General features: G+C 43.9%; 51 protein-coding genes (2 of these 51 cut by a window edge). 34 read left to right on the top strand and 17 right to left on the bottom strand.

Features of this window, described 5'->3' with window-relative positions; all coding sequences use genetic code 11:
• Positions 1-657 carry the 5' portion of a tRNA dihydrouridine(16) synthase DusC gene (gene dusC / locus R7M92_RS13030; RefSeq protein WP_017633856.1) on the bottom strand. It extends 303 nt beyond the left edge of the window, so only the first 657 of its 960 coding nucleotides appear in the window; its start codon is at positions 655-657; the stop codon falls past the left edge of the window.
• 170 nt (positions 658-827) lie between these two features.
• Here dusC and R7M92_RS13025 point away from each other — a divergent pair, with 170 nt between their 5' ends.
• A complete protein-coding gene (locus tag R7M92_RS13025; protein ID WP_005380818.1) occupies positions 828-1,445 on the top strand; it encodes a YecA family protein in 618 nt (205 codons plus the stop codon).
• 79 nt (positions 1,446-1,524) lie between these two features.
• Here the strand turns inward: R7M92_RS13025 and dsbB are convergent, their stop codons facing one another.
• Both dsbB and nhaB read right to left on the bottom strand, forming a co-directional pair.
• Positions 1,525-2,061 (bottom strand): disulfide bond formation protein DsbB, encoded by a 537-nt coding sequence (dsbB, locus tag R7M92_RS13020; RefSeq protein ID WP_239938635.1) that lies wholly within the window; start codon positions 2,059-2,061, stop codon positions 1,525-1,527.
• Between the two features lie 83 nt (positions 2,062-2,144).
• Positions 2,145-3,731 carry a Na(+)/H(+) antiporter NhaB gene (nhaB, locus tag R7M92_RS13015; protein ID WP_005380822.1) on the bottom strand — a complete coding sequence of 529 codons (1,587 nt, stop codon included), beginning with the start codon at positions 3,729-3,731 and terminating at the stop codon, positions 2,145-2,147.
• Positions 3,732-4,370: 639 nt separating this feature from the next.
• Here nhaB and fadR point away from each other — a divergent pair.
• Positions 4,371-5,210, top strand: coding sequence for a fatty acid metabolism transcriptional regulator FadR (gene fadR / locus R7M92_RS13010; protein WP_005380824.1), 840 nt, complete (start codon positions 4,371-4,373; stop codon positions 5,208-5,210).
• Positions 5,211-5,320: 110 nt separating this feature from the next.
• On the opposite strand, the gene R7M92_RS13005 is transcribed toward fadR, so the two are convergent.
• Together R7M92_RS13005 and metG are read right to left on the bottom strand one after the other, a co-directional pair.
• Positions 5,321-6,130 (bottom strand): hypothetical protein, encoded by an 810-nt coding sequence (locus R7M92_RS13005; RefSeq protein WP_017821380.1) that lies wholly within the window; start codon positions 6,128-6,130, stop codon positions 5,321-5,323.
• 210 nt (positions 6,131-6,340) lie between these two features.
• Positions 6,341-8,416, bottom strand: coding sequence for a methionine--tRNA ligase (gene metG, locus R7M92_RS13000; protein WP_318133584.1), 2,076 nt, complete (start codon positions 8,414-8,416; stop codon positions 6,341-6,343).
• A gap of 162 nt (positions 8,417-8,578) precedes the next feature.
• On the opposite strand from metG, the gene apbC reads away from it, so the two are divergent.
• The 3 genes from apbC (at position 8,579) to R7M92_RS12985 (ending at position 12,753) form a co-directional block, all read left to right on the top strand.
• Entirely contained in the window at positions 8,579-9,655 is a 1,077-nt protein-coding gene (gene apbC, locus R7M92_RS12995) for an iron-sulfur cluster carrier protein ApbC (protein ID WP_005387292.1), read from the top strand.
• Between the two features lie 180 nt (positions 9,656-9,835).
• The gene (gene udk, locus R7M92_RS12990) at positions 9,836-10,477 is read left to right on the top strand and encodes a uridine kinase (protein ID WP_005380833.1); all 642 of its coding nucleotides are present in this window, start codon (positions 9,836-9,838) and stop codon (positions 10,475-10,477) included.
• Between the two features lie 188 nt (positions 10,478-10,665).
• Complete coding sequence (locus R7M92_RS12985; RefSeq protein ID WP_047103439.1) at positions 10,666-12,753, top strand: AsmA family protein; 2,088 nt, start codon at positions 10,666-10,668, stop codon at positions 12,751-12,753.
• A 62-nt stretch (positions 12,754-12,815) separates the two neighbouring features.
• Here the strand turns inward: R7M92_RS12985 and cobO are convergent, their stop codons facing one another.
• Positions 12,816-13,421, bottom strand: a complete 606-nt coding sequence (cobO, locus tag R7M92_RS12980) for a cob(I)yrinic acid a,c-diamide adenosyltransferase (protein ID WP_005380837.1) — start codon at positions 13,419-13,421, stop codon at positions 12,816-12,818.
• A gap of 117 nt (positions 13,422-13,538) precedes the next feature.
• On the opposite strand from cobO, the gene R7M92_RS12975 reads away from it, so the two are divergent.
• On the top strand, positions 13,539-13,988 hold the full coding sequence (locus R7M92_RS12975; protein ID WP_318133582.1) for a low molecular weight protein-tyrosine-phosphatase: 450 nt from the start codon (positions 13,539-13,541) through the stop codon (positions 13,986-13,988).
• A 60-nt stretch (positions 13,989-14,048) separates the two neighbouring features.
• Here the strand turns inward: R7M92_RS12975 and R7M92_RS12970 are convergent, their stop codons facing one another.
• Together R7M92_RS12970 and rne are read right to left on the bottom strand one after the other, a co-directional pair.
• Positions 14,049-15,608: a SulP family inorganic anion transporter gene (locus tag R7M92_RS12970; protein ID WP_005380840.1), complete on the bottom strand. Its 1,560-nt coding sequence runs from the start codon at positions 15,606-15,608 to the stop codon at positions 14,049-14,051.
• 332 nt (positions 15,609-15,940) lie between these two features.
• Positions 15,941-19,015 carry a ribonuclease E gene (gene rne, locus R7M92_RS12965; RefSeq protein ID WP_158156725.1) on the bottom strand — a complete coding sequence of 1,025 codons (3,075 nt, stop codon included), beginning with the start codon at positions 19,013-19,015 and terminating at the stop codon, positions 15,941-15,943.
• Positions 19,016-19,654: 639 nt separating this feature from the next.
• Here rne and rluC point away from each other — a divergent pair.
• Complete coding sequence (gene rluC, locus R7M92_RS12960) at positions 19,655-20,599, top strand: 23S rRNA pseudouridine(955/2504/2580) synthase RluC (RefSeq protein WP_054576337.1); 945 nt, start codon at positions 19,655-19,657, stop codon at positions 20,597-20,599.
• Between the two features lie 58 nt (positions 20,600-20,657).
• Here the strand turns inward: rluC and R7M92_RS12955 are convergent, their stop codons facing one another.
• Complete coding sequence (locus R7M92_RS12955) at positions 20,658-21,239, bottom strand: nucleoside triphosphate pyrophosphatase (RefSeq protein ID WP_318133579.1); 582 nt, start codon at positions 21,237-21,239, stop codon at positions 20,658-20,660.
• Between the two features lie 149 nt (positions 21,240-21,388).
• Here R7M92_RS12955 and yceD point away from each other — a divergent pair, with 149 nt between their 5' ends.
• The 15 genes from yceD (at position 21,389) to R7M92_RS12880 (ending at position 34,537) form a co-directional block, all read left to right on the top strand.
• Complete coding sequence (gene yceD / locus R7M92_RS12950; protein ID WP_005387307.1) at positions 21,389-21,913, top strand: 23S rRNA accumulation protein YceD; 525 nt, start codon at positions 21,389-21,391, stop codon at positions 21,911-21,913.
• Between the two features lie 59 nt (positions 21,914-21,972).
• Positions 21,973-22,143 (top strand): 50S ribosomal protein L32, encoded by a 171-nt coding sequence (rpmF, locus tag R7M92_RS12945; RefSeq protein WP_005396978.1) that lies wholly within the window; start codon positions 21,973-21,975, stop codon positions 22,141-22,143.
• A 10-nt stretch (positions 22,144-22,153) separates the two neighbouring features.
• Positions 22,154-23,179: a phosphate acyltransferase PlsX gene (plsX, locus tag R7M92_RS12940; protein WP_318133577.1), complete on the top strand. Its 1,026-nt coding sequence runs from the start codon at positions 22,154-22,156 to the stop codon at positions 23,177-23,179.
• A 5-nt stretch (positions 23,180-23,184) separates the two neighbouring features.
• The gene (locus R7M92_RS12935; RefSeq protein ID WP_017821385.1) at positions 23,185-24,135 is read left to right on the top strand and encodes a beta-ketoacyl-ACP synthase III; all 951 of its coding nucleotides are present in this window, start codon (positions 23,185-23,187) and stop codon (positions 24,133-24,135) included.
• A gap of 75 nt (positions 24,136-24,210) precedes the next feature.
• Positions 24,211-25,134: an ACP S-malonyltransferase gene (fabD, locus tag R7M92_RS12930; RefSeq protein ID WP_054574794.1), complete on the top strand. Its 924-nt coding sequence runs from the start codon at positions 24,211-24,213 to the stop codon at positions 25,132-25,134.
• 45 nt (positions 25,135-25,179) lie between these two features.
• Positions 25,180-25,914 (top strand): 3-oxoacyl-ACP reductase FabG, encoded by a 735-nt coding sequence (gene fabG, locus R7M92_RS12925; RefSeq protein ID WP_031781117.1) that lies wholly within the window; start codon positions 25,180-25,182, stop codon positions 25,912-25,914.
• A gap of 246 nt (positions 25,915-26,160) precedes the next feature.
• Entirely contained in the window at positions 26,161-26,394 is a 234-nt protein-coding gene (gene acpP, locus R7M92_RS12920; protein WP_004406112.1) for an acyl carrier protein, read from the top strand.
• A gap of 93 nt (positions 26,395-26,487) precedes the next feature.
• Positions 26,488-27,738 (top strand): beta-ketoacyl-ACP synthase II, encoded by a 1,251-nt coding sequence (gene fabF, locus R7M92_RS12915; RefSeq protein ID WP_005372948.1) that lies wholly within the window; start codon positions 26,488-26,490, stop codon positions 27,736-27,738.
• 107 nt (positions 27,739-27,845) lie between these two features.
• Positions 27,846-28,661 carry an aminodeoxychorismate lyase gene (gene pabC / locus R7M92_RS12910; RefSeq protein WP_318133575.1) on the top strand — a complete coding sequence of 272 codons (816 nt, stop codon included), beginning with the start codon at positions 27,846-27,848 and terminating at the stop codon, positions 28,659-28,661.
• On the top strand, positions 28,658-29,674 hold the full coding sequence (gene mltG, locus R7M92_RS12905; protein ID WP_005372950.1) for an endolytic transglycosylase MltG: 1,017 nt from the start codon (positions 28,658-28,660) through the stop codon (positions 29,672-29,674). The genes pabC and mltG overlap by 4 nt, the downstream gene beginning before the upstream one ends.
• On the top strand, positions 29,671-30,303 hold the full coding sequence (gene tmk / locus R7M92_RS12900; RefSeq protein WP_005387350.1) for a dTMP kinase: 633 nt from the start codon (positions 29,671-29,673) through the stop codon (positions 30,301-30,303). Before mltG ends, tmk begins: the two co-directional genes overlap by 4 nt.
• A gap of 24 nt (positions 30,304-30,327) precedes the next feature.
• Positions 30,328-31,290 carry a DNA polymerase III subunit delta' gene (locus tag R7M92_RS12895; RefSeq protein ID WP_318133574.1) on the top strand — a complete coding sequence of 321 codons (963 nt, stop codon included), beginning with the start codon at positions 30,328-30,330 and terminating at the stop codon, positions 31,288-31,290.
• Positions 31,281-32,048 carry a YchF/TatD family DNA exonuclease gene (locus R7M92_RS12890; RefSeq protein ID WP_318133572.1) on the top strand — a complete coding sequence of 256 codons (768 nt, stop codon included), beginning with the start codon at positions 31,281-31,283 and terminating at the stop codon, positions 32,046-32,048. The genes R7M92_RS12895 and R7M92_RS12890 overlap by 10 nt, the downstream gene beginning before the upstream one ends.
• A 444-nt stretch (positions 32,049-32,492) precedes the next feature.
• Complete coding sequence (gene ptsG, locus R7M92_RS12885; RefSeq protein WP_005372959.1) at positions 32,493-33,923, top strand: PTS glucose transporter subunit IIBC; 1,431 nt, start codon at positions 32,493-32,495, stop codon at positions 33,921-33,923.
• Positions 33,924-34,135: 212 nt separating this feature from the next.
• Positions 34,136-34,537 (top strand): hypothetical protein, encoded by a 402-nt coding sequence (locus tag R7M92_RS12880; protein WP_005372960.1) that lies wholly within the window; start codon positions 34,136-34,138, stop codon positions 34,535-34,537.
• Between the two features lie 69 nt (positions 34,538-34,606).
• Here R7M92_RS12880 and R7M92_RS12875 read toward each other — a convergent pair whose 3' ends face one another.
• The 3 genes from R7M92_RS12875 to R7M92_RS12865 form a co-directional block, all read right to left on the bottom strand.
• A complete protein-coding gene (locus R7M92_RS12875) occupies positions 34,607-34,702 on the bottom strand; it encodes a MetS family NSS transporter small subunit (protein WP_017633863.1) in 96 nt (31 codons plus the stop codon).
• Positions 34,699-36,165, bottom strand: a complete 1,467-nt coding sequence (locus R7M92_RS12870) for a sodium-dependent transporter (RefSeq protein WP_005372966.1) — start codon at positions 36,163-36,165, stop codon at positions 34,699-34,701. Before R7M92_RS12870 ends, R7M92_RS12875 begins: the two co-directional genes overlap by 4 nt.
• Positions 36,166-36,734: 569 nt before the next feature.
• Positions 36,735-37,325 (bottom strand): outer membrane protein, encoded by a 591-nt coding sequence (locus R7M92_RS12865; protein WP_318133570.1) that lies wholly within the window; start codon positions 37,323-37,325, stop codon positions 36,735-36,737.
• Between the two features lie 127 nt (positions 37,326-37,452).
• Here R7M92_RS12865 and R7M92_RS12860 point away from each other — a divergent pair, with 127 nt between their 5' ends.
• Both R7M92_RS12860 and R7M92_RS12855 read left to right on the top strand, forming a co-directional pair.
• A complete protein-coding gene (locus tag R7M92_RS12860) occupies positions 37,453-37,545 on the top strand; it encodes a YnhF family membrane protein (RefSeq protein WP_318133569.1) in 93 nt (30 codons plus the stop codon).
• 44 nt (positions 37,546-37,589) lie between these two features.
• Positions 37,590-38,741, top strand: a complete 1,152-nt coding sequence (locus R7M92_RS12855; RefSeq protein ID WP_005372971.1) for a patatin family protein — start codon at positions 37,590-37,592, stop codon at positions 38,739-38,741.
• Between the two features lie 108 nt (positions 38,742-38,849).
• On the opposite strand, the gene pyk is transcribed toward R7M92_RS12855, so the two are convergent.
• Positions 38,850-40,292 (bottom strand): pyruvate kinase, encoded by a 1,443-nt coding sequence (gene pyk, locus R7M92_RS12850; protein ID WP_005372972.1) that lies wholly within the window; start codon positions 40,290-40,292, stop codon positions 38,850-38,852.
• 410 nt (positions 40,293-40,702) lie between these two features.
• On the opposite strand from pyk, the gene R7M92_RS12845 reads away from it, so the two are divergent.
• Together R7M92_RS12845 and R7M92_RS12840 are read left to right on the top strand one after the other, a co-directional pair.
• Positions 40,703-41,920, top strand: a complete 1,218-nt coding sequence (locus tag R7M92_RS12845; RefSeq protein WP_005385828.1) for an ROK family protein — start codon at positions 40,703-40,705, stop codon at positions 41,918-41,920.
• Positions 41,921-42,283: 363 nt separating this feature from the next.
• Entirely contained in the window at positions 42,284-43,237 is a 954-nt protein-coding gene (locus tag R7M92_RS12840) for a chemotaxis protein CheV (RefSeq protein ID WP_005372976.1), read from the top strand.
• 72 nt (positions 43,238-43,309) lie between these two features.
• On the opposite strand, the gene R7M92_RS12835 is transcribed toward R7M92_RS12840, so the two are convergent.
• From R7M92_RS12835 to R7M92_RS12820, 4 genes are all read right to left on the bottom strand, one after another.
• Positions 43,310-46,384 carry an error-prone DNA polymerase gene (locus R7M92_RS12835; protein WP_318133567.1) on the bottom strand — a complete coding sequence of 1,025 codons (3,075 nt, stop codon included), beginning with the start codon at positions 46,382-46,384 and terminating at the stop codon, positions 43,310-43,312.
• Positions 46,385-46,411: 27 nt separating this feature from the next.
• Positions 46,412-47,815, bottom strand: a complete 1,404-nt coding sequence (locus R7M92_RS12830) for a DNA polymerase Y family protein (RefSeq protein WP_318133565.1) — start codon at positions 47,813-47,815, stop codon at positions 46,412-46,414.
• 4 nt (positions 47,816-47,819) lie between these two features.
• Positions 47,820-48,512 (bottom strand): translesion DNA synthesis-associated protein ImuA, encoded by a 693-nt coding sequence (gene imuA, locus R7M92_RS12825; RefSeq protein ID WP_017821660.1) that lies wholly within the window; start codon positions 48,510-48,512, stop codon positions 47,820-47,822.
• Between the two features lie 129 nt (positions 48,513-48,641).
• A complete protein-coding gene (locus R7M92_RS12820) occupies positions 48,642-49,388 on the bottom strand; it encodes a YciK family oxidoreductase (protein WP_005372980.1) in 747 nt (248 codons plus the stop codon).
• 254 nt (positions 49,389-49,642) lie between these two features.
• On the opposite strand from R7M92_RS12820, the gene sohB reads away from it, so the two are divergent.
• The 8 genes from sohB to R7M92_RS12780 all read left to right on the top strand — a co-directional run.
• The gene (gene sohB, locus R7M92_RS12815) at positions 49,643-50,704 is read left to right on the top strand and encodes a protease SohB (RefSeq protein ID WP_005385819.1); all 1,062 of its coding nucleotides are present in this window, start codon (positions 49,643-49,645) and stop codon (positions 50,702-50,704) included.
• 208 nt (positions 50,705-50,912) lie between these two features.
• The gene (gene cmk, locus R7M92_RS12810; protein WP_053306696.1) at positions 50,913-51,593 is read left to right on the top strand and encodes a (d)CMP kinase; all 681 of its coding nucleotides are present in this window, start codon (positions 50,913-50,915) and stop codon (positions 51,591-51,593) included.
• Positions 51,594-51,703: 110 nt separating this feature from the next.
• Positions 51,704-53,374: a 30S ribosomal protein S1 gene (rpsA, locus tag R7M92_RS12805; protein ID WP_005385817.1), complete on the top strand. Its 1,671-nt coding sequence runs from the start codon at positions 51,704-51,706 to the stop codon at positions 53,372-53,374.
• 213 nt (positions 53,375-53,587) lie between these two features.
• Complete coding sequence (ihfB, locus tag R7M92_RS12800) at positions 53,588-53,869, top strand: integration host factor subunit beta (protein ID WP_005385816.1); 282 nt, start codon at positions 53,588-53,590, stop codon at positions 53,867-53,869.
• A 281-nt stretch (positions 53,870-54,150) separates the two neighbouring features.
• Positions 54,151-54,447, top strand: a complete 297-nt coding sequence (locus R7M92_RS12795) for a LapA family protein (protein WP_005376663.1) — start codon at positions 54,151-54,153, stop codon at positions 54,445-54,447.
• 18 nt (positions 54,448-54,465) lie between these two features.
• Positions 54,466-55,641, top strand: a complete 1,176-nt coding sequence (lapB, locus tag R7M92_RS12790; RefSeq protein WP_005376665.1) for a lipopolysaccharide assembly protein LapB — start codon at positions 54,466-54,468, stop codon at positions 55,639-55,641.
• Positions 55,642-55,725: 84 nt separating this feature from the next.
• Complete coding sequence (gene pyrF, locus R7M92_RS12785; protein ID WP_318133564.1) at positions 55,726-56,427, top strand: orotidine-5'-phosphate decarboxylase; 702 nt, start codon at positions 55,726-55,728, stop codon at positions 56,425-56,427.
• A gap of 499 nt (positions 56,428-56,926) precedes the next feature.
• On the top strand, positions 56,927-57,671 hold the beginning of the coding sequence (locus tag R7M92_RS12780; protein WP_005376669.1) for an extracellular solute-binding protein. The gene runs 1,094 nt beyond the window's last position; the window shows 745 of its 1,839 coding nt (coding positions 1-745); its start codon is at positions 56,927-56,929; its stop codon lies off the right edge, out of view.

Below are 57,671 nucleotides of genomic sequence, written 5' to 3'. Positions count from 1 at the left end.
GTTAACGCCAGTCGTTTCAATGCAACGTTGACCGTCTTCATAATTCCAAATTTCGCCATTCGCAATCAGTGGGATATCAAAACGTTCGCGAATTTGGTTGATGTAATCCCATTTTATCTCAGAAGCTTTATAACCACCTTGTTTAGTACGTGCGTGTACGGTCAATTCATTTGCGCCAGCAGACTGAATGGCATCGACAATTTCAAAGCAATCTTCAGGGTTCTCCCAGCCAAGACGAATTTTTGCAGTTACGGGAATGGCTTCTGGAACGGCTTCTCGACAAGCTTTAACCACACGGTGAATGAGCTCAGGATGCTGAAGTAGAGCAGCACCACCCTTACTTTTGTTGACCATTTTGGCTGGGCAACCAAAGTTTATATCAATACCTCTGGCGCCAAGATTTGCCGCTTTAATTGCGTTCTCAGCCATCCAGTTTGGTTCTTGTCCCAACAATTGCACATGTACTGGCACACCAGATGCAGTCTGAGAACCTTGCAACAGCTCTGGGCATAAACGGTGAAACACATGATCGGGTAATAGCTGGTCGATTACGCGAACAAACTCCGTAACACACAGGTCATAGTCGTTTATCTCGGTCAGGATTTGGCGCATCAAATGATCTAAAACGCCTTCCATTGGGCCTAGTACAACTCGCATAGCTTGCCTAATACAGTTTGGTGGTAAAAAGGAGGGCGATTGTAGCGATGTAAGTTAAGTTTGTCATTAAAAGAGTCGAAGCGCCCAATGCAGTCAAACACACAACGTTAGGTTACGTGCTTTTGAGCTCTGAGGTATAATGCCGCCAAATTTATGGGAAACCAGATGTCATGCAATACACATTGATTGAAAAAGGTGAAGTTCACGTCGATGAATCTTGCCTATTTATCGAAGGCGCAGTGTTAGCTGCGAATCTGACGACAAAACCACTCGCTCCTGAAAAGTGGTTAGAGCCGCTATTAGGTGAGGGATTCAAAGCGATTCAACCAGCTGTGGAAGAGCAAATTCACAAGCAGCATAACCGAATTCAACGAAACGAATATTCCGTGCTAGAGCTAACAGGCAAAGAACCTGAACAACTTGCTGATTTTGCCGAAGGCTTTATGTCTGTTTGGCCAATGATTGAAGAACAGTGGCAAGACGTTGAGCTCAATGATGGATTACAGCGTATGCTGCAAGCATTACTGACCACTTTGATGCTGGCGATCGATGAGCCAGCAACGCAGCAACAGATGCGTGACGCAGGTATTGAAACGCCACCGGCCCTGACAGATTTAGTCGACCAGCTTGATTTAATGGTCGGTGAAGTCGCGCTGGGCGCGGATGAGTTGATGGTAGGCAATAAAGCTCAAAGCCTAAACCCATTCAAAGGTATCGGGCGCAATGATCCCTGTCCTTGTGAGAGCGGAAAAAAATTCAAGCAGTGCTGTGGTCAATCACGCGGCTAAAGCGAATCGCCGCGCTATCCACTTAACAAAAAGCCGACCAGATGGTCGGCTTTTTGTTAATTTTTACGCGTCAGTAGGATTAACGAATTGGATTAACGCGTTTTGCAGGGAAGAATTGTGCAATTACAATTAATGCCAAAGCGATTAAATTGCCTGCAAAAATTACTACTAACCATTGTGGCATTGATAAATCAAGGAGCTGCCACACAACCTTAGAGCAATCACCATATGCTTCAAACATCCAAGGAACCCACTGATTGAGCGGAGCCCAGCTAGGGAATGTGACGAATAAATCGCAAGTCGCGAATGGTGATGGATTAAACTGGTAGTCCACGTGCTGCATCGCAAGTAACAAACCCTTGTAAGCACTTAATCCCCAGCCTATCAAACCTAGCCAGCGGAAAATTGGGTTCTTGGGTGCCAATATACCAACTATTGCAGCGACGCCCACTCCCATCATCGCGACTCTTTCATAAATACACATGACACATGGTGCAAGCATCATGACGTGCTGAAAATAGAGGGCACATGCTTCAAAGAAAACGACGAATAGCAGAAGCAGTAGCCACGATAAACGTCCCTTTGAAAACTGGTTAAGTGAATTTAAAATAGTCACGTTTTTGTTCCTGTCTGAAATAGAAAAAGCTCTGAATACTCAGAGCTTTTTATCGTGGATAAGTTTCCTAATCAACTCAAATTTTAGTGACCACCGGATACTACGGGAGTCAGATCACCACTATGAGGTAAAATCCAACCAGCTTCGTAGAAAGAAGCGGTTGCAGGCTCTAGGAAGAACATGATTCCCATCAGACCGACAATCGCAAGAACGACGGTGTAAGGCAGCGCCATGATAACCATTCGACCGTAAGACAGGCGAATTAATGGAGCGAGAGCCGATGTGAGTAAGAATAGGAATGCCGCTTGACCGTTTGGCGTTGCAACAGAAGGCAGGTTAGTACCAGTATTGATTGCCACCGCCAGTAAGTCGAACTGATCACGAGTAATGAGGCCTTCGATGAGTGCAGTTTTTACTTCATTGATGTAAACCGTACCAACGAACACGTTATCCGACACCATAGATAATAAGCCATTCGCCACATAGAACAGAGCTAGCTGAGTACCTTTATCTTCAACGGCAAGCACCGCATCAATGACTGGTTTAAACAGCTCTTGGTCAATGATTACAGCAACGATCGAGAAAAACACTGCAAGCAGTGCAGTGAAGGGCAGGGCCTCTTCAAACGCTTTCCCCATGGAGTGCTCTTCAATGACACCAGTAAATGCGGTCGCTAAAATGATCACAGAAAGGCCAATTAAGCCGACAGCCGCTAAGTGCAAAGCGAGTGCAACGATCAACCAAACCGCAATAAGACCTTGAACCCATAGTTTTGCGACATCTTGATTTGTTCGCGTTTTACGCTCTTCACGGTCAAAATCGACGAGGATCTGACGAACGTTGTTAGGAAGCTTCGCGCCGTAGCCAAACACTTTAAGCTTTTCAACTAAAGCACAAGTGATGAGACCACAGAAAAATACAGGGAGTGTCACTGGAGACATACGGATTAGGAATTCACCAAACAACCAACCCGCTTGGTCTGCAATAATTAAGTTTTGAGGTTCACCAACCATCGTGGTTACGCCACCTAAGGCAGTACCTACACCAGCATGCATCAACAAAGAGCGCAAAAAGGCACGATAGTTTTCTAGGTCATCACGCGTTAGTTCAGTGATCGTGTCATCTTGTGTATGGTCATGGTCACCGATAGGGTTACCAGACGCCACTTTGTGATAGATAGAGTAAAAGCCGATCGCCACGCTGATAACAACGGCGATAACCGTCAAGGCATCCAAAAACGCAGACAAAAATGCCGCAGCAAAGCAGAACGCGAGTGATAGTAGGGTTTTAGAGCGAATGCCAAGTAAAATTTTGGTAAAAATGAACAGCAATAGCTGCTTCATGAAGTAGATGCCCGCAACCATAAATACCAGAAGTAGCAGTACTTCGATATTTGCTACTAATTCGTGCTTAACTTGCGCAGGGCTAGTCATGCCGATAGCAATGGCTTCAATAGCAAGTAAACCGCCAGGTTGTAATGGGTAGCATTTTAATGCCATTGCTAGCGTGAAAATAAATTCAGCGACCAACAACCATCCAGCTACAAATGGGTTTATTAGGAAGAATACAATCGGGTTAATTATTAAGAAGGCTATAATGGCAACTTTGTACCAATCAGGCGCTTTACCAAGGAAGTTCTTGATAAAAGCGTTTCCGAGCGATATCGGCATGATAATTCTCTTTATAACAAAATTATGAATAGACACTACAATAGTGCTTAAGTATCTGTTTGTTAGACTTATTAACTAGTCTTTAAAAACAATAACTTAGTAAAACAACAATCCTTTGTTTATTGTAGTCTTGCCAAGTTACTTCCCCTGAACTCAAGCACCGCTCACTTTCGACCGCAAACTCTACACTCAGGCATTTATTAGTCAATAACAAAACGTGATGCTACCGACTAAAATGACTTTTTAAATGTAATAACGCGATCAAAACGGCGTTACTATACCATGAAAGTCTTAAAAAAATCCTCTTGGATTTTAAATGACGGTCAGTGACGAGAAAAGGCAAATTAAGAAAGAATATTAACTGTGATATACAAAGTAATTTTTCATATTTTGAATATAAAAATGTGACACGGTTGTCTTTATTTCTCCGAGATTTGTGAGCTGTTTAATTAAATGAAAATTCATATTTTACTGCTTTCGCTCGCATGTTAGAGCCTCTTAAATTGACACAACATATAGAGTATTAACTCTATGCTATGGAGTCGTTTCCACTATTGATCGTAAATTTTCTCAAACCGCTAAGTAGTGGTATGATGAGTAGTATCGACCCTCAGAAATCAATATTGGATAAAAAGTAGAATGGTCATAAAGGCGAAAAGCCCTGCGGGATTCGCAGAAAAATATATTATCGAGAGCATTTGGAACGGCCGTTTTCCTCCAGGCTCAATTTTACCTGCTGAGCGCGAGCTGTCCGAACTGATTGGTGTTACTCGAACGACTTTAAGGGAGGTTCTTCAACGACTAGCCCGTGACGGATGGTTGACTATCCAGCACGGCAAACCTACGAAAGTTAACCAATTTATGGAGACCTCTGGTCTGCATATTTTGGATACTTTAATGACGCTAGACGTTGATAATGCGACAAACATTGTAGAAGATCTGCTTGCGGCACGTACCAACATCAGTCCTATCTTTATGCGCTATGCATTTAAAGCGAACAAAGAGAGCTCTGAGCGTACAATTAAGAACGTAATCGAATCTTGTGAAGCTTTAATGAATGCGGCTTCCTGGGACGAATTCATCGCTTCCTCGCCGTATGCTGAAAAAGTTCTGCAGAATGTGAAAGAAGATAACGAGAAAGATGAAGCGAAGCGTCAAGAAATCTTGATTGCTAAAACGTTCAACTTTTACGATTATATGCTTTTCCAGCGCCTAGCATTCCATTCAGGAAATCAAATTTACGGTTTGATCTTTAATGGTTTGAAGAAGCTCTACGATCGTGTCGGTAGCTACTACTTCTCAAATCCAGCTTCTCGTGAGCTAGCTCTGAAGTTTTACCATCAATTGCTCGAAACTTGTGAAAGTGGCCAGCGTGAGCAACTACCAGTAGTGATTCGTCATTATGGTATGGAAAGTGCGTTGATCTGGAACGAAATGAAAAAGCAATTACCAACGAACTTCACGGAAGACGACAGCTAAGCGCTGACAAGTTGAATAAACGAAAACCGCAGTGCCTTAGGCCTGCGGTTTTTTTGTTTTTATTTATAAGTCGGCGACGGACCTAGCACCAATAATAAGGCATGGAACGTTTATCCTGCTAGTGAGAGTCTGGGTAACGGTAGATATAATGACTCTACGACATCTGAAAGGACATGGTCGTAAGTATTGAAGATGGTCAATGACAAGTCCGATGTGACGCCATAAAGCTCTGCTTCTGTTAAGTCGACATGACTCCCTGTCACGTATTCATTTAGCGTCTGTATTGAGCGCGTGGAAGCAGGAGAGGTAATGCTAAGTGGAGCGATAACCGCTAGTTGGTTTAGCTTACGCATCATGACCGATGCATAATTTTTGAAACGCTCATTTCCGCCTTGCTCTCCTAAATCTTGAATGCTGATTCGTAACTGAGTCAGGGTCTCCAAGCTATCCATAATGTTTTGCCAGTTCATGTGATACTCATTATGCAAGTCATCTCTTTGCTCAACCGCTAGCCATGCGATGGTTACTTCATCCATCAAAAACAAGCAATGACGAATTAACTTACCATGCTCCATCTGGTTTCTTGCAACACTATGGTCATTCCATTGTTCAAGTAGTTTCCCTACTTTAATCTGTAATACGCGATACATGGGTTTGTTTTCAAACCGTGATGTTTCGACTAAAAGATGCAGCTTGTTAGTCAGAGCATCATGAAGAGCGTCCAATTTTTGTTGATCGTTTTGTTGGAATTGAAGCGAGTAGTGAGTAGCAGCTCGGTGGTGTCTCAGAAGGTGAACAACATCTCGCAACAATGTTAACAGCTGATATTTGCGCGCATGTTGCTGCTCTCGTTTAGAAGATAAGTGATATATTCCAGCTAAAATAGCGATGGACAATAGTGTGGAAATCAAAACAAACATAACCAACTCCTTGTTAGTGTTTGGACCTAACAAGGAAGATTGCAGTTTTGATGCCACTAATTAAATTCTATTAAAACAGTAAGTTAGGATTGTGATGGGAGATGTGCTGTACAAGTTTGGTGCACAAATTCCCCAAAAGTGTGAATTCAGTCAAAAAAAGTCCCCGCTGAACTGGCGAGGACTTTTTAAATTTGATTGTAAAGCTACAACTTACATTACGCGCATACCAGGTTGAGCGCCTTCGTGTGGCTCAAGGATCCACAGGTCACTACCACCAGGGCCTGCCGCTAGGATCATACCTTCAGACATACCAAACTTCATCTTACGAGGTTTTAGGTTTGCTACCATTACCGTTAGCTTGCCTTCTAGCTCTTCAGGTTTGTAAGCTGACTTGATGCCAGAGAATACCTGACGAGTTTCACCACCGATGTCCAATTGGAATTTAAGCAGTTTGTTGGCTTTTGGTACTTCTTCACAAGAGATGATACGAGCGATACGCATATCTACTGCAGCAAAAGCATCGAACTCAATCTCTTCAGCGATTGGTTCTTTGTCTAGCTCGGTTTGGCTAGCCTTGTTCTTTTCCGCTTCAGCTTTCTCTTTCGCCGCCATTTCTGCCGCCGCATCTTCTTTAGACGCTTCGATCATCGCTTCAACATTCTTCGGATCGATACGGTTGAACAGTGCTTTGAACTTAGTGATCTCGTGGCCTGTTAGTGGAGCAGCGATGTTTTCCCAAGTTAGCTCTTGGTTTAGGAACGCTTCAGTACGCGCAGCTAGCGATGGCATTACTGGTTTCAGGTAAGTCATCAGTACGCGGAACAGGTTGATACCGACAGAACAGATGTCTTGTAGTTCCTGATCTTTGCCTTCTTCTTTTGCTACAACCCACGGTGCTTTTTCATCAACGTATTGGTTAGCTTTGTCTGCCAATGCCGTGATTTCACGGATTGCACGACCAAACTCACGCGTTTCGTAAAGCTCAGCGATACGGTCAGCAGCAACAACAAATTCGTTGTAAAGTTCAGGCTCTGCAAAATTGTCAGACAGTTTGCCTTCAAAACGTTTCGCGATGAAACCTGCGTTACGAGATGCCAGGTTAACGATCTTGTTAACAACGTCAGCGTTTACGCGCTGAGTGAAGTCTTCAAGGTTAAGATCTAGATCGTCGATACGGCTGTTTAGCTTCGCAGCGTAGTAGTAACGTAGACACTCAGGGTCTAGGTGCTCTAGGTAAGTGCTTGCTTTTACGAACGTACCTTTAGACTTCGACATTTTCGCGCCGTTTACGGTTACGTAACCGTGTACGAATACGTTGTTAGGCTTGCGGAAGCCAGAACCTTCTAGCATTGCTGGCCAAAATAGGCTGTGGAAGTAAACGATGTCTTTACCGATGAAGTGGTACAGCTCTGCTGAGCTGTCTTTTTTCCAATACTCGTCGAAATCTAGGTCGTCGCGCTTGTCACATAGATTTTTGAAAGAGCCCATGTAGCCGATAGGCGCGTCTAGCCATACGTAGAAGAATTTGTTCTTCTCACCAGGGATCTCGAAGCCAAAGTATGGTGCATCACGTGAGATATCCCATTGCTGCAAGCCAGATTCGAACCATTCTTGCATTTTGTTCGCTGTTTCAGCTTGTAGCGAGCCAGAGCGAGTCCACTCTTTTAGCATGCTTTCAAACTGAGGCAGGTCGAAGAAGAAGTGCTCTGAATCTTTCATTACTGGCGTCGCACCAGAAACCGCAGATTTAGGATTGATCAGTTCTGTTGGGCTGTAAGTCTCACCACAGTTGTCACAGTTGTCACCGTACTGGTCTTCAGACTTACATTTTGGACAGGTACCTTTTACGAAACGGTCCGGTAAGAACATCTCTTTTTCTGGATCGAACAGCTGAGAGATAGTGCGGCTAGAGATAAAGCCATTTTTCTTCAACTCAAGATAAATGTGTGACGCTAGCTCACGGTTCTCATCTGAGTGTGTGCTGTGGTAGTTATCAAAGCTGATATCAAATCCAGCGAAGTCTTTTTGGTGCTCTTCGCTAACTGCGGCAATCATTTCTTCAGGAGTAATACCCATCTGTTGCGCTTTAAGCATGATTGGCGTGCCGTGAGCATCGTCAGCACAGATGAAGTTTACAGTGTTGCCGCGTAGGCGTTGGTAACGAACCCAAATGTCCGCTTGGATATGCTCAAGCATATGACCAAGGTGGATCGAACCGTTAGCGTACGGAAGGGCACAAGTTACCAGCATTTTCCTTGACGGAAAGTTTTTTGGATCGTTTGCCATACTTAATATTCGCTTTTCTTGATAGGTATAAATAAATTTTGATGGATAATACTACCCCATGAACTGACTAACTCCAAGGTGTCAAACTGCGGAATGCCTTAGTTTTTTTGGGGTTCTGGTTGAGCCTGGACGGTGGTAGCATGACATCTAAAAGGAGGGCTTATGCATCAGTTCACTTCAAAACAAGATTTTTGTCACTGGTTTAACCAATTCCAACATCTACATTTGGTGGAAAACTGGGCAGATATTCATGGCGCAATTTCGATTACGACACAGGGTTCTATTGATATAACGTTGCCATTCGCAAGTAATGAGCTTCAAACCGTACTGCATGACTGGATCAAACAGCAGCAAGCCTCGGGTAAAGTGGCTGAATTCCCATTTAATATTCGCCTTGGAGTTAAAGCTTTAGAAACTCAAGTGGCTAACTCGGTTAAGGGTGTTAAGAACATCATTGCCGTCAGTTCTGCGAAAGGTGGCGTTGGTAAATCTACTACCGCAGTTAACTTAGCGTTGGCGATTGCTCAATCTGGGGCGAAAGTGGGATTGTTGGATGCAGATATCTATGGTCCGTCTGTACCTATGATGTTGGGGCAAGAAGATGCTAAACCAGAAGTTCGTGATGGCAAGTGGATGGAACCCATTTTTGCTCACGGCATCTATACTCATTCTATCGGTTATTTGGTGGATAAATCAGAAGCGGCGATATGGCGCGGTCCAATGGCTTCAAAAGCGTTGTCGCAGTTATTAACTGAAACAGATTGGCCAGATTTGGATTATTTGGTGATTGATATGCCGCCAGGTACAGGGGATATTCAATTGACTCTGTCACAACAAATTCCGGTAACAGGTAGCGTGCTAGTCACAACACCGCAAGATTTAGCCCTTGCCGATGCAAGGAAGGGAGCGGCAATGTTTAACAAAGTCCATGTCCCGGTTATTGGTGTTGTGGAAAACATGAGTTATCACATTTGTAGTCAATGTGGCGCGAAAGAGCATATTTTTGGTATGGGCGGAGCTGAAAAAATGTCGCAAGAATTTGGCTTAGCATTGTTAGGACAAATTCCGCTTCATATCTCTATGAGAGAAGATATTGACGCTGGCGTGCCAACGGTAGCAAGACGCCCAGAAAGTGAGCATGCAGGGTATTATAAGCAACTTGCCGATCGCGTATGTAGCACGATGTTTTGGCAAGGCAAAGCAAAACCAGATGCGATTAGCTTTACAATGGTGAACTAAGTTTACTATGCCTGTTGGTTGATAATTGCACATTTTAACGTTTGCTCGGAGGTTAATCCTCTGAGCAGGCAGAAACTTATGACTAAACCCTAATTCCAACTAGTAACTATGGGGTGAACTCCCTATAATCAGGCAGTTTATCTTTTTATGTGACTAGAAATCATCATCGGGTGCAAACTAATGTCTGATAATAATCAATGCGTCATCGTAGGTATTGCTGGCGCTTCTGCTTCTGGAAAAAGTCTGATCGCGAGCACTATTTATAATGAGCTTCGCGCGAAAGTAGGCGATCATCAAATCGGTGTCATCACGGAAGATTGCTACTACAACGACCAAAGCCACCTAAGCATGGAAGAGCGAGTAAAGACGAACTACGATCACCCGAGTGCGTTGGACCACGACCTACTGTGTGAGCACCTAGAAAAATTGGTACGTGGTGAAGCAGTAGAAGTGCCTGAGTACAGCTACACTGAGCACACAAGAACAATTAACACCACCACAATGACACCTAAAAAGGTGATCATTCTAGAAGGTATCCTTCTTCTTACAGACCCTCGTCTTCGTGATTTGATGCATGCGACAGTATTTATGGACACACCGTTAGATATTTGCTTGCTTCGCCGTGTTAAGCGTGATGTGGAAGAACGAGGCCGAACTATGGAGTCTGTTCTTAAGCAATACCAACAAACAGTACGTCCGATGTTCATGCAGTTTATCGAACCTTCTAAGCAATATGCGGACATTATTGTTCCTCGCGGTGGTAAAAACCGTATCGCAATTGATGTATTAAAAGCTCACATTGCAAGACTTTTGAAAGCTTAAGCCTATAGACGGCTATATCGCTTTATTTTTAAGAGAAGAAGTGGCACCTTAAGTGCCACTTCTTTTTTTGTTTTTAAATTAGTCAGTTGCAGGTTAAAACCAGACACTTTTCACGCTTTTGTGGAACTGTCAGCGGTAAATGGAGTCTGCGCTTATAATTGTAAAAACACTCGAGCAAGGAAAAACAAATGAAGAAACTGCTCTTAATTCTAGCAATACCGATTGTGGTCATTTTGGTCGCAATTTTAGCGTTAACCATCTTCGTCAATCCGAATCAGTTTAAACCCCTTATTGTTGAGCAAGCGCAAAAGCAAACGGGATTAGAGTTGGTGATTGAAGGGGATATCAGTTGGCAATTTTTCCCATCGATTGGCTTTGAGTTGGGACATACAGAATTGCGAAATCCACAAGGCTTTAGTAAACCCAATTTATTCAAAGTTGATACCGTTGGTGTAGACATCTCTGTTATGCCACTTTTTAGTCAACAGCTTGAAATTGGAAACGTCACGCTTGATGGTGCTGAGTTCTACATTGAAACCAAGAAAGATGGCAGCAAGAATATTGATGCATTGACGAAAGCCCAAACACAACAAGCAGAACAAGAGAGCAATGCTGCGCCTACGCAAAATGGTGAAACGCAAACTTCTGGTTCTGATTGGAGTATTAATCTTGCTGGCGTTACTGTTTCTAACGGTTCATTAGAAATGCAGGATAAGCAAGCCGGTAGTTACACCAAACTTTATGATATTTCATTAAACCTTTCCGAATTCGCTTTTGACAACTGGACAACGGCTGATTTTGGCGTGAAGGGCGAAATGAACGACCAAAAGTTCACAGCGAAAGGTCAGGCCGACTTTAAGCTAGAAAAAGGTTTGGCAAACTACGCGCTAAAGAACATCAACTTTGATGCGACATACTCTGACCCTGCCAATAAAATTGAATCGGCAACGATCGGTTTAGACACGTTTGAATTCGATAAAGTAAATAACCTGACTTATGCCATTAAGGGTGTCGCTGGTGGTATGAAGTTAGATATGCAGGGTGCTGGTCAACTTAGCGTGGACAAGGCTATCAGCAAAGTACAGTTGGATAAGTTAACTCTTAAATCGACTTTTGAGGGTGATGCTTTACCTCAGTCCCCGATGAAAGTCGACATGGTGTCTGATCTGTCTTTCGACCTAACGAAAAACCATCTGAGTTTTGTTCTAGAGAAGTTAACAGCGAATGCTATCGCCCTAGATGGTAAGGCAGATGTGACACTCGGTGATATTCCTAAAGTACGCTTTGCTCTCCATAGCCCCAATATCGATCTTGATGAGTTTTTAGGGTTAGATAAGCAAGCTGCCGAAGGTAATAAGCCTGCTTCTGGTGGCGAGAGTGCTCCTGCTGGACCTGAGGTTGAGCCTGATTTGTCTGCGTTGAAAACGTTAGATGTAAAGGGTGACATTACCATCGACAAATTCAAAGCGGCAAATGCGAAGATGGAAGCGGTAAAAACGAGCTTCACTGTAAATCGTGGCGTGTTTGAGCTTACATCTTTTAGTTCGAAGTTGTACCAAGGCTCAATCTCAGCGACAGCGAAGCTAGATGCACGCCAATCACCAGCGACTTACAGTGTTAAAAAGTCAATCAAAGGCGTGAAAGTTCAACCGCTACTTATAGACGTTGCTGAAAACGACAAACTTGAAGGGACAGGTAACATTGATGTGAATGTTACAGGTAAGAGTCTCACGCCTACCGGTATCAAGAAGAATCTATCTGGTACGGTTGTTATCAATTTTGCTGACGGTGCGGTGAATGGCATCAACGTTGCTCAGTTGATTCGTGAAAACTATGCGAAATTTAAAGGGCAAAAAGTTGAAGGCACCAATGAAGCTAAGAAAACAGACTTCAGTGCGATGACGGCGACATTGAAACTCAACAAAGGTGTTGTATCAACGGATAATATGCAAGCTCAGTCTCCATTGTTACGTGTTCGTGGTAAAGGTACCGCAAACTACATCAATGAAACAGTCGACTTTACTATCAGCACGTCAGTTGTAGGCAGCCTAGAAGGCCAGGGCGGTAAAGATATAGATGAGCTGAAAGACATCACGATTCCAATCAATGTGTCTGGTAAGTGGGCAGATCCTAAATTCAAGCTCGTATTCGATGATGTTCTGAAGCAGAAAGCTCAAAAAGAAATCGATCGTGGCGTGGAGAAGCTAACGGACAAAATCAAAGACGAGAAAACCAAAGATGCGGTCGATGGTTTATTGAAGAATCTTTTCAACTAACCGTGCGTGAAAATCAAAAGGGTTGGCATTTTGCCAACCCTTTTTAAATTACTCTGCGAGTGTTACCAATCGACGCCTTTGAGGGCTTTTACGCCAGATTCAAATGCGTGCTTTACATTTTTCACTTCAGAAACGGTATCGGCCATTTCAATCAGGGTTCGATGTGCGCCACGCCCAGTAATAATAACCGACTGCATTTTAGGTCTGTTGCTCAGTGCTTCGACCACTTCGTCTAAGTCGATGTAGCCGTAGCTCACCATATAAGTTAGCTCGTCAAACAAGATGACATCGATAGAGTCGTCTTGCAGCATGCGCTTACATTCTTGCCATACGCCTTGCGCTGCTTCGGTATCAGCGGCTTTGTTTTGAGTTTCCCACGTAAAGCCGGTTGCCATTACTTGGAATTCAACGCCGAGTTTCTCAAGTAGGTTGCGCTCACCGTTGTCCCAAGTACCTTTAATAAACTGCGCGACAGCACAATTCAAACCATGACCCACTGCGCGTGCGATCGTACCGAATCCTGATGTCGATTTACCTTTACCATTTCCGGTAATGATCAGTAGCAGACCTTTTTCCTCTTGAGCAGCAGCGATTTTTGCGTCTACCTGTTCTTTGACTTTTTGTTGGCGAGCTTTATGGCGTGCTTCTTTATTTTCTTCGATAGACATAATACTTCCTTAATTCCTTTTCGTGCTGTGCCCAAGCTAATTTGGGTTCATTGATTTATCTCGCTATGATAGACCAACATATCGTGAAGAAAAACCACCGATAATTCAGGGAATAAAATGAAGAAAATACTTGTTGTTTGTATGGGAAACATTTGTCGGTCACCAACTGGAGAGGCAGTGTTAAGAGTGAAAGCTCAAAAGCTAGGCGTTGAAGTAGAGGTTGAGTCGGCAGGTACAATTGGCTACCACGCAGGAAACCGACCGGATTCAAGAGCGATGGCAGCAGGAAAGCAGCGAGGTTATTCTTTTAAAGGAATGCAAGCGCGCCGAGTCACCATTGATGACTTTGAAAAGTTTGACCTTATATTAGCCGCAGATAAAGCAAATTTGGCCGATTTATTGGATATCTGTCCGTTGAAGTATCGACACAAAGTATCGTTATTTTTAAGTCATTCTGGGTCAGGTTACGACGAAGTCCCTGACCCATATTATGGTGGGGAAGATGGCTTTGAACTGGTGCTTGATTTAATCGAAGAGGCATCAGACGCAATTTTGAAGAAGCTATAATCGCCGTGCTTGAAGACAATAGAAAAAGGGATGAGCTCAGCTCATCCCTTTTTATTCGTGTTAACCCGCTAGTATGTCGGTTGCGACTTTGTAGCTTGGGTCTTCCTTCACGTTAATTTCAACCAAGCTGCCAGCTTTGTCCAAAAGTTTACGACAATCTGGGCTTAGGTGACGAAGGTGCAGCGTTTTACCTTGAGCATTGTAACGCTCAGCCAGTGTTTCAATGGCTTCAATTGCAGAGTGATCTGTCACGCGAGAGTCTGCAAAATCGACAATCACATCTTTTGGATCTTCAGGCGCGTTAAACAACTCCAGGAAGTTAGCCGCAGAGCCAAAGAAAATAGGGCCGTGAATCTTGTACTCTTTTGAACCTTCCTCGTTTAAGCACGTGTCGGCATAGATGTGCTTAGCGTGTTGCCATGCAAACATTAATGCAGAAACGATAACACCAACCGCTACGGCAACAGCAAGGTCAGTAAGAACAGTAACAACGGTCACAAGAACAATAACGAAGAAGTCTTGCTTCGGTACGCGGCGTGCTAGCTTAAATGTTGCCCATTCGAATGTACCAATGACAACCATGAACATCACACCAACCAGAGCAGCGAGTGGGATCATTTCAATTAGCGAAGAAGCGAATAAGATAAACATCAATAGAGCGATAGCCGCAACGATACCAGATAGACGGCCGCGACCACCTGAGTTTACGTTGATCATCGACTGACCAATCATCGCACAACCACCCATTGCGCCAAACACAGAACACGTCATGTTTGCCATACCTTGACCGATACATTCGCGGTTAGATTGACCACGAGTATTCGTCATCTCATCTAAAACTGTCAGTGTTAGTAGAGATTCAATTAGACCAATGGCCGCGAGAATGATCGCGTATGGAAGAATGATTTGTAGAGTTTCTAGCGTAAATGGCACCGCCGGAATAGAGAAGGTCGGCAGTGAACCTGCGAGTGTTGCCGCTTCATCACCAGACATTGTACGCAGGAAGTCAACAACAGTACGAGTTTCCAGATCCAAACCAACCACTAAAGCAGTCACCGTTACGATTGCAACAAGTGAAGAGGGTACAGCCGTTGTGATTTTTGGTAGAAAGTGAATGATTGCCATAGTTAGCGCAACCAAACCAAGCATTAGTAGCATTTGGTCTTGTGGTAGCCAAGTAAGCATGCCGTTGATATCTGGCGCTTTAAACTGACCCAACTGAGCTAGGAAGATAACAATAGCCAGACCGTTCACAAAACCAATCATCACAGGGTGAGGCACTATACGGATGAACTTACCCAATTTAAACATACCAGCGGCAATTTGAAGAATACCAGCGAGCATGATGGCTGCGAATAGGTACTGGACACCGTGAGTCGCGACAAGCGAAACCATTACGACTGCCATGGCACCTGTTGCACCAGAAATCATGCCAGGACGACCACCGAAAATGGAAGTAATAAGACCAACGATGAATGCAGCGTAAAGACCGACCATCGGATCTACGCCTGCGACGAACGCAAATGCGACAGCTTCAGGAACCAATGCTAGCGCAACGGTTAAGCCTGATAGCACATCATTTTTTACGGAGTGCTTAGAAAATTGGGGAAATTCGAACATGTTTGTTTTTAAGTTCTCTTTGCAATGAGTTAAACCCGACACATATTCGTATTTGCACAAGCCACTGGAAGGTTGATTTTTAATCAAACATTGCAGTGTAAACCGTAGTATTAAAAGAGCAGCATCAGAATGGTGTCGAAAACTTGAGTCGGCGCATGCTACCGAAAAGTGTGATTAAGTTCAAGAATGATACGAATAATGGCGTACAAATGTGATCACGAATTGGTATTTATATGAACAATTTATTGGGCAAATATGAAGATAAAAAAGGCTACCAGATGGTAGCCTTTAATTTATTTATGCCGTTAAGCAGTTGAACGTAATGATTTAGCCTAGTTAAAGTTAGGCTTTGTCATCTCTGCCGATGCACGGTTTTTAGCCACTTGGCTACCAGCACCTTTAGCTTGGTAACGTTCGGTTTTGAACGGTGCTGCTGCAACCGTGATTTCGCGTAGCTCTTGAGGGCCAGGTGCTTTCGTCATCGGTGCGCTAGCGTTTAGCTTAGCCGCAACTTTAATGGCTTCGACTTTAGGCTCTGGTTTATCTACTGGCGCTTCGGCTGCAATCTCTTTTGCTGCTTCAACGATAGGCTCTTCAGCAGGTGCCGTTTCTACGATGACATCAACCGGTTCAGCATGTTCAGTTACAGGAGTTTCAACGATAGGCTCTACCGATGCTGTTTCTACTACTGCCGATTCAGCTTTTTCTGCGATTACTGTTTCAACAACAGGTGCTTCTACTACTGGAGCTTCCACTTTCGCTTCAACGGTTTCTTGAACCTTGTGTTCAACAACTGGCGCATCTGTTACGACAGGTTGCTCGCGACGAATAATCACTTTACCCATTGCCATTTCTGGACACGCAAAGCCACCTTGGATTGTAGGTACTGCTGCTACAGCTTCTTCCTTAACTCGCTCTTCCTTCTTAGGTGCTGGTTTCGGAATGTAACGTGGCATTACTTTACCCATAGCCATTTCAGGAGAAGCGACACCTCCCTTACGTAGGCGGAACGGGTTAGGGCGGCGATCACGGCCACGGCGACGACGCTGGCCGCTTGCACGCAGGTGACGTGGCGAACGACGATTACGACGTTGCTTAGACTCTGCTTGCTTGTTGTCTTGCTGTGCCTCTACCGCTGCTTCTGTTGGCTTTTCAACTTTAGCTTCAACCGTTTCTTGAGTCTTAACCGTTGTTTCTTCGGCTTTCTTCTCAATAGCTTCTTGGTCCTTAACGCGTACAGACTTGTTCAATTTGCGACGTTGGCGGCGCTCTTTCACTTTTTCTGCTTTCGCATTTTGCTGCTTCGGTTTGCTCTCTTCTGGTTTTGTTTCAGTACGAGCTTCCGCTGCTAGCTGCAGACCTTTTTCCGCTACTTTTGCGTTTGCTTTCTGCTCTTGGGTTTTATCTGCCTGTTGAGCTTTAGGTTTACGCTTTTGGTTACGGTTTTGCGGTTTATTTGTTTGTTGTTGAGCTTCGTTTTGCTCATTAGCCTGCTCATCACGAGGCTTACGACGACGTCGGTTATCGCGATTGTCGCGGTTATCACGATTATCGCGCTGGTTGTTATTGCGACGACGATCGTTGCGATCACGTTTGTTACGTCGATTATCGCGATTTGGTTTTTTCTCTTCCTGAGGTTTCTGTTCTTCTTTTGTTTCTTCAGAACCACCGAATAGGAAGCTACCAAGTGCTTTAAACAGACGGCTGAACAATCCAGGTTTCTCTTCTTGTTCAACGTTTTGTTCTTTCTTCTTCGCCTCAGGAGCTGGTTTAGCTGCTGGTGCAGGTGCGGTTTGAGACGGAGCCGCAAAGCCTTTAAGAACTGGCTCTTCAATTCGTTTTGGTTTTACGTCAACTTCCGCTGGCTCTTTACCTTCCGCTTCTTTCATTGCTTCCAGTTTTTTAGGAAGTAGGTAAGAAATCAGATCGAACTCTTCGCCTTCACGAACACGGATAACTTCAAAGTGCGGTGTTTCCATATCAGAGTTAGGAACAACCGTAATTTTCACTTCTTGAATGCGTTCGATATGGTTTACTGAACGACGTTTTTCGTTCAATAAGTAAGAGGCGATTGGCACAGGTACGACTGCAAGTACTTGTGCTGTGTTGTCTTTTAGCGCTTCCTCTTCAATTAAACGAAGTACAGAAAGTGCTAGAGATTCGTTGTCGCGAACGACACCAGTTCCGCTACAGCGAGGACAGATGTGATGGCTTGCTTCTGCAAGAGAAGGGCTCAAGCGCTGGCGTGACATCTCCAACAAACCAAAGCGAGAAATACGACCGATTTGTACACGAGCGCGGTCAAGGCGAACGGCTTCACGTAGACGGTTTTCTACTTCTCGTTGGTGACGAACTGGGGTCATATCGATAAAGTCGATAACCACTAAGCCACCTAAGTCACGTAGACGCAATTGGCGAGCAATTTCGTCGGCTGCTTCTAGGTTCGTGTTTAGAGCTGTTTCTTCAATATCGCCGCCCTTGGTTGCACGAGCAGAGTTGATATCGATAGACGTTAGTGCTTCAGTCGGGTCAATAACAATAGAACCACCAGATGGCAGACGCACTTCACGTTGGAAAGCCGATTCAATTTGGCTTTCGATTTGGTAGTGGCTGAATAGTGGAACTTCGCCTTCATATTTCTTAACGCGGTTAAGGAAATCAGGGCGCACCAATTGAATGTGCTCTTTTGCACGTTCGTAGATGGTGTTGCTATCAATTAAGATTTCGCCAATATCACGACGCAAATAGTCACGGATTGCACGAACGATAACGTTACTTTCTTGGTGGATTAAGAATGGAGCAGGGTTAGAGTCCGCTGCACCTTTGATTGCACCCCAGTGGTTAAGTAGTACATTCAAATCCCACTCAAGCTCTTCAGCACTCTTGCCAACGCCAGCAGTACGTACGATTAGGCCCATGCCCTGAGGCAGTTCCAAAGTACTTAATGCGGCTTTTAGTTGAGTACGCTCGTCACCTTCGATTCGACGAGAAATACCGCCAGCACGAGGGTTGTTAGGCATCAGAACAAGGTAACTACCAGCAAGAGAAATGAAAGTAGTAAGAGCTGCGCCCTTGCTTCCACGTTCTTCTTTTTCCACTTGAACGATAACTTCTTGGCCTTCCGTTAGCACTTCTTTGATGCTTGGACGACCTTGGTAGGTGTAACCTTCAGGGAAATATTCGCGGGCAATTTCTTTGAGAGGGAGGAAACCGTGACGCTCGGCGCCGTAATCAACAAATGCGGCTTCTAAGCTTGGTTCGATACGTGTGATACGTCCTTTGTAGATATTCGCTTTTTTAGATTCATGACCTGGACTCTCGATATCAAGATCGAAAAGTCGCTGGCCATCAACCAGAGCGACACGCAACTCTTCTTTTTGAGTTGCGTTAATTAACATTCTTTTCATTGAAAATTCTCGTTGTCTTTTCTTTTATATCTTTCTTGTCGACTTGCCACTGTTTTTTCGCTCTTTCACGGTGCCTGATCCCATGGCTTGTATTTTGCAGCCTCCCGGCTGGAAGGGGATGCTCTCGGGCACTTCAGTCATCACAAGCCTCTTGTGGTTTCTGTTGGAAACGTAGACTTGTGACCCGCTATTTGGGCGGTAGGTACTCAACGTGAATATGCGAGGAGTAGGGTGGCAAGAGTGTTGAATTCGATGTGTCTCACGCCAATGCTGCACTCGACCTTCAACGATCTACTCACATTGCTTGAGGATAAATGATTGGTAATGAATAAAATGTAACCAAACCTTCCTTAGCAGCTGTGAACTATAGCAGTGCGCGTGGCTATCAGCAATCTGCTTTCACGCAAACGATAGAAAATTTGCCGCTAAACTCAAAATTTCTATTTTATAACTGGCTGTTTCATAAGCAATTGAGATGTGCAAACTGTTCAAGACAGAAAACAAATTGAGAACTTGATTGAGAGTTTTAATAATTTAAACAAAAGCTTGGCGAAATTTAGACCAGTATGTGCCACCGAGTGTTTCTTTTACGACAAGAATAATGTGAAGTCGCACGAAATTGAGTTTACAATACCGCCCATGAACGAAATAAGAACAAAAGTCCAGTTCGTCGACATCGACGAAGATATGGCGGGTCAGCGCATTGATAATTTTTTGCGCAACCAATTAAAAGACATTCCTAAAAGCATGATTTATCGAATTGTGCGTAAGGGCGAAGTGCGCGTAAATAAAAAGCGTATAAAAGCAGAGTACAAGTTAAAAGCAGGCGATCTCGTTCGTATTCCACCGGTGACCGTCGAGAAAAAAGATGACGATGTCGCACCAAGTACGAAACTTAACAAAGTCGCTGAGTTGGAAAATATGATTATCTTCGAAGATGATCATATGTTGATTCTAAACAAACCATCTGGCACCGCTGTGCATGGTGGCAGTGGTTTAAAGTTTGGTGCGATTGAAGCGCTTAGGGCTCTGCGACCTCAAGCTCGCTTTCTTGAACTTGTGCATCGTATTGACCGTGATACTTCAGGGATTTTGCTGGTTGCTAAGAAGCGTTCTGCACTTCGTCACTTGCAAGCCCAGTTTCGTGAAAAGACAGTAAAGAAGTTTTACTTAGCTCTTGTCATGGGGCAATGGAAAAGCAGTTGTAAGGTTGTGAACGCGCCACTGCTCAAAAACGAAGTGAACAGTATTGTTCGTGTTAACCCTAATGGTAAGCAGTCAGAAACGCGTTTTAAGATTTTGGAAAAGTTTGAACAAGCAACATTGATTCAGGCGAGTCCGATTACTGGTCGAACTCACCAAATCCGAGTTCATACGCAATACACTGGTCACCCAATCGCTTGGGATGATCGCTACGGTGATCGCCGCTTTGATGCTTATACAGGTCAAGTTGGTTTAGATCGTTTGTTCCTACACGCGGCAAACATTAAGTTCCAACACCCATCAAATGATGAGTGGATGGAAATCAACGCACCGATGGAACCGAAACTAGAAAAAGTGTTGGCGGGTTTAAGAAACGCGTAACCATGTTTTCCTCGCGGATGCAAAAGGGAGCCACAGGCTCCCTTTTATCGTATTTGGGTTAAAGGACATCGAGTCCTTGAACATGCAACATATCAATCAAATCAATCAATGGTAGTCCGACAAGTGTGTTCGGGTCTTTACCAACTAATTTCGTAAACAAACAAATTCCCATGCCTTCGGCTTTAAAGCTGCCTGCGCAGTAAAAAGGTTCTTCCCTGTCGACGTAGCGTTCGATTTGTTCAAGCGTTAAATCTCTAAAGTGCACCTCGAAAGAATCAAAGCCGACTTCTGTATGGTTTGTGACGGTGTTATGTACTGCAAGACCAGTATAGAAAGTGATGACTTTTCCACTTTGAGCCAAAAGTTGATTTATCGCGTTATCTCTATTTAAAGGCTTGCCAACGATTTCACCATTAATGACACAAACTTGGTCACTGCCGATAACTAAACTTGCTGTATCCGTCTGGCAAGATATTGCTTTCTCTTGGGCCAGTCTCTGCACAAGTTCAGTTGGCGTTTCTTGGTCAAAAGGTGTTTCATTGCAATCAGGTGATAAACAAACGAATGGTAGTGAGAGCTTTTCAAGCAGTTGTTTACGAAAAGGGGAAGTTGAGGCTAAAACCAGTTGGTAATTTTTCATTTTGAATTACAATTCGTGGGAGCATTTCCAATAGGATAATCGATCAAAAATGATTCTGGCTAATGCTCTGTATGTTAAGCGTAAAAAAGTACAACTTTTTTGCCTTTTTCTTTGACTAATTTTGATTTGGAAGATAATATTCGCGCCCTATGCAAAAGGTAAAAATACCGCGAACGGTTGACCCAGCTAAAGCTGCACAGAAACGATTGGATTACGATGGCATCATCCAAGCTAGTCTTTTCAAGCGCTTAGTGGAAACAACTGAAGGCGTAAAACGCGACGCAGAAGTCTCATTGTCATTTGGGATGGATGAACAGCGACTCGTTGTTATCTCTGGTAAAGCTAACATCGAAGTCGATTTAGAGTGTCAGCGTTGTAATGAGGTATTCGCACATGAGTGCGAAGTTGAATTCCTTTCTACTCCTTACTACGGTGAGAAAACAGAACAGGAAGCACCAGAAATTTATGATTTGGTAGATCTAAATGAATATGGTGAATTAGACCTCATACAACTTGTTGAAGACGAGTTCATCTTAGCATTACCTCAAATTGCGATGCACGATGAAGCGGATTGTAGCGTTGATTCAAATAACATGGTTTTTGGTGAGATTCCTGAAGAAATTGAGGAAGAAAAACCGAATCCATTCGACGTTTTGAAAAGTCTGAAAAAGTAATAGGTGTGGTAGCCGATTCTTCTTCAGGTTTTTAACCCAATAGTATAGGAGTAGGGTCAATGGCCGTACAGAAAAACCGTAAAACTCGTTCTAAGCGCGGTATGCGTCGTTCACACGATGCGCTAACTACAGCTGCTCTATCTGTAGACGCGACTTCTGGTGAAACTCACCTACGCCACAACGTAACTGCTGAAGGTTACTACCGTGGTCAAAAGGTTATCAACAAGTAAGGTTGAACCTTTGCAAAGTATTACCGTTGCACTTGATGCAATGGGCGGGGATTTCGGTCCACGCGTAACAGTGCCTGCCGCCGTGCAGGCACTGTCTCATTTCCCAGAGCTAAAAGTGATTCTTATTGGTGATCAATCTCTGATCACGTCTCAATTATCTCAACTCGGTACCTCGACCAGTTCCTGCTTGACTATTCTTCACAGCGAGAAAGTTATCTCGAACTCAGAAAAACCTTCATTGGCGTTACGTAATAGCCAAAATAGTTCTATGCGTATGGCTATCGATTTGGTTTCTGAGCAGAAAGCGGATGCTTGTGTTAGTGGTGGCAACACCGGTGCATTAATGGCACTATCGCGTTTCATTCTTAAGTTACTTCCTGGCATTGAACGTCCTGCTTTAGTTTCCGCGTTACCGACGATTACCGGAAAGCGCACTTGGATGCTAGATCTGGGGGCGAATGTATCGTGCGATGCTGATAGCTTGTTCCAATTTGCTGTAATGGGCAGTGCATTAGCTGAAGAACACTTGGGTCGTCCTCCTCGCGTTGCTGTACTCAATATTGGCGCAGAAGAGATTAAAGGTAACGATTTAGTCAAACGTTGCGCAGAAATGCTTTCTCAGACCGATGCGATTAACTTTGTCGGTTATATTGAAGGTAATCAAATTTTGCATGATGTTGCGGACGTCATTGTTTGTGATGGATTTGTCGGCAACGTATGCTTAAAAGCCAGTGAGGGAACAGCTCAACTTTTTATCGAAAAAATTAAAACCAGCATAATGGCATCAACGATAAAGGGTTGGATAGCTAGAAAGTTGTTTTCTAGGCTGTTTAATGAACTAAAAACACTGAACCCCGACCAGTATAACGGCGCAAGTTTGCTAGGATTGCGCGGCATTGTCATAAAAAGCCATGGAAGTGCGGATGTATCTGCGATTGTCAATGCACTTGGCGAGGCAGTACACGAGGTCAAACGACAAGTACCAAGCCGTATTAGCGATCGTTTGGAAGCGGTTTTACTCGAGAGGCATTATTAGTCTTCATGTATAGCAAAATTTTAGGTACTGGCAGCTACCTGCCATCTCAGGTGCGTACAAACGCAGATCTAGAGAAAATGGTAGATACAAGTGATGAGTGGATCGTTGCTCGCACGGGTATTAAAGAGCGTCGAATTGCTGCAGAAAACGAAACTGTAGCAGACATGGCATTCTACGCAGCTGAAAACGCTATCGATATGGCGGGTATTGATAAAAACGATATCGACCTGATTATCGTAGCCACAACGAGCAGTAGCCATACTTTCCCTTCATCTGCGTGTCAGGTGCAGGCAAAGCTTGGCATTAAAGGTTGTCCAGCTTTTGACTTAGCCGCTGCTTGTTCTGGTTTTGTGTACGCATTATCTGTTGCAGACCAACATATCAAATCTGGTATGTGCAAAAACGTACTTGTGATTGGTTCAGATGCTTTGTCTAAAACGTGTGATCCGACAGACCGTTCAACCATTATCCTATTTGGTGATGGTGCCGGAGCCGTTGTCGTAGGCGCTAGCCAAGAGCCTGGCATTATCTCTACCCACATATACTCGGATGGTCAATTCGGAGAGCTTCTAAGCCTACCTGTACCTGTGCGGGGGCAAGATGCGGATAAATGGCTTCATATGGCTGGGAACGAAGTATTCAAAGTCGCTGTCACTCAGCTATCGAAACTAGTAAAAGATACGCTTGAAGCCAACAACATGCATAAGTCTGAACTAGACTGGCTAGTGCCGCACCAAGCGAACTACCGCATTATTTCAGCGACAGCGAAGAAACTTTCGATGTCACTAGACCAAGTCGTGATTACACTTGATAAACACGGCAACACATCGGCTGCAACTGTGCCAACAGCACTAGATGAAGCGGTACGTGATGGTCGTATTAAACGCGGTCAAACTCTGCTTCTTGAAGCGTTTGGCGGCGGATTCACTTGGGGCTCGGCCCTTGTGAAGTTCTAAGTTTCACAAGAATTCAAAATTTAAGGTGCACTTGGTGCATCTTATTTCTTTTTACTTTGCTTAAAGGAAAACAACATGAGCAAGTTTGCTATCGTATTTCCAGGTCAAGGTTCTCAAGCTGTAGGTATGCTTGCAGAACTAGGCGAACAATATGACGTAGTAAAACAAACATTTGCAGAAGCATCTGACGCACTAGGTTACGATCTATGGGCGCTTGTTCAAAATGGACCTGCAGAAGATTTAAACGAGACTTTCCGTACTCAACCAGCTTTGCTAGCTTCATCTGTTGCAATCTGGCGTGTATGGCAGGAACTTGGCTTAGAGCAACCAGCCAACCTAGCTGGTCACAGCCTAGGTGAGTACTCAGCACTTGTATGTGCGGGTGTTATTGACTTTAAAGAAGCCATCAAGCTGGTTGAATTACGTGGTCAACTTATGCAAGAAGCAGTACCAGCTGGTACTGGCGCAATGTACGCGATTATCGGTTTGGCTGATGATGCGATTGCAAAAGCGTGTGAAGACGCAGCGCAAGGCGAAGTGGTCTCTCCAGTAAACTTTAACTCGCCTGGCCAAGTCGTTATCGCTGGTAGCAAAGACGCAGTAGAGCGAGCTGGTGCGCTATGTAAAGAAGCTGGTGCGAAGCGTGCGCTTCCTCTTCCTGTTTCAGTACCTTCACACTGTGCACTTATGAAGCCAGCAGCGGAAAAACTTGCTGTAGCTCTTGAGTCTATCGAATTTAACTCACCACAGCTGCCAGTTATCAACAACGTTGATGTGATTGCTGAGACAGATCCTGCAAAAATCAAAGATGCGCTTGTTCGTCAGCTACATAGCCCAGTTCGTTGGACTGAGACAGTTGAACTGATGCACGAACAAGGCGTAGAAAATCTTCTTGAGCTTGGTCCTGGTAAAGTTTTAACAGGTCTAACAAAACGTATCGTGAAAACGCTAACTGCAGCCGCAGTGAATGATATCGCATCGCTAGACGCTGCGAAGTAATCCATCAAGCGATAAATTTGCGATAAGAAAAGGAAACACAACATGATGAATCTAGAAGGTAAGATCGCGCTAGTTACCGGCGCAAGCCGTGGTATTGGCCGCGCGATCGCGGAACTTCTTGTCGAGCGAGGTGCTACGGTTATCGGTACTGCTACTTCTGAAAGTGGTGCGGCTGCTATCAGCGAGTATCTTGGTGATAACGGTAAAGGCTTAGCGCTTAACGTGACTGATGTCGAGTCTATCGAAGCGACATTAAAAACTATCAACGAAGAATTTGGTGTGATCGATATTCTGGTGAATAACGCTGGTATTACTCGTGACAACCTATTGATGCGCATGAAAGATGATGAGTGGAACGACATCATCGATACCAACCTAACGCCAATCTACCGCATGTCTAAAGCGGTTTTACGCGGTATGATGAAAAAACGTGCGGGTCGTATCATCAACGTAGGCTCTGTTGTTGGTACCATGGGTAATGCTGGTCAAACTAACTACGCAGCAGCGAAAGCGGGCGTGATTGGTTTTACTAAATCAATGGCTCGTGAAGTTGCGTCTCGTGGTGTAACAGTGAACACTGTTGCTCCTGGTTTCATCGAAACTGACATGACTAAGGCACTAAATGATGACCAACGTGCGGCAACTTTGTCGAACGTGCCAGCAGGTCGTTTAGGTGACCCACGTGAAATTGCATCAGCAGTAGTTTTCCTTGCTTCTCCTGAAGCAGCGTACATTACTGGTGAAACTTTGCATGTAAATGGTGGCATGTACATGGTTTAATGCGACAGTTTATGCAAAATAAGCTATTTTACATTGTGAAAAATAGCCTATAGTTGCAGTTAACTGTCATGAACTTGTCATGCTTATGCGCAAGATTTGTGCATGATTTAAGTCAAAAATGTATTGAAATTCGGTTAAATTCGCTAATTTTGTGGTTTGACCAGCAAGGACCCCCTTGCAACTTTCAATAGTTCGAATAAACTACGGAATCATCGCATTAGGCGAAATCTGTAAAGGAAAAGAAAAATGAGCAACATCGAAGAACGCGTAAAGAAAATCATTGTTGAACAGCTAGGTGTAGACGAAGCAGAAGTTAAAAACGAAGCTTCTTTCGTTGACGATCTAGGTGCTGATTCTCTAGACACTGTAGAACTAGTTATGGCTCTAGAAGAGGAATTCGACACTGAGATTCCTGACGAAGAAGCTGAGAAGATCACTACTGTTCAAGCTGCAATCGACTACGTAAACAGCGCTCAGTAATTAGCTCTCCCAGGCGGTCTCCTAGACCGCCTGTGTTCTTTCTAACTTCTTCTATCCTCTCATAGAAATATTCAATTCCCGGAGAATTATATCGTGTCCAAGCGTCGTGTAGTTGTCACTGGCATGGGTATGTTGTCACCGGTAGGCAACACAGTAGAATCATCTTGGAAAGCCCTGCTAGAAGGTCAAAGTGGTATCGTAAATATCGAGCACTTTGATACTACGAACTTCTCAACTCGTTTTGCAGGTCTTGTTAAAGATTTCGATTGCACAGAGTACATGTCTAAAAAAGATGCTCGTAAGATGGACCTTTTCATCCAGTACGGCATTGCAGCGGGTATTCAAGCTCTTGATAACTCTGGCTTACAAATTACCGAAGAAAATGCGGCTCGAGTTGGTGTTGCTATCGGCTCAGGCATTGGCGGTCTTGACCTGATCGAAACTGGCCATACTGCATTAGTAGACAAAGGCCCTCGCAAAGTTAGCCCATTTTTTGTTCCTTCGACCATTGTAAACATGGTTGCAGGTAACCTATCTATCATGCGTGGTCTTCGTGGTCCAAATATCGCGATTTCTACCGCATGTACTACTGGCCTGCATAATATCGGCCATGCAGCACGTATGATTGCCTACGGCGATGCAGATGCGATGGTTGCTGGTGGTGCAGAAAAAGCTTCTACGCCTCTTGGCATGGCTGGCTTCGGTGCAGCTAAAGCACTATCTACTCGTAATGAAGAGCCTCAAAAAGCGTCTCGCCCATGGGATAAAGGCCGTGATGGTTTTGTTCTAGGTGATGGTGCTGGCATGATGGTGCTTGAAGAGTACGAACACGCAAAAGCACGTGGCGCGAAGATTTACGCAGAACTGGTTGGTTTTGGTATGTCTGGTGATGCTTACCACATGACATCTCCAAGCGAAGACGGCTCTGGTGGTGCACTTGCGATGGAAGCGGCGATGCGTGACGCTAACATCACAGGTACTCAAGTAGGTTATGTGAATGCTCACGGTACTTCTACTCCTGCTGGTGATGTTGCAGAAATCAAGGGCGTGAAACGTGCTCTTGGTGAAGAAGGTGCGAAGCAAGTTCTTGTGTCTTCAACTAAGTCTATGACGGGTCACCTATTAGGTGCTGCTGGCTCTGTTGAAGCAATTATCACGGTTATGTCTTTGGTTGACCAAATTGTTCCGCCAACCATTAACCTTGATGATCCAGAAGAAGGTCTAGACATCGACCTTGTGCCGCATACAGCGCGCAAAGTTGAAGGTATGGAGTACGCTATCTGTAACTCGTTTGGCTTTGGTGGTACAAACGGTTCTTTGATCTTCAAGAAGTTCGCTGAGTAACACTATCTAACCTAATTTAGATAAGCGAAACTTGTATTCTAACGGCTCGATGCTTAGCATTGAGCCGTTTTGTTTTATTTGTTGTCTGCTAATTTGAAGGTACGTGAATGTTTTGGGTAAATGGAGTTCCGCAAACGCATGTAGAGCTAGGTGATCGCTCATTCCAATACGGTGATGGAGGCTTTACCACCATCCTGACCCAAAATGGAGAGTTGGTTTACTGGCAAGAACATACTGAGCGCATGAGTGCTTGCCTTGACGCTTTGAAGATCTCTTCACCTGACTGGAAAGTTGTGCATGATTGGGCAAGCAAAGCGGTTTTATCTGACGCACGAGCGGGGGTGAAGATTCACGTTAGCCGCGGTATTGGCGGGCGAGGGTATAGCCCTAATGGGATTAAAGGCCCTATCGTGACGATTTCCAATTTTGCGTTTCCTTCTCATTATTCATCTTGGCAAGAACAAGGTGTGGACTTGGGCGTTTGTAATACTCGTCTAGGGATTCAACCTTTACTTGCTGGACATAAGCATAACAACCGTTTAGAGCAGATTCTCGCCAAGGCTGAAATCGACAATACAGAGTTTGCAGATGCAATAACGTTAAATGTGCAAAACTATGTCATTGAAACTACAATGGCCAACCTTTTTTGGGTTAAAGGTAATAAAGTATTTACGCCGGAGCTGACCTTATCAGGCGTTACGGGCGTAATGCGTCGTAAGGTGCTTGAGTTACTTAAAGTAAGTCATATTGAAGTCATCGAGGGGCGTTTTATACTTCCAGATTTGCTGAGTGCTGACGAGGCTTTCATGTGTAACTCAATATTAGGTGTCGCACCTATTCGCAGCATAGTGACATCGAACTCTAAGACGATATTTCCGATAGGAAAATTGACTCAACGACTGCAAGGGAATTTAACTACGTGATTAAAAAACTGTTGGCTTTTGTTGTGCTGATCGCAGTGATAGGCGCAGCAGCTGTTTTTTATATAATTTCACAGGCTAAACAATACGTTGAAAAGCCTATTCTATTGGAACAACCTCAGCTGTTTACTGTAGAAAGTGGTACAAGCTTTCATCATGTCATGCGCGCCTTAGTTGAAGATGAGGTGATTGAAACATCGGAGTACATCCGTTTAATTCCTCACTTATATCCAGAATTGTTGCAAGTGCGAGCGGGTACTTACCAACTTGAGCCTGGTATGTCACTTTCGCAAACATTGGAGCATCTGAATACTGGAAAAGAATACCAGTTTGCGATCACTTTTGTTGAAGGCAGCCGCTTTTCTGAATGGGTAGATCAACTAAAAAGTGCTCCTTATTTAAAGCATGATTTAACCGATCTTTCAGAAAAAGAAATGGCTGCGAAGCTCGGAATTGAGAGAGAAAAGCTAGAAGGGTTGTTTTTAGCAGAAACCTACCATTACACAGCGGGTGCGAGTGAAAGCCAGTTATTAAAACGAGCGCATCGAAAACTCAATAAAATACTGGACGCTAGCTGGGAAGCTCGTCAAGAAAAGCTGCCATTACAGGATAAATATGAAGCCTTGATTCTCGCGTCTATCATCGAGAAAGAGACGGCTATTGATTCTGAGCGTGAGCGCGTCGCTTCTGTGTTTATCAACCGATTGAACAAACGTATGCGGTTACAAACTGATCCGACAGTTATTTATGGTATGGGTGACGCCTACGATGGCAACATTCGTAAGAAAGATTTGCGTACGCCGACACCATATAACACCTATACCATCAATGGTTTGCCACCAACACCGATTGCGATGGCTGGTGAAGCTTCCATTGAAGCGGCTTTGAATCCAGAAAGCAGCAACTATTTATATTTTGTAGCAAGTGGAAAGGGCGGACATGTATTCTCGAAATCCCTTGCTGAGCACAACCGTGCTGTTCGTGCCTATTTAAGAGAACTAAGAAAGAACAAATGATGAAAGCAAACTTTATTGTCGTTGAAGGCCTAGAAGGCGCGGGTAAAAGCACTGCGATTAAAACCGTTTTAGATACGCTAAAAGCGGCCGGTATTGAGGATATCGTAAATACCCGTGAGCCAGGAGGCACACCGCTAGCAGAAAAAATGCGCGCTCTGGTGAAAGAAGAGCACGAAGGCGAAGAACTTAAGGACATGACGGAGTTGCTTCTTCTGTACGCTGCACGTGTTCAGTTGGTTGAGAACGTGATCAAACCAGCTTTGGAAAACGGTCAGTGGGTGGTTGGTGACCGACACGATATGTCGTCGCAAGCTTATCAAGGTGGTGGCCGTCAGATTGACGCATCGTTAATGAAAAATCTCCGGGATACAACGCTTGGTGATTTTAAACCTGCTCTCACTCTCTATATGGATATTGACCCTCGTGTTGGGCTTGAGCGTGCACGTGGGCGTGGTGAGTTAGATCGTATAGAGAAGATGGATATTAGTTTCTTCGAGCGTACACGTGAGCGTTATTTGGAGATTGCTCATGCCGATCCTTCCATCGTTATCATTAACGCAGAACAGACGATTGAAGGCGTGTCGCGTGATATTCGGGACGCTCTAAACGAGTGGCTAGCTCGTCAATAAGTGAAACGTAAATTTAGGTGACTCATGTTAAATGATTATCCATGGCTACAGCCAATATGGGATAACCTCAAAGTAGGGTTAGAGTCGGACAGAATACCAGGTGCGCTTTTATTACAAAGCGAGCAGGGCTTGGGCATCGAAAAACTTATCGAGTTTTTTAGCCAAGCACTTCTTTGCCAAAATTACGCGAGTGAAGCATGCGGTTTTTGTCATAGCTGCCAGCTAAATCAATCTCAAAACCACCCTGATTTACACTGGATCAAGCCAGAGAAAGAAGGAAAGGCGATAACGGTGGACCAAATTCGCGCTTGTAACCGTCTTGCTCAGGAATCATCTCAGCTTAATGGTTACCGCCTATTTGTAATAGAACCGGCGGACTCTATGAACGAGTCGGCATCGAATGCGCTGTTAAAGACGCTAGAAGAGCCTGGGGCAAAGTGCTTGTTTTTGCTCGTTTCCCACAATCAGGAGCGTCTGCTCCCAACGATTCGTAGCCGTTGCCAACACTGGGTTGTTGCGCCTCCGTCAGCGGAACAAGCGATGCAATGGATGCACGAACAAGGGGCGAAGCAAGTTCCTGCTTATGCCTTAAAACTGAATATGGGCTCTCCAATAAAAACATTGGATGCGTTAAATAATGGTGAGCTCGAAGCTTACTTGGCTTTTGAACGCAGTTTTATTAAGGCAATGTCTTCGCCTGTTTCAGACGTTTCTGAGTGTGCTTCTTTAATCGCTAAACACTCAGAGCAATCACTAGACTGGGCATGGTATTTACTGACAGATGCTCAGAAAGCGCAGTTTGGTGTATCAGAAGCTCAAATGCTTCCGGGCGCGACAAAGTTTCAACCGGACAACTATAACGGTTTGTACTCATCAGCGAAGGCGCTGATGAACCTGAAAGCTCAGGTGCAAGCCTTTCCTGGCCTGAACCTTGAGCTACTATCAATGAATTGGTTAATTGAATCACGAGAGGCATTATGTTCGTAGATTCTCATTGTCATTTAGACAAATTGAATTACGACGATCTCCACATCAATGTGGAAGACGTTATTAACAAAGCTAAACAAGCAAACGTAACTGAGCTACTTTCTGTTGGAGTAACGCTGGATTCTTTCCCGAAAATGATGGAAATGATCGAGCCTTATGACAATGTTTATGTTTCGTGCGGTGTGCATCCACTTGATGTTGAAAGCGACTTTTCGATGGACGTATTGCGCCACCATGCGTCGAATGCAAAAGTCGTCGCTATTGGCGAAACGGGTTTAGATTATCATTACAAGCCCGAAACGGCCGCGTTACAGAAAGAGCGCTTTGAGCAACACGTTGATCTTGCAGTGGAGCTCAACAAACCTTTAATTATCCATACCAGAAACGCACGTGCGGATACTCTTGATATTTTGCGTAAGGGTGGGGCAGAGAAATGTGGTGGTGTTATCCACTGTTTTACAGAAGATCTTCCATTTGCTGAAGCTGCACTGGAGCTGGGGTTTTATATTTCTATCTCGGGGATTGTTACTTTCCGTCAAGCTACAGAGTTAAAAGAAGTGGTGAAGACTCTACCTTTAGAGAAGCTTCTTATTGAGACAGATTCTCCTTACTTGGCTCCTGTCCCTCATCGTGGCAAAGAGAATCAACCCGCTTATGTTGTCGAAGTCGCTTCTTATATTGCGCAACTCAAATCGTGCTCTCTTTCTGAAGTGGCACAAAAAACCACCGAAAACTTCCGAAATCTTTTTTTGCGATGAAAAAATAATAAGAGCATAAAAAAGGAGCTTAGGCTCCTTTTTTGTTGATAAAAACAACAGATACGCTCACGAGTTTAATGTTTACTAAAAATGTTGATTTAATAACATTCAAAAATCACAAATGTAATTTTGTTACTAAAAATAACATTGAGGCGTATTTTATTTACGCCTTAAAATTAATTATATAAATAATTAATTCTTTATAAAACAGTAATATAAGTGCAATGCAAACCTTTTCATCGGCTGTTTTTGGGTGTGATCCAAGACTTGTTTTGAAACTAAATTTCGTAACTGTGTGGAAAGTTTGAGGGTCATCAATATATATTTAGAGCCGGAAAATATAATGCAGTTGTGGTTACATTTTCATTGGGTGCTAACCTTTAGGCTACGGGGGTGTGCCGTTAGTGCCCAAATAATACTTATAAATTTATCAGGAGCATAAACATGTTTAAGAACCTTTTTGCTAACCTGCAAAAAGTTGGTAAGGCTCTGATGCTTCCAGTATCAGTTTTACCAGTTGCAGGTATTTTATTAGGTGTGGGTGCTGCCCATCTAAGCTTTATTCCAGAGATCGTTTCTAATCTTATGGAACAAGCTGGTGGTTCAGTATTCGGCCAAATGGCACTTCTATTTGCAGTAGGTGTAGCTCTAGGCTTCACTAACAACGACGGTGTTGCAGGTCTTGCAGCTATCGTTGGTTACGGCATCATGACGGCAACGCTAGGTGTAATGGCGGGCGTTATGGGTGTTGAGAAAATCGATACAGGTGTACTAGGTGGTATCCTTGTCGGTGGTGTGGCTGCTTGGGCATTCAACCGTTTCTTCAAAATCCAACTTCCAGAGTACCTTGGCTTCTTCGCTGGTAAGCGCGCAGTGCCAATCATCACTGGTTTTGCTGCGATCATCCTAGGTGTTATCCTTTCTGTTATCTGGCCACCAATTGGCGGTGCAATTTCTGCATTCTCTGATTGGGCTGCACACCAAAACCCACAGCTAGCATTCGGTATCTACGGTGTTGTTGAGCGTTCTCTAATCCCATTCGGTCTACACCACGTATGGAACGTACCGTTCTTCTTCGAAGCAGGTTCTTGTGTTAACGCTGCCGGTGAAGCTCAAAATGGTGTACTAACTTGTTACCTAGTTGCTGATGAAGCATCTCGTGCTGCTGGTAATGGCTTCGGTCAGCTAGCGGGTGGTTACATGTTCAAGATGTTCGGTCTACCAGCTGCAGCAATCGCAATTGCTCATTGTGCTAAACCAGAAAACCGTGCAAAAGTAATGGGTATCATGGCGTCAGCTGCACTGACTTCATTCCTAACTGGTATTACTGAGCCAATCGAATTCTCATTCCTATTCGTTGCTCCACTACTATACGGTATCCACGCTCTACTAGCTGGTTCTGCATACATCGTTTCGAATACTCTAGGCTTTGTACACGGTACTTCTTTCTCTCACGGTCTGATCGACTTCCTAGTTCTATCTGGTAACGCTCAGAAGATGGTGCTAATGATTGCCGTTGGTCTAGTTTACGCAGTAATTTACTACGTAGTGTTCCGTGGTGTAATCACAGCGCTTGACCTAAAAACACCTGGCCGTGAAGATGAAACGGAAAGTGCAGCTGTAACTTCTGGCTCTGATATGGGCGGTGAACTGGTTGCAGCGTTTGGCGGTAAAGCTAACATTACTGGTCTAGATGCATGTATCACACGTCTACGTGTAGCAGTTGCAGATACAGCAGCTGTTGACCAAGACAAGCTAAAACAACTAGGCGCTGCTGGTGTTGTAGTTGTAGCTGGTGGTGTACAGGCTATCTTCGGTACTAAGTCTGATAACCTAAAAACTGAAATGGATGAGTGGATTCGTAACCACGGTTAATCGCAGTCATTCATAGTAATGCATAAAAGGAGGCTTCGGCCTCCTTTTTTAGTTCCTATTTTATTAACTGACAGTTCCTTTTTAGTGTGATCCTAAACTCATCTTTACTTTTGTCAGCTTTTTCATACATCGAGCTTACCCATCGTTGACATATTGATATGCCATTATGTTTGAATAGCGAATAATGTTTTTTTGAATAATTGATAACGTGTATGAAGAACAAATTCATTTTAGTTTTGGGACTAGTTTCTAGTACGGCAATGGCGGCAAGCGAGCCAACGGATCTATCAGTTGGTATGGCTGTCGATCAACAATTAAGTGTTGTTGTAGAGTTAGATAACAAATATCGTGGCATTATCGGAAACGATGGTATGGCGTTTGATTACATCGCTAAGCGTGGAACATTCGATCAAAACATGCCTGTGACTTGGTATGTCGGCGTTGGTGGCTGGTATGAATGGGATGACGAGTTTGGTGTGAGAGTACCACTCGGTGTGAACTGGGATTTATCACGCGGCTGGGACCTTTATGGCCAAATACACCCAGAGCTAGATCTTTACAAAGGTGCTGACTTGCAACTTGGCGGCGCCGTTGGCATCAAGTACAGTTTCTAGAATTGAACTAATGTATGTATAAAAAAACGCCGGTAACTACCGGCGTTTTTTTGTATGGAACTTAACGTTCTATTGTTTATTCATGGCTCGCTTAATGCAAACGGCAGCGCCGCCCCAAGTGATACCTAAACCAATAACCATCATAATTATTGCGCTGATTGTCATTTTGCTGTCTCCTTGCGGTTCACTGCGTTGATCACTAGACCAAAGATAAAGAGTGCGGCGATAAGTGCCCAGCCTAAAGTTAGATCATAGCCACCGTAGCCTTCAGTAATTAGGGCGTATAGCTTGGTCGCTAAGATAATGGCGAGCATGATTGGTGTAACGAAGCGTAAGCAGATCTCGAACCATTGACCAACAGAGAAATCAGAGCGCTCGTTAACGTAATTACGTACTTCTGGCACGCGCTTCAATAGCCACGCCATCAAGACAATCTCAACCAGACCACCAACCATGATGCCAACGTTGTTTGCAAAGTGGTCTACTAGATCGAGTAGCAGCAGACCGCCATTGGTAGCAAACGCCATAGAGACAACGAAGCCAATACCAATCACAACATTTGCAGCTTTTTTACGGCTCCACTTCAGCTTGTCGATAATGGCTGAAGTTACGGCTTCCATAATTGAAATATGCGAACTTAGACCAGCAACCACCAGTGCAAAGAAGAACAGTGGACCAAGAATATATGGGGCAGGTAGTAGGTTAATTGCCGCAGGTAAAGTAACAAAAGCCAAGCCAACGCCTGCAGATACTACCTCTGTTAACGGCTTACCTTGCTCTTGAGCCATGTAACCCAATACTGAGAAGATCATGATGCCGGCTAGGATCGAGAAGCCACAGTTGATCAACACGGTCATAAACGCGTTATTCGTTATGTCTGACTTTTCTGGTAGGTAGCTAGAGTAAGCTAGCATGATGGCGAAGCCGATACTTAGCGTAAAGAAGATCTGACCATATGCCGCTGCCCATACTTTCACATCCCAAATTTTGCTGAAATCGGGTTCGAACATGTAGTTCACGCCATCTAGAGCTCCTGGCAAGAAAATCATACGTCCGATTAAGAAAATCACCATCAAGAATAGGATTGGCATCATAATTTTAGATGCTCGTTCAATTCCTGATTTCACGCCTTTGGCAATAGCGGTGTAAGTAATTGCCCAAGCAATTACCATGGATAAAGCAATCTTCCATTGAATACTGCCTAAGTCTGTTGGTGAGTTGTCACCTAGCTTTAGGTATTCACTAAAGAAAAATGCGTTGGTATCGGTTCCCCAACCTTGAGTGAACGACAACCCAAAGTAAGAAATCGACCAACCGATAACAGCCACATAGTAAACGGCAATAACTGCAGCCACACCAACTTGGAACCAGCCAAGCCATTCAAATTTAGAATGAATTTTCGCAAGTGTTTTTGGTGCCGAGCCTCGGTATTTTTGTCCCATACTGAACTCAAGGATCATAAATGGAATACCGGCAGTGATCATGGCAAAAATGTAAGGAATAAAAAATGCGCCGCCACCGTTTTCATAGGCCATGTATGGGAAACGCCAAATGTTTCCCAAACCGATAGCAGACCCAACTGCTGCTAAGATGAATCCCGCCCGGGATCCCCATTGTTCTCGCTTCATATTTGACTCCTATAAAACTCCCTGAGGAATGAAGCTCTCTACGTAACACAGTAATAATTGCGCAAACAGTTGGAAGAAAGGACCGCTGTTATCCATCAGCTTTTCTATCCTTAATTCTAACTTCTTATAATTTTATAGAGCTATATTCTGGCTACTGTAAGAGAAAGTAGATTATTAATCTTAAAATTTTGATGTGTGTTTGATAAAACTGAAATATTTATCTGTTTTCACTGATCAGACTAACTTCTAATAATACTTAGCGCAATAGAATCTAAATGTTAATTCAGATGCGTTGTCTGGTTTTAATCTTGTTAAATTTGAGTTTGATTGTGGTTTTGTGTGGGTGGTTGGTTGTTTGTCTGGAATAAATGACTGGGATCTAATAATTGCTTTGGTGTTTAAGACTATTTTTATGAATTAGGGCGTACGGCTATCTTTTGTGCACCTATCTAGATGATGCTTCGTTACTTTGCCAAACAATGGTGTTTAGACGATGTCCTTTATCGGCTCTGTGCAGGACTCGTTCAGCGTTCTTTGTGACGAGTCCTGCAAAGGAACATGCATAAAAATTAGAAGCGGAAACTAAAACCGACATTTGATTGGAATTGGTTCATCCAATCAGTATCGAACTTAATGATACAGTTTGAGCCGTCATTAGGTAGATTACAGGCGCCAGATGTATCGTTATCAACGACCGTTCCTAACCATCTCAGTTGGGCTGTTAATGCAAAGTTCTTTGAAAATTCATATTCCAGCCCTGCAAAAGCGCTAGCCGAAAATCCGTATTTTTTGTCTACCCAATCCACATCGGCATAAGAAGCGCCCAAACCTACACCGATATAGGTTTGCCAATTTTCTGCGACAGGATAGTACATGCTGCTTTGGAAGTGCAGATAATGGATATCTGCCGAGTTGGACAGCTTTTCAAGTTCCGTCGATTGATTGGAGTAAAACAATCCGATCCTTCCTTTTTCTAAGGGAGTCTCGACTGAAAGAGCGTAATTCACTGCGGGGTCGAGATCGTATTTATTACCACTTTCATCCTCTACTTGGCCGCCTCCTGTATAGCCTATGTATGGCGTAACGATGATATTCGCTTGTGCATTGATAGCAGTACTCATCATCATGATTCCTACTAGCCAGCTGAGTTTTTGGTTCATGCCCTATCTCCTTATTATGACTAAGCTAATTGTGATGGGTTAGTCAAAATTGCGCGACTAAATTAAGCAAATCTTGAACATATTTCACACCGGTGTTATTAATTTGTTACATATTAAGGAGGTGTTTATGGAACACGATCTAAAATCCACATTAATCATTGTGGTGACTGTTTTTGCAGTGCTTTTGTCATTTGGCATCATTGCTATTACAACAGCTTAAGATAACCACTTTTACCAAACGATTTAACAAAATGGCGTGAGCCTATGATACGTAACAGCGGTATAATCACAGAAAGCCATGCAGAGCTTGATGTAAAAGTTTATGAGCACTTTAGGCATGGTAAAACTGCTTTAGTCACGCAAGGTGGAGGGCAGAGAGGGATTTTTACCGCTGGCGTTTTAGACGCCTTTTTACTTTCCAACTTCGATCCTTTCGATGAATTCTATGGCACCTCTGCCGGAGCACTCAACTTATGTTCTTACTTGTGTCGTCAACATGGCATGGGCAAAGCTTTTATTACCGAGCTGACAACGTCTCCTGAATTTTTTAATCTGTTTCGCTATATCCGAAAGCAGCAGTACTTAGGTTTAGAGTGGGCATTAGAACGGATTCAAGATTTCCCATACAAGCTTGACCTTGATTTAGGTCGCAGTGCATTGGGAAAACGAGGAGCGTTTGCTGCGGTAACGAATATAGAGACGCTATCAGATCAATATCTACCAATCTTGGATGACTCGTGGTTTAACACTATGCTAGCGACATGTGCGATTCCCAAGTTGTACCACGGACCTGTCGACGTAAATGGCAATAAGTTTGTTGATGGCGGCGTGTCTGCCTCTATCCCTGTTCAAGAAGCGTGGCGTCAGAATGCTCGCAACATTATTGTCATTCGCACAGAGCCGTTTTCAGAGATTGAAGCGAGAGCCCAAAGTGAAGTGGGGGATGTGCCTGTCGAATGGTATCGAGAGTCTATCAACTCAGTGCAGCAATCATGGCAGCAAAAAGTGAATCAGTGGAAGCTGGATTGGGCGTCGTTCTTCCAACAAAAAATTAATGCAGCACATCAATCGAAGCTTGCAGGGAAAATGCTGTTAAATGGAGGTCGTTGGTTGTTCGGTGCCGATAACTTGTATCGTTTAAGTCATCTGATTGGTGAGAATTTTGATTCAGGTTTAGCCGACATGCTGATGATTCATTATCAAACATTTGAGCTCACTCAGGCCTTTATATCTGCTCCACCTGACGACACTTTTATTTTACAAGTTGCGCCTAAAGAGGGACTTCGTTCTTCTTCTTTGTTAAGTGACCAAGAGTCACTAGAGCATGACTATCAACTTGGGCTTCAAGCTGGGTTTAACCTAGTTCAACTCTATGACCAGCTGGATGTTGAAATTGATGGTAGAGAGAGTGCATAAACCTTCTTACGTTCACGATGTGCGCAATATACAAAGCATATAAATAAGGCTCCATTTTCGGAGCCTTATTTGCGGGTTCTTGTGGTTAACTCCGGTTAGGTATAACTACTACGCTTGTAGAATGCGCATGCAGTTGGTTGAGCCAACAACATCCATTACATCGCCTTGAGTAATAATGACTAAATCACCTTTGTGCAAGAACCCTTGCTCTTTAAGGCTAGTAATAGCTGCTTGAGCCGTTGGTAAACCCGCATCACTTTTTGACTCGAAATATACAGGTGTCACGCCTCGGTATAATGCTGCTCGATTTAGTGTCGATTCATTCCGTGATAAGGCAAATATTGGCAAGCCAGAGCTTAAGCGAGACATCATCAACGCAGTCCTGCCGGACTCAGTTAACGAGATCATCGCTTTAATTCCTTCCATGTGATTCGCAGAGTACATGGTTGCCATTGCGATGGTTTCTTCAGCGGTTTCGAAGGTTCTATCTAAGCGATAGGTTGATAGACTTGCCTCCGACATTTTTTCTGCCCCCACACATACTTCGGCCATGGATTTGACCGTTTCTACAGGATATTTACCTGCAGCGGTCTCTCCAGAAAGCATCACCGCGTCAGTGCCGTCTAGAACCGCATTGGCCACATCCATCACTTCAGCACGCGTTGGCATTGGGCTAGTAATCATGGACTCCATCATTTGTGTCGCAGTAATCACGATACGGTTTAAACTGCGTGCGCGGCGAATCAGTTTTTTCTGGACACCTATGAGCTCAGGGTCACCGATTTCTACACCAAGGTCACCACGTGCAACCATCACTACATCGGATGCGAGAATAATGTCGTCAATAGACTCATTGGTCGCGACGGTTTCTGCTCGTTCGACTTTAGCCACTAACATGGCTTCAAGGCCAGCATCTCTAGCTAAGCGTCGAGCGTAATGCATGTCTTCGCCGTTACGTGGGAATGAAATAGCAAGGTAGTCCACTTGAATTGCTGCGGCGGTAAGAATATCAGCTTTATCTTTCTCTGTGAGCGCATCTGCTGACAATCCGCCGCCTTTTTTGTTGATCCCTTTATTGTTGGACAATGGACCACCGACAATCACACGGGTATGAACTTTATTACCCTCTACTTTAGTAACTTGCAGCTGAACGCGTCCATCATCGAGTAATAAAATGTCATTTGGTGAAACATCTTGCGGTAGTTCTTTATAATCTAACCCTACAGATTCTTGATTGCCTTCACCTTTTGGTAAATCACTATCTAATGTGAATTTATCGCCCACATTCAAAATGACTTGGCCGTCTTTAAACGTTGATACACGGATTTTAGGGCCTTGTAAGTCACCAAGAATTGCAACCTGACGCCCAAGTCTTGCTGCAATGGTACGGACTTTGTTCGCACGTTGAATGTGGTCTTCACTGGTTCCATGTGAAAAATTCATACGGACAACGTTTGCACCGGCTTTGATGATCTCCTCAAGTATATTGTCCTTATCCGTTGAAGGACCCAGCGTAGTGACAATTTTTGTTCGTCTTAATTTGGAAGTCATAGATTCTCCGATGAATGTGTGTGTACAGGTAACTTGAACTCTATCCTTACTTTACGCAATCGCTCTCAAGGTTAGCCTCGTTGCTGAGCCCACACCTTAAAGCTACTTGAATATAAGTATATGCACAGAATGTTTACATTAAGAGTAACCCCGGTAAAACAGACAGATATTCGACAGGCAATGGCCTTATTGATAAAAATGCGCTGCTTTAAAGGCACTACTTCATAATTTAGTGAATAAAAATAAGTTATTTTTCAAACAATTTAACAGGAGTAGATTCTTCGTTATTTGATTGAATACACAAACAAACAGGTTTATACGTGATGCTTGTCACGGGGATTTATTAATTCACTTCACAATTAGTTCGCAAAGTAAAAAAATTGTCCCGTTATAGAATTTCGGAGTGCAAGATGTACATGGCTCAACCGGGCCATATTGATCATATCAAACAGGTCAATGCTGGTCGTGTATATAAACTAATTGACCTAAAAGGTCCTATTTCTCGAATTGATTTGTCCAAGCAGAGTGAGCTTGCTCCTGCTAGTATCACCAAAATCACTCGAGAATTAATTGAAGCGCACTTGATTCATGAAACGACAGTACAAGAAGCGACGAGCCGTGGTCGACCTGCTGTCGGTTTGCAGGTCAATAATGAAGGCTGGCAATTTTTGTCAATGCGTTTGGGGCGAGGTTATTTAACTATTGCTTTGCATGAGTTAGGCGGTGATGTACTGATCGATACTAAAATCGAGATACACGAGCTTGATCAAGACGATGTGCTTGAGCGCCTGCTTTACGAAATTGATGAATTTTTTCAGACTTACGCGGATCAACTTGATCGGGTTACCAGTATTGCCCTTACGCTGCCTGGTCTCGTGAACTCAGAGCAAGGTGTCGTTTTGCAGATGCCTCATTACAATGTCGAAAATCTTGCTCTTGGACCAGAGATATACAAAGCAACAGGCTTGCCAGTTTTCATTGCCAATGACACGCGAGCTTGGGCATTAGCAGAAAAGCTTTTTGGTCATTCTCAAGATAATGACAACTCCGTTCTTATCTCTATCCACCACGGTTTAGGTGCGGGGATCATTCTGGATGGGCGCGTTTTGCAAGGCCGTCACGGTAACATTGGTGAACTCGGGCATATTCAAATTGACCCAAATGGAAAACGTTGTCATTGCGGCAATATTGGCTGTTTGGAAACCGTTGCCAGTTCTCAAGCAATTCGTGAAGAAGTCGTAAGACGAATCGCTGATGGCGAAGACTCTATTCTTGCTAAACAAGAAGAAATGAGTATTGAGAGCATTTGTGAAGCCGCTGCAAACGGTGATCCTTTGGCCGTCGATGTGATTGAAAAACTTGGACGCTACTTAGGCTCTGCAATTGCTATTGTGATCAACTTATTTAACCCTGAGAAAATCTTGATCGGTGGTGTGATTAACCAAGCAAAAGATGTGCTTTATCCTGCGGTTCGTCGCTGTATCGAAGAGCAGAGTTTACCTGTTTATCACCAAGATCTTGAGCTGGTGGAGTCTCGTTTCTATAAGCAAGCCACAATGCCTGGTGCCGCGTTGATTAAGCAAGCGTTGTACGATGGTCAACTATTGATGAAGGTTGTGGAAGGTTAAGTACTTTTTAACATGATGATGTGCCTAGCTGTTGAGACTGCATTTGTAGGTGATTTAGGGTGAGACTTAACGGCTCACCCTTTTTGATCGCCTATTACTAGAAAGGGAATTTGAGTTATGTTGCATTGCTATATCTGCGCCATTCATGTAATTTCCTAAAAAGCTCAAGTAAATAAACAAAATGGCTTTCAATGTGCTGCGTGACTTTGCGTCTGATGCAAAGAGAAGTAATACGCTAAAACTGTTGTACTTTAAAGCTGTGCTCGAAAAGCCAAATATTTTAAGGTTATTTGGTTATATAACCTTGCTGTGTCTGTACTGATTTCGAGTAAAATAAGAATTATCCATAATTTAGGTAGTAGTATGTCCGGAGTGTTAAATACGGTTGACCAGCGTACAAACTTGGTTGGTGAAAATCGACTAGAGCTTCTGCTGTTCACTTTAAATAGTCGCCAATTATTTGCGATTAATGTGTTCAAAGTGAAAGAGGTCATCAAGCTTCCGCCGTTAACCAAGCTCCCTGGATCGCACTACAATATTCGTGGGGTTGCTTCTCTACGAGGTGAAGCGGTACCAGTGATTGATTTACGAGGCGCAATTGGTTTTCCTGCTTTACGTGGTGAAGCGGAAGAAGAAAATTTGATCGTGACAGAGTACAACCGCACGGTGCAGGGCTTCTTAGTCGGTCCGGTTAAAAACATTATTAATACGGCATGGACTGAAATTCAGCCGCCTCCTTCCACGTCTGGTCGCTCGAATTACCTCACGGCTATCACGCAAATCAAAGAGGGGGATGCCTCTCAAATTGTCGAAATTATTGACGTTGAAAAAGTTTTAGCAGAGATCGTGCATTACGACGTGACTATCTCGGAGGACATTCTCGATCAAGAATTGGCCCAAGCAATGGTCGGGCGTAATGTTCTGATTGTGGATGATTCCTCTACAGCTCGTAATCAAGTTCGCGATACGCTTTCTCAATTAGGTATGAATATCATCGAGTGTCGTGACGGGCTAGAAGCGTTAACGGTTTTAAAACGTTGGTGTGATGAAGGTAAAGATGTAGAAAAAGAGCTATTGATGATGATTACGGATGCTGAAATGCCTGAAATGGACGGTTATAAACTGACCCATGAAGTGCGCCAAGATCCACGTATGTCTAAGTTGTTTATCACATTGAACACTTCTCTGAGCGGTAGTTTTAATGAAGCCATGGTACAAAAAGTAGGCTGTGATCGCTTTATATCTAAATTCCAACCGGATCTGCTGGTTGAAGTTGCTCAAGACCGATTACGCCAGATGCTTTCTAAAAGTGCATGATTAGATCTAGTGAAATCAGAGGGAGCGCACCTCTCTCTGATTTTTAACATCTCTCTCCTTAATTCCTCTGTACTAATGGAAATCCCGAGATTTACTTTGTAGATTGTTCAAGTAGTGCGTGCAATCAATCAACCTGCCAGCTATAACGTGCGTGACTTCTCCCTCTCTTTCAAGAATGCCTTTCACCATTAATACTTTAGCGCCTAAATACGCTTGCTTTTGGGCTCGTGCTGTCGCTTGCCAAACGACCACATTAATGTTGCCCGTGTCATCTTCTAACGTAAAAAATGTCACGCCAGCGGCGGTGCCTGGAGATTGTCTTCCTGTTACCACACCTACCACTGTGACCAGTGACTTATGCGGTTTCTCTGTCAGTTGCCTCATGCGGGTAAAGTGAGGGAGTTTGCCCGTTTCTTCTAATAATTTAATTGGATGGCGGCTAAGAGATAGTCCCGTGCTTGCGTAATCCTCAATTAAATTTTCATATTCAGAAGGTTGAGTCTGGTAGCTAACATTGGGTTCTTCGACCTTGTGAAACAATGGTAGGTCAGATAAGGAATCCATTGCTGCCCAGCGAGCGTTATAACGATTTCCCGATAAGGCCTGAAATGCATTGGCTGAAGCCAATAATTCAATGTCACTTCGGCTTCTTAATATCTGCTTTACTTCTTGAATCGATCGGTAACCATTAAGTGATTTGCGCTCAATAAGCCTTTGTGCGCTTTCTGCGTTAAAGCCTTTCACCAAGCGAAAACCAAGTTGCACGCCGAGCCTGCCATTCGGACGTGAGACGAGATGATGTTGATATTTTGAATGATTGACGCACACCGGCAATACTTCGACGCCATGTCGGCGAGCATCTTGTACTAATTGCGATGGGCTATAAAATCCCATTGGTTGGCTGTTCAACAATGCAGTGTAAAATTCGGCTGGGTAATAATATTTTAACCATGCAGAACAATATGCCAGCACTGCGAAAGACGCTGAATGACTTTCAGGGAAGCCGTACTCACCAAAGCCGCATATCTGATCGAAAATGCGCTCAGCAAACGCTAAGTCATAGCCTCTCTCTTGCATACCATTGATCAGTTTTGGCCTGAATTTAGCGAGATCGCCATTCTTTTTCCATGATGCCATCGCTCGACGGAGTTGATCGGCCTCGCCGCCGCTAAACCCTGCGGCTACCATGGCTAGCTTGATGACTTGCTCTTGGAAAATAGGGACGCCCATAGTCCGCTCCAGAACGCTTTTTACTTCTTCCGATGGATAACTGACAGGCTCTTGGTGATCTCGTCGTTTTAAAAAAGGATGCACCATATCACCCTGAATAGGGCCTGGACGAACAATTGCAATTTGAATCACTAAGTCGTAATAACAAGCAGGCTTTAGGCGAGGAAGCATGCTCATTTGTGCACGAGATTCTATTTGGAATACGCCTATCGTGTCAGCTTTTTGGATCATGCGATACACGTGTGGATCATCTTGTCGGCGAGTGATTTCGGAAATAGAGAGGGATCGCTGGTGATGTTTCTCGACCAGCTGAAAGCATTTTTTGATGGCGTTTAACATGCCGAGTGCGAGCACATCGACTTTTAGTAGCTTCAAGCTTTCTAAATCGTCTTTATCCCATTGAATGATAGTGCGATCTTCCATCGAGGCATTTTCAACAGGTACCAACTCATATAAAGGGCCAGATGAAATTACAAAGCCACCTACGTGCTGAGATAAATGGCGTGGGAAGCCAATGATCTCGTTGACCAATTGGATAAATTGCTGCCCTTTGAGAGATTCTGGTTGTAAGCCAAGTTCAATAATTTGAGCTTGCCAGCCTTGGCTGCGATCTCGGCGATTAACGTTCTTAATGAAAAAATCTAATTGGGTCTCTTCAATCCCTAGTGCTTTACCGACTTCACGCACGGCACTTTTAAAGCGATAGCTGATCACTGTTGCAGCAAGTGCTGCACGCTCACGGCCATATTTTTTGTAAATATACTGGATAACTTCTTCACGGCGCTCGTGTTCAAAGTCCACATCAATATCCGGCGGTTCCTTACGTTCTTTACTGATAAATCGTTCGAATAAGACAGCGATTTGTCGAGGATCGACGGCGGTAATTTCCAGGCAATAACACACCACAGAGTTTGCAGCGGAACCTCGCCCTTGGTAAAGAATGCCTTGCTGTTTCGCGAACATTACGATGTCGTGAATAGTAAGGAAGTAGTAGTGGTATTTCAGCTCTTGAATAAGCGCCAGTTCATTCTCGATGGTTTGATTGACTTCTGCTGGCACGCCTTCAGGAAAACGCAGCTTTTTACCGCGTTCGACCAACATACGTAAGTAAGAGTCGGGTGTGTAACCATCTGGGATCAGCTCGGTAGGATATTCGTATTTTAAATCGGAGAGCTTAAACTCGCATAAATCGGCGATGTAAGTACTTTCTTCCAGCCATTCTGGTTTGTAAATCCGAATCAACTTTTTAAAAGGACGAAGCGCTCGCTCAGTATTCGATATACGGTCAAAACCGAGTTTATCGACGCTACACCCATGCTTTATAGCAGTAAGTACATGCTGTAATGGCAAGCGTTCAACATCATGCATGAGAACGCCTCCGCAGGCAGTTATAGGTAATTGAAATTCATGTGCTAACTGCTCGCAGTGCGCAATGTACTCAGTATCGTTGTTACTCAAATGGCGCTGAATCGCTACCCACAAACGATTAGCGTGGTGTTGATTGAGCCAGCGCCCCCAATAGTGATCACTCTCTTGATGTGTGGGCAGCCACAATACCAAACAATGTCGAACCGACATCAAATCCCATTCGAACAGTTGATAGTTGCCTTTTTCACTGCGTCTTCTTGCGTTTGTGATGATACGACACAACTCGGCATAAGCCTTGCGACAAGGGCAAAGCAGTACGATTTGGCATTCATCATTTAACCAAAACATACTTCCAACGATTTGTTTGATATCGAGTTTATGTTGTTCGATGGTCGCATGGGCTTTGACAACGCCCGCGACTGAACATTCATCCGTTATAGCTAGAGCTTGATAGCGATAGAAAGCAGCTTGGAGTACCAGCTCTTCTGCATGAGAAGCTCCAGTCAAAAAAGAGAAGTTAGACTGACAAAATAGTTCCGCGTAACTCATAATGACCCAACAAAAATAACTGTCGATTTAACAAAAATAGCCATGAAGAAACCAGTGCTTGTGCTGATCGCGAAATATCCATAACCAGCGGCCTTGCTTGGTGTGTGCAATGTAGTAATCACGCATGATCTCATCACCATCCCACCACCCAGAAACTATTCGCTCAGGTCCGTGGACCAAAGAAACTTGTTCTTGCAATACAATGGGAGTGGGTAATTGCATTGCGGGGCGTAGTATGGAGGGTATGGCGTGCCCCTTTTTATCTGGAGCATCAGCAGGGCGATACTGACTGGCCTTTTCTGGTCTAGGATCGCAAGCAATATTGGGTTTTAAAACGGCACTTTTCCCCAATTTAGCTTGCAGTAAAGAGAGCAGCTCTAAAGCATTCATGTTTCCTTTCTGCCCAGCAAAGAGATCGCGTGATGCACTAAGAGGCTCACCTTGACGGATGACTTTTAACGTTAGCCCTGTGACTGGGCCATTTAGCGAGAGTGATTCTAAGCTTAAACTCGCTAACTGTTGCCAACGCTGACATAGGTAATCACCTTGCGCAGAAGTGAGTTGAAGGTGTTGCTCTTGTTTCTCACGCTGGTGGAGTGTTAAACACAGTTCAAAAGCGACCTTATCTCTTAATTTAAGAAAGGTTTCGAGTTGACGAAGTAATTTGGCCAACGGTTTTTCAATCCACTGAACGTTTTCGATCTCAAACAACAGCTCTAAATAAACTTGGAAGGATTCGGTAGGGTGATAAAGGTCGACAGGGTGTTTAAACTGCCCAGTCAGTCGACCAACGTAGTTCACCAAATCGATATCAAAGCGTCGTGCGATGTCTTGCAATGGCAGTTCAAGCAGGTTTTGCAATGTGGTGACGCCTACACGTTGTAACTTCTCTACTGTAGCGCTTGATAAATCTGCCAGTGTTAACGGTATTGGTGATAAGGCTTTTTGTATGGTAGATTTGTCTTCACTGATGACGTTCGCTCCTGATATTGCCATCAATTTGGCAGCAAAAGGCGAAAAACCACATCCGAATTGAAAACTCAGTTTCAGCTCCGATAAGTGAGCTCTGACTTTATTCCAATAGTTTTCAAGCCCTTCATACAGAGCGAGCATTGGAGTAGCACGCAGTAAAATACCTTGGTTTGGCATCAACACAACGTCAGATGTGATCAAATACAACCACTGAGCTACCTCTTGTAATTTATTTAATTCGGTTTGTGGATGATAAGGATGCACTTGTAAATCTCGACACAAGGACGCAGCACTGCCTAAGCCCATACCAGGCTTAATGCCTTGTTGTTCGGCAATCTCGTTGTATTGAATAATCTGGCAACGTTGGCTTTCGACAATCACCACGGGTTGTTCTTGGTTATCACCAAAGAGTGCGTCTAGCTGCAGGCGAGGGAAGTGCAAGTAAATCCACAGAGACATATCACTAACCTTGGTTCGCCAGTGGGAAGTTGACCACAGTCGAGTGCACAGTTTCAGATGATGGTTTCACCAGTTGCGGGTAATGGTGTTGGAATCCGATACTAACGCTACCTCTATTCCAGCCTCCTTTCCTTTTCAGCACTTCAACATGAATCCCTTGCTCGTCGCCTTTCAGTTTTAAACTGAGTGACACAGGCAAAGACAAGCGGTTGATAGTATCTGTTTTAAGCATAAAGAGAGGGCAACTCCCTTGTTCACTTGCTACCTGTAAGCGTTTCACTTGATGTATTTCAAGCTCTTCTTGCCATAACAAAACATTACTGCATACCCCACTTTTCAGACATTGCTCTGCAGCCCAAAGAGCGTCTTTGGGGTGAGTTGGAGTAACGACCCACACTTGGTTTATATCCAACCCGATGTAGTGTAAAAACAGAGAATTCACTAGCGCAGGTGGTTGAATAAATGCGGTCACACCATTGGTCTGAGTGGCTTTTAAATAGGGAGCGAGCAAACGCAATTCACCAATACTACCAATAGATTCCATCTCCACTACGCCATGAGGTGGAAAGCCTCCGCCGAGCAAATCATCTAATTCAGAAAAACCGGAACTAGTCTGCAACTGCTGAGGATCTGCTTTCGTTAAATTTGCTTGCCAAACAAGGTGTTGGCTTTTTAAGTTCTGAATAATATCTTGCATAATAAATACCTGTATATATATACAGTATATTTCTGTGGGAGAAAGTCGCAAGATTTTTATGAAGAGAGAAATGAAAAAAGGCAGCGTTTGCTGCCTTTTCAATCGATTATGTGAGGTAACCTGAATGAGTTATTTACGCTTCGGTTGAGCGTCGATGCACTGACCGTTCACATCGGTAACCGCAGGATCCATTAAGTGCAAATATAGCGGCATGATATCCAGTGGCGTTTTGAGAGTATTCGCATCTTCACCCGGATATGCTTTTTCACGCATGCGAGTACGAGTGGCACCAGGGTTAATTGCGTTAACGCGGATCGGTGTATCACTCAGCTCGTCAGCCAAAACTTGCATCATGCCTTCTACGGCAAATTTAGAGATAGCGTATGGCCCCCAGAATGCGCGGCCAGAGTGGCCGACGGTTGAAGAGGTAAAGATAATACGCCCAGCTTCTGATTTACGCATCACAGGCAGTAGTGCTTGAGTCATTAGCACTTCGGCTTTCACGTTGATCTGCATGATATCGTCGAAGTCTTCCTCTTTGATTTGATCAAATGGACACAGCGAACTCAAGACACCTGCGTTGTGTAATAGACCATCCAAGCGACCAAACTGTCCTTCGATTGTCTCTGCCATATCAATGTAATTCTGCTGAGTTGCGCCCTTGAGATCCAATGGAATGATAGCTGCTTGTGGATAGCCAGCAGCTTCAATCTCATCATAGATAGATTCAAGGTTTTGCACATTTCTACCCAAGAGAATAACAGTTGCACCGTGCTCTGCATAAGAAAGCGCGGCTTGACGGCCGATGCCATTACCAGCGCCAGTAACAAGAATGACTTTACCTTTTAGAGCATCAGCTGAAACGGAGTAGTTCACGGCGATAAATCCTTATTATTGTAAGAGGGTCCATGATAGTTAATTGACGCTAAAAAACGCCTGTTTCTCAATGGAAAATCTTGGTAATCGTGACAAGATGGTTACAATACACCAATTCATGTGTTATACCAATTCCAGAACTTTCGTTAGGTATGCTATCAATCAGAACAAGTGGTTACAAACCGCGCTGCCTTCTCGCTGATGTTTCTGCGTAACATACTAACGTCATCTGAAATGAGATAAAGGAGCTCTCGTTGGAATTTTTATTAGATTATGGTCTGTTTCTGGCCAAAATTATCACGGTGGTTGCTGCGATAATTGTTCTGCTCATTATTGCAAAATCGGCTGGTGGCAAATCGGGTGCGGCGAAAGGGGAGTTAGAGATTACCAACCTTTCAGAGCAACACAAACAATCTGTTGAGCAGTTAGAGCATCATTTGCATGACGATGCTTTCATCAAGGCTCGAGATAAAGCCGTCAAGAAAGAAGAAAAAGAGAAGAACAAATCTCGCGAGAAAGAAATCAAACAAGCGAGCAAAGACGGTTCATTAGATAGCAAGCGTGAACCACACCTATTTGTTCTTGATTTCAACGGTAGCATAGACGCAAAAGAAGTCGCGTCTCTACGTGAAGAAATCACCGCTATTTTGGCTGTTGCACGTGAAGGTGATGAAGTGTTACTTCGCTTAGAGTCTGGCGGTGGTATGGTTCATGGTTACGGCCTTGCCTCTTCTCAACTGGACCGAATCAAAGCTGCGGGTCTTCCTCTGACCATCTCTGTTGACAAAGTTGCGGCAAGTGGCGGTTACATGATGGCATGTGTAGCAGATAAGATTGTTTCTGCACCATTTGCAATTGTGGGGTCTATTGGCGTTATCGCACAAATTCCTAACTTCAACAAACTGTTGAAGAAACATGACATTGAGTACGAACAACTAACAGCGGGTGAATATAAACGCACGCTAACGATGTTCGGTGAGAATACCGATAAAGCGCGCGATAAGTTTAAGCAAGAACTTGAAGAAACACATGTCTTGTTTAAAGACTTCATCCGTGAGCGTCGTCCTAGTTTGGACCTAGACAAAGTAGCCACTGGTGAGCACTGGTTCGGTACACAAGCGAAAGAGCTTGGTTTGGTGGATGACATTAGTACATCTGATGATATCGTTGTTGCGGCATGCAAAGATAAAACCGTACTTTCTGTGCATTATGTGCAGAAGAAAAAGCTGGCAGACAAGCTAGCAGGTGTCGCGGGCAAAGTTGCTGACAGTGTGATCTTAAAGTTAGCTGAGCGTGGTCAAAAACCGATTGTTTAATCGAGCTTAAGTTCATGACATTTAAAACGGCGAGGGCAGAAGCTCTCGCCGTTTTTGTTGAACTTTATGTTTATTGATGAATCCAATTACGCATTAGGTGTAATGCTTTACACGACATTTTTCCTCGCTCCAAAGACTGATTACCCGTATAATGTGCGCCTCGAAAACCGAGCAAATTGCTGAAAAGAAACTATTGGTGGAGAAGAACATGTCCTCTCAAACTCCGGTTGTAACCGTAGATGGACCTAGTGGTGCAGGTAAAGGCACTTTATGTATGTTGCTGGCGAAAAAGTTGGGTTTCCAACTCTTAGATTCTGGCGCAATTTATCGTGTACTTGCACTCGCTGCGATTCACCACGGTGTCGACACCGAGTCAGAAGATGCTCTTGTCCCACTAGCAACCCACCTAGACGTTCAATTTATCGCGGAAGGTGACTTAGTTAAGGTCATTCTAGAAGGCGAAGACGTGTCAGGGGAGCTTCGCAAAGAAGAAACAGGCATGGCAGCATCTAAAGTTGCGGCTTTGCCACGTGTTCGTGAAGCATTACTACGTCGTCAGCGTGCATTTGAGACCGCTCCGGGTCTGGTTGCTGATGGTCGTGATATGGGCACAATTGTATTCCCGAGTGCGCAAGCAAAAATCTTCCTTGATGCGAGTGCTGAAGAGCGTGCAAATCGACGCCTTAAACAGTTGCAAGAGAAAGGGTTAGATGTTAGATTTGCTGACCTTTTAAGCGAGATCCAAGAGCGTGACGACCGAGATCGTAACCGCCCAGTGGCGCCATTACGCCCTGCTGAGGATGCGCTTGTGCTAGATTCTACGTCGATGAGTATCGACGAAGTAGTAGAAAAGGCACTACAATATATCGAATCGAAGCTAGCTGAGTAATAATACTCGACTAGGCTAAGAGCGTTGGTCGCAAGGATGATGACTGGCGAATTTAATAACCCCATGCGGTAGGATACCCGTGGAAGTTTAATTTATTGAAGATTAATTAAATGACTGAATCTTTTGCTCAACTCTTTGAAGAGTTTCTAAACGAAACAGAATTCCAACAAGGCAGCATCGTTAAAGGTACTGTAGTAGCTATCGAGAACGGTTTCGTTCTTGTTGACGCTGGTCTTAAGTCTGAATCTGCTATCCCTGCTGAACAGTTCAAGAACGCTGCTGGCGAACTTGAAGTAGAAGTTGGCGCTGAAGTAGACGTAGCTCTAGACGCTGTTGAAGATGGTTTCGGTGAAACTCAACTTTCTCGTGAGAAAGCTAAGCGTCACGAAGCTTGGATCGTACTTGAGAAAGCTTACGAAGAAGCTGAAACTGTTGTTGGTATCATCAACGGTAAAGTTAAAGGCGGTTTCACTGTTGAACTAAACGGTATCCGTGCTTTCCTTCCTGGCTCTCTAGTAGACGTACGTCCAATCCGCGACACTGCTCACCTAGAAAACAAAGAGCTAGAGTTCAAAGTTATCAAACTTGACCAAAAACGTAACAACGTAGTTGTTTCACGTCGTGCAGTTATCGAATCAGAGAACAGCGTTGAGCGTGACGAGCTTCTAGAAACTCTACAAGAAGGTTCTGAAGTTAAAGGTATCGTTAAGAACCTTACTGACTACGGTGCGTTCGTTGACCTAGGTGGCGTTGACGGTCTTCTACATATCACTGATATGGCTTGGAAGCGCGTTAAGCACCCATCTGAAATCGTTAACGTTGGTGACGAGATCCAAGTTAAAGTTCTTAAGTTCGACCGTGAGCGTACTCGCGTATCACTAGGTCTTAAGCAACTAGGCGAAGATCCATGGGTAGCAATCGCTAAGCGTTACCCAGAAGGTCACAAACTAACTGGTCGCGTAACTAACCTAACTGACTACGGCTGCTTCGTTGAAATCGAAGAAGGCGTTGAAGGTCTAGTTCACGTTTCAGAAATGGATTGGACTAACAAGAACATCCACCCTTCTAAAGTTGTTAATGTTGGCGACGAAGTTGAGGTTATGGTTCTTGAAATCGACGAAGAACGTCGTCGTATCTCTCTAGGTCTGAAACAGTGTAAAGCTAACCCATGGCAGTCATTCGCTGAAGCACAAGCTAAAGGCGACAAAGTTACTGGTAAGATCAAGTCTATCACTGACTTCGGTATCTTCATCGGTCTAGAAGGCGGCATCGACGGTCTAGTTCACCTATCTGACATTTCTTGGAATGTTGCTGGCGAAGAAGCTGTACGTGAGTACAAGAAAGGCGACGAGATCTCTGCAGTTGTTCTAGCAGTAGACGCTGAGCGTGAGCGCATCTCTCTAGGCATCAAGCAAATGGAAAATGACCCATTCAATGCTTACGTTGCTGACAACAAGAAAGGTGTTCTAGTTAACGCTACTGTAACTGCTGTTGACGCTAAAGGCGCTACTGTTGAAATCGCAGAAGGCGTTGAAGGTTACATCCGTGCTTCTGAAGTATCACGCGATCGCGTAGAAGATGCTTCTCTAATCCTAAGCGCTGGTGATGTTGTTGAAGCGAAGTTCACAGGTGTAGACCGTAAGAACCGCGTAATCAACCTATCTATCAAAGCTAAAGACGAAGCTGACGAGCAAGAAGCAATGGCATCTATCAACAAGCAAGATGACAATGCATTCGGTAACGCAATGGCTGACGCTTTCAAAGCTGCTAAAGGCGAATAATATACTCGCTTAAGCAAAAAAGGAGCCGCAAGGCTCCTTTTTTATATTTGGTCATATTTAAGTAGTAATACTAATGACAGTAAACTATCTTAATAAAAGGCATTTCTTCATTGCGCATTTTGCATAAAATTTGTCTAGAATTGTCAGCAAGTGTTTGTTGGAATTAGTATTACTTACTATAATAAGTGATAAAGATACTCAAAGAGGGCAACTATGACTAAGTCTGAACTGATTGAAAGACTCTGCGCTGAGCAAACACACTTATCAGCGAAAGAGGTAGAGGATGCTGTAAAAGATATTTTAGAGCACATGGCCTCTACACTAGAGAGCGGTGACCGTATCGAGATCCGTGGCTTTGGTAGTTTTTCTCTTCATTACCGCGAGCCTCGCGTAGGTCGTAACCCTAAAACGGGCGATAAAGTGGAATTGGAAGGTAAATACGTTCCACATTTCAAACCTGGTAAAGAACTTCGTGAGCGTGTAAATATTGGTTAATGCACTCTTATTAGTTTGAAAAAAGCGGCATACGTTTGTGTATGCCGCTTTTTTGTAATGTATCCAAGTTAGTCATACATCCAAGATCGTTTACTAATCTAATTGTGGATTCAGCTGTTTTCTTTGCTGCTTTCTATACCCAAATAACTTTAACTTCTAAGCATGTCTACAAACTAAGCATCTTGAGGTTACTTGGGTATAGATTATTGCTAATATACGTAGTCTGAAGAAGCATTTTCCTGCATAATCTTACCGACTTACTCCTAGAAGGGTGATGTAACATGAAAATTATAAAAATCGTTGCTGTTTTAGCTCTCTTTTTAATTGCATTGGCGTTAGGTTCCCAAAACCAAGAGCTCGTGACTTTTAACTATCTTCTAGCAAAAGGAGAGTTCCACTTATCTACGCTATTAGGTGTAGTATTTGTGGTTGGCTTTGCTTTAGCGTGGGTTATCTTTGGTAGCATCCAACTGAAAACTCAGCTACAGGTCCGTCGTTTAAAGAAAAAACTGAAAAAGTACGAACCAACTGAATCAAACAACGCTGCTGATAAGCCAGCCATTGAAAAACAGGCATAAGGATAAGGCTTAACTTTAATGCTTGAACTACTCTTCTTGTTGTTGCCTATAGCTGCTGCGTATGGCTGGTATATGGGGCATCGCAGCGCTCAGCAAGACAAGCAGAAGCAATCTCATCAAATCTCTCGTCAGTATATGACGGGTCTTAATCTGCTGCTCTCTGACCAATCAGATAAGGCTGTCGATCACTTTATTGAATTGCTCCAAGTTGATAACGAGACCATCGATACTCACCTTGCGTTGGGTAACCTGTTCCGGTCTCGTGGTGAAGTCGACCGCGCAATCAGAATTCACCAAAATCTTATTTCTCGTTCAGGCTTAACACTGGACCAAAAGAACCTCGCCCTTCAACAGTTAGCGAAAGACTACATGGTCTCAGGTTTTCTTGATCGTGCAGAGAAAATCTTCGAACAGTTAGTCGAAGAGCCAGATTACAAAGAGGCGGCTCTCCAACAATTAGTGACCATTTATCAGCAAACACGAGAATGGGAAAAGGCGATTTATTACGCGAACCAATTGGCTAAGTTAGGTAATAAACGCTCAAGGATGCGTGCAAATATTGCCCATTTTTGGTGTGAAATAGCCATGCTCGACCAAGCTGATGGGAATACTAATAAGGCAATACAGCATTTTAAAAAAGCGTTAGCGGAAGACCCGAAGTGTGTTCGAGCAAGTATTGCTTTGGGACGAATTTATCTAGAGTCTGAAGACTATAAGCACACCATCAAATATCTGACAGGGGTACTTGAGCAAGATAAAGACTTTATCAGTGATGTCTTGCCAACTATTGCAGAATGCTATCATCATCTGGGTCAGGAAGATGAACTTGTCGAGTTTCTGCGAGCTTGTATTGATAAGAAAGCAGGCGTATCAGCCGAGTTGATGTTGGCTCAATTAGTTGCTCATCACGAGAACGTTGGGGCTGCTCAAGAGTTACTGACGAAACAATTGCTGAAAAACCCAACCATGAAGGGCTTCTACCGTTTAATTGACTACCACATTGCAGAAGCAGAAGATGGTCGAGCGAAAGACAGCCTATCAACACTACAAGCGATGGTGGGTGAACAGTTAAAAGTGAAACCACATTACCGATGCCGGAAGTGTGGATTTTCTACCCATTCCCTTTATTGGCATTGTCCGTCCTGTAAAGGATGGGGGACGATCAAGCCAATCCGCGGATTGGATGGTGAATAATTCTTAATGCAGCTGGCAGAGTTTCTGTCCGCTGCATTTTTTTAACTTTTTATTTAATAAGAACCAAAACAGTTAGGAGATGAAATGATCGACCAAAAAGTTATTGTCGCACTGGATTATGATAACCAAGCAGATGCACTTGCGTTTGTAGATAGAATTGATCCTGCGTCATGCCGACTAAAAGTTGGCAAGGAGATGTTTACGCTATTTGGTCCTGATTTTGTACGTGAACTCCATAAACGTGGTTTCTCTGTATTCCTAGATTTAAAATTTCACGATATTCCAAACACCTGTTCGAAAGCAGTTCGCGCTGCGGCTGAAATGGGTGTATGGATGGTGAACGTACACGCGAGCGGTGGTGAGCGTATGATGACGGCATCACGTGAAATTCTTGAACCATATGGTAAAGATCGTCCACTTCTTATCGGTGTAACGGTACTAACCAGTATGGAACAAAGTGATTTAGCTGGTATTGGTTTGAATGTTGCGCCTCAGGAGCAAGTGATTCGTCTAGCAACCTTGACCAAAAACGCAGGCTTAGATGGTGTCGTATGTTCAGCGCAAGAGTCCTTACTACTGAAGAGCGAACTAGGCCAAGGATTTAAATTAGTGACCCCTGGTATTCGACCTGCTGGCTCAGAACAAGGTGATCAACGCCGTATCATGACGCCAGTAGACGCTATCCAATCAGGTTCAGATTATCTTGTGATTGGTCGCCCTATCACTCAAGCGTCAAATCCTGCAGAAGTGCTGAAGTCGATCAATGAGAGCTTATCTAACATGTAAGCACTGTCTCGATTGTATGGAGAAAAGTGAGGCTAAGATGCCTCACTTTTTACATCGAATGAAAATACTAATCGCGGTAAACGACCATTCCTTTTAACCAGCTATGTCTGATCATTTACTCGCTTTAACTGGTATATCGGGGCCAATTGAGATAAAGGTTCTGCGGTTTATTCTGAGTAAAGTAGGGCTTGGTACTATGCCGATCACACTTTTGTAACATAACTCACTGTGATGCCTCGAAAATGCAACCATGTGTTATTGATGGCTTGCGTTACAAATGTCTAAAGAATACTATGGCGAAGATGCATTCACTGCGTTGTAAGGTCTAGGATGACCTAGTGAAACTCTTTGAAATTAATATAGAAGCTGGCAGGACGTCACTTCATATTACGTTCCTATTATTTCCTATCTGCGTATTTTAAATCGCAGCTTTCTGTGAGCTTTCACACGCTGTCTTCCTTGTTACGACCTTAGTGCGCAAACACAACAAGGAAGAAACATGACTAAAAAACTGCCATTTTCAGTACTAGCAACACTGACCGCTGCCAGTTTTCAATTGAGTGCGGCAGAATTGCCAGCTGATATCGAATGGATTTCAAACAACAACGAACCTCTATTTGCCTCTGAAGAGGCGGTACGAGGTGGCACCTATCGCACTTACATTCAGAGCTTTCCGCAAACATTACGAAGTGTTGGTCCAGATGCGAACTCAGGTTTGCGCCAATACTTAATGGATGGTTCACCAAAACTGGCTCAGCGTCATCCAAATACTGGCAAATGGATCCCTCAACTTGCTAAGTCATGGGCATTTGGAGAAGACAACAAAACCGTATTCTTTAAACTCGACGAAACGGCCGAGTGGTCAGATGGTGAAAAAATTACAGCAGATGATTACGTCTTTATGATGAAGTACTACACGTCAAAAGACATTATCGACCCGTGGTATAACGACTTCTTCACAAACAGTATTGTGAGTGTTGAAAAAATTGATGACTACACGATCAAAGTCAATCTTGCTGTAGCTCAAAGTCATGACTCACTTATGGTTATGATTAACATGCCAAGTAATGGTTTTCAGCCTCGTCCTGAACACTTCTTTGAAGGAGAAAAGGACGCAAATAACGATGGCATGCCTGATAACTTCGTCAGAAAGTTTAACTTTAAATCTGAGCCAACCGCAGCGCCTTACTACATTGATCAAGTGAAGAAAGGTAAGAGCGTGACATTCAAACATGTCGGTGAAG

It is taken from the genome of Vibrio sp. Vb2880 (genome assembly GCF_033337975.1).
In the GTDB taxonomy this organism is placed as follows: domain Bacteria; phylum Pseudomonadota; class Gammaproteobacteria; order Enterobacterales; family Vibrionaceae; genus Vibrio; species Vibrio alginolyticus.
Note: the sequence above shows the minus strand (reverse complement) of the source record. Positions and strands in the feature narration are given on the sequence as shown.

Coding starts and splice junctions, on each gene's coding strand:
- R7M92_RS13025 (WP_005380818.1), top strand. CDS start 828: ATGCAATACACATTGATTGAAAAAGGTGAAGTTCACGTCGATGAATCT.
- nhaB (WP_005380822.1), bottom strand. CDS start 3,731: ATGCCGATATCGCTCGGAAACGCTTTTATCAAGAACTTCCTTGGTAAA.
- fadR (WP_005380824.1), top strand. CDS start 4,371: ATGGTCATAAAGGCGAAAAGCCCTGCGGGATTCGCAGAAAAATATATT.
- R7M92_RS13005 (WP_017821380.1), bottom strand. CDS start 6,130: ATGTTTGTTTTGATTTCCACACTATTGTCCATCGCTATTTTAGCTGGA.
- metG (WP_318133584.1), bottom strand. CDS start 8,416: ATGGCAAACGATCCAAAAAACTTTCCGTCAAGGAAAATGCTGGTAACT.
- apbC (WP_005387292.1), top strand. CDS start 8,579: ATGCATCAGTTCACTTCAAAACAAGATTTTTGTCACTGGTTTAACCAA.
- udk (WP_005380833.1), top strand. CDS start 9,836: ATGTCTGATAATAATCAATGCGTCATCGTAGGTATTGCTGGCGCTTCT.
- R7M92_RS12985 (WP_047103439.1), top strand. CDS start 10,666: ATGAAGAAACTGCTCTTAATTCTAGCAATACCGATTGTGGTCATTTTG.
- cobO (WP_005380837.1), bottom strand. CDS start 13,421: ATGTCTATCGAAGAAAATAAAGAAGCACGCCATAAAGCTCGCCAACAA.
- R7M92_RS12975 (WP_318133582.1), top strand. CDS start 13,539: ATGAAGAAAATACTTGTTGTTTGTATGGGAAACATTTGTCGGTCACCA.
- R7M92_RS12970 (WP_005380840.1), bottom strand. CDS start 15,608: ATGTTCGAATTTCCCCAATTTTCTAAGCACTCCGTAAAAAATGATGTG.
- rne (WP_158156725.1), bottom strand. CDS start 19,015: ATGAAAAGAATGTTAATTAACGCAACTCAAAAAGAAGAGTTGCGTGTC.
- rluC (WP_054576337.1), top strand. CDS start 19,655: ATGAACGAAATAAGAACAAAAGTCCAGTTCGTCGACATCGACGAAGAT.
- R7M92_RS12955 (WP_318133579.1), bottom strand. CDS start 21,239: ATGAAAAATTACCAACTGGTTTTAGCCTCAACTTCCCCTTTTCGTAAA.
- yceD (WP_005387307.1), top strand. CDS start 21,389: ATGCAAAAGGTAAAAATACCGCGAACGGTTGACCCAGCTAAAGCTGCA.
- rpmF (WP_005396978.1), top strand. CDS start 21,973: ATGGCCGTACAGAAAAACCGTAAAACTCGTTCTAAGCGCGGTATGCGT.
- R7M92_RS12935 (WP_017821385.1), top strand. CDS start 23,185: ATGTATAGCAAAATTTTAGGTACTGGCAGCTACCTGCCATCTCAGGTG.
- fabD (WP_054574794.1), top strand. CDS start 24,211: ATGAGCAAGTTTGCTATCGTATTTCCAGGTCAAGGTTCTCAAGCTGTA.
- fabG (WP_031781117.1), top strand. CDS start 25,180: ATGAATCTAGAAGGTAAGATCGCGCTAGTTACCGGCGCAAGCCGTGGT.
- acpP (WP_004406112.1), top strand. CDS start 26,161: ATGAGCAACATCGAAGAACGCGTAAAGAAAATCATTGTTGAACAGCTA.
- pabC (WP_318133575.1), top strand. CDS start 27,846: ATGTTTTGGGTAAATGGAGTTCCGCAAACGCATGTAGAGCTAGGTGAT.
- tmk (WP_005387350.1), top strand. CDS start 29,671: ATGATGAAAGCAAACTTTATTGTCGTTGAAGGCCTAGAAGGCGCGGGT.
- R7M92_RS12895 (WP_318133574.1), top strand. CDS start 30,328: ATGTTAAATGATTATCCATGGCTACAGCCAATATGGGATAACCTCAAA.
- R7M92_RS12890 (WP_318133572.1), top strand. CDS start 31,281: ATGTTCGTAGATTCTCATTGTCATTTAGACAAATTGAATTACGACGAT.
- ptsG (WP_005372959.1), top strand. CDS start 32,493: ATGTTTAAGAACCTTTTTGCTAACCTGCAAAAAGTTGGTAAGGCTCTG.
- R7M92_RS12880 (WP_005372960.1), top strand. CDS start 34,136: ATGAAGAACAAATTCATTTTAGTTTTGGGACTAGTTTCTAGTACGGCA.
- R7M92_RS12875 (WP_017633863.1), bottom strand. CDS start 34,702: ATGACAATCAGCGCAATAATTATGATGGTTATTGGTTTAGGTATCACT.
- R7M92_RS12870 (WP_005372966.1), bottom strand. CDS start 36,165: ATGAAGCGAGAACAATGGGGATCCCGGGCGGGATTCATCTTAGCAGCA.
- R7M92_RS12865 (WP_318133570.1), bottom strand. CDS start 37,325: ATGAACCAAAAACTCAGCTGGCTAGTAGGAATCATGATGATGAGTACT.
- R7M92_RS12860 (WP_318133569.1), top strand. CDS start 37,453: ATGGAACACGATCTAAAATCCACATTAATCATTGTGGTGACTGTTTTT.
- R7M92_RS12855 (WP_005372971.1), top strand. CDS start 37,590: ATGATACGTAACAGCGGTATAATCACAGAAAGCCATGCAGAGCTTGAT.
- pyk (WP_005372972.1), bottom strand. CDS start 40,292: ATGACTTCCAAATTAAGACGAACAAAAATTGTCACTACGCTGGGTCCT.
- R7M92_RS12845 (WP_005385828.1), top strand. CDS start 40,703: ATGTACATGGCTCAACCGGGCCATATTGATCATATCAAACAGGTCAAT.
- R7M92_RS12840 (WP_005372976.1), top strand. CDS start 42,284: ATGTCCGGAGTGTTAAATACGGTTGACCAGCGTACAAACTTGGTTGGT.
- R7M92_RS12835 (WP_318133567.1), bottom strand. CDS start 46,384: ATGAGTTACGCGGAACTATTTTGTCAGTCTAACTTCTCTTTTTTGACT.
- R7M92_RS12830 (WP_318133565.1), bottom strand. CDS start 47,815: ATGTCTCTGTGGATTTACTTGCACTTCCCTCGCCTGCAGCTAGACGCA.
- imuA (WP_017821660.1), bottom strand. CDS start 48,512: ATGCAAGATATTATTCAGAACTTAAAAAGCCAACACCTTGTTTGGCAA.
- cmk (WP_053306696.1), top strand. CDS start 50,913: ATGTCCTCTCAAACTCCGGTTGTAACCGTAGATGGACCTAGTGGTGCA.
- rpsA (WP_005385817.1), top strand. CDS start 51,704: ATGACTGAATCTTTTGCTCAACTCTTTGAAGAGTTTCTAAACGAAACA.
- ihfB (WP_005385816.1), top strand. CDS start 53,588: ATGACTAAGTCTGAACTGATTGAAAGACTCTGCGCTGAGCAAACACAC.
- R7M92_RS12795 (WP_005376663.1), top strand. CDS start 54,151: ATGAAAATTATAAAAATCGTTGCTGTTTTAGCTCTCTTTTTAATTGCA.
- lapB (WP_005376665.1), top strand. CDS start 54,466: ATGCTTGAACTACTCTTCTTGTTGTTGCCTATAGCTGCTGCGTATGGC.
- pyrF (WP_318133564.1), top strand. CDS start 55,726: ATGATCGACCAAAAAGTTATTGTCGCACTGGATTATGATAACCAAGCA.